Here is a 55,228-nt window from a genome sequence, read left to right on the forward strand (position 1 = left end):
ATGACGAACCGCGGCAGCCAGAGGTGGTCTCGTCCGGCGATCATCTGCGGCACGAGCACCAGAATCACCAGCGCGACAGCCGTCGTTAGGCCGGGCACCGCGCTCGCGGGCGAGGTCGAGACCAGCGCGGCGATCAGCAGGACCGAGGTGAAGGATCGCCGCCCCAAGGCCTCGACGACATGCGCGACGCGGGCGTCGTCGTCCTCGACCGCCGCCTCCAGCGCGTCGAGAGCGGTGGTCAGCGTGTTGTGTTCTTCCTGATCCGTCATCCGGCCGTCTCCCTGTCTGCGGTGAGCGAACATGCCATTGGGCCGACTGTTCCCGGACCGGCCATTCAATCGGGCGCGGTGGGCTTGCGGCCCGGTCCGGAGACGGTCAACAGGAAGGCGGCGATGTCGGCGGCCTGCCGGGGGCCCAGTCCAAGGTCCGGCATGGCGCTGCCTGGCGAGAAGTGCTGCGGTGCGCGCAGCCAGTGCGCCAGCGCGCCCGGCTGGTTCGCGAGCACACCGCCCAGATAGCCGCGCGCCGCGACCTCGGTCAGGGGGGGCCCGATCCGCGGCGCGGGATCGCCGGGAAGCCCGGGGATCAGATGGCAGCGGCGGCAGCCGAAGCCCTGCGTCAGTCGCCGCCCCCGCACGGGATCGCCAGGCCCTGTATCGCCCGACCCGGGTCGGAGGGTCGACTCGGGCGAGGACCACCGCAGCCCGGCGAGGCTGCGATACTCGGAAGGCGAGATCCCGGGAAGTGCGCGCACGAAGCCCGTCAGGGCGCGCATCTCCGCCTCGGACAGGTGGTCCTCCCAGGCCGGCATCGCGCTGAGTTTCAGCCCGTTTCGGATGAGCCACAGGATCTCGGCCGCCGGGCGCTCGATGGCAGACAGCGGCGGTGCGGCGGGATTGAGGCTGAGCGCGAAGCTCGCGGGCGCGGTTCCGGGGCCACCGTGGCAGGTGGCGCAGTCACGCTGAAAAAGCCGCGCCGTCGCCGGATCCTGTCGCGGTTTGGTGCCTTTGGGCTCGGGCAGGCCGGCGGTCTGCCAGCCGAGCAGCGCCTCGCGTCCTGTGACGATCAGGTTGTAAAGCCATTGCGGGTGCTGGCTGCGGGCCGAGATGTCGCGCATCTCCCCCGGCCCGAGGATGAGTGCCGCCGACAGTGCCAGTGCTGTCATCGCGGCAAGAAGGGCCGTGAGGAGGGTTCTCATTCGAGGCTCCGAAGCCAGGCGGCCAGAAGGCTGGCCTCGGTCTGCGAGAGTCCGGTGCGCGGCATGGCCGAGCGAGGATCGAGCTCCTTGGGGTCGCGCAGGAAACGCGCGAGTGTCCGCTCGGTCGCGGGCGCGACCCCGGCGACGTAGACGCGTGCGCCCATGTGCCCGAGCGGCGGGCCAGTGCGGCCGGTCGCGCCCGGGATGCCCGGGATGTGGTGGCAGGTCGCGCAGCCATGGCTTTCGATCAGGCGTGCAGCCTGCGGAGGCGGAGCCTCATGCCGGCAGGCTGCGAGGGCCAGAAGCAGGACGACCGCCCTCATGTCGGGCTCCTGGCGCGCCGCGTCTCGAGCGCCGCGAGCAGTCGCGCGATCACGATCAGGCCGGCGGCGATCATCGCGGCGCAGCATGGCACCCACATGATCAGCCCAGCCAACTGCTGGTCCTCGGCCGGGGTCAGGCCGAAGGCCGCCCCGGTCTGCGCCGGATACCAGCGCACCGCCGACAAGGTCATCAGCGCCGCGAGCAGGCACGATTGCAGCGCTCCGAAGAAGACGGCGAGAAAGGCGCGGGCCTGCGCCTCGGGGCCCGTAGCGGAAAGCACCGCGCCCCAGAACACGAGCGCGGCCCCGAGAAAGCTCGCATGCTGCAGGGCGTGCAGGGCCGGTATCCGCAGGGCCGCCTGGTAGAGCGGGGGCAGGTGCCAGAGCCAGAGCGCGCCGGTGTAGAGCATCCAGGCCACAACGGGGCGGCGCAGGAGCGCCAGTCGGGGCAGCCCGCGGCGTAGGCCCGGCGGCAGCGCCCAGATGAGCGCGATCCCGCCGCGCCCCAGAACCAGCAGGGGTGCCGCCAACAACATCAGCGCGAAATGCTGCACCATGTGCGCCGAAAGCATCTCGCGCCCCAATGCGTCCAGCGGCGAGAGCAGCAGTCCCGCGACGAGGGCGAGGCCGAGGGCGAAGATCGCCGCCCGCGGTGCCGCCATACCGGGTCCTTTCATCCGCCGGCAGCCGCGCCGATAGCCCCAGACCGTGAGCGCGATTGCCGACAGGACGGGAAGCTGCACGCCGGGGCCCGGCTGGGTGCCGTGAGTAGCCACGTGCGCCAGGGCGGCACCGGGCAGCAGCATCAGGACAAAGGCAGGGCCTGTCATCTTGGCACCCCCGTGCAGGCGTGGATCCAGAAGGTCGGCAGGTATTCGGTAACGATGCCGCCCAGCGCGGCGGCGCACAGCATGAGCCCCACCAGCGCCATCATCCGCATCCGCGCGGCGCTGCGCCGGGGCCGGATGCGGCGGGCCCGCCTCAGCGCCTCGAGCGCGGCCATGAGCCCCGCCGCGCACATCGCGACCGCGACGAGCGTCAGCGTGTGGTAGGGCCAGCGCGTGCCGCTGTCGCAGAGCCAGCCGGTCATCGCGTATCCGACGCCCTGATGCAGGGCCCAGGCAGCGGGGGCGAGACCCCAGCCGAGCCAAGGGCTAAAAGCTTCGAACCCCTCGGACCGGGCGAGATCGCGGCCGCTCCAGCGCGAGGCTTCGGGCACGCGCGGGGCGCGCTCGTGCGGATCGGGGTGACGCCTGGGGCGGCTCATTGCAGCACCCGCGGCGCGATGTAGAGCACGAGGTAGATCGGCAAATAGGCGGCGGCGACGAAATACCAGTAGAGCGTGTCCACCACGACGCCGAGCTGCCGACTCGGGGTGAAGTAGCCGCGAAACGACAGCACCGTCACCGCCGCGGTGCCGACGATGGCCGAGGCGACATGGGTAAAATGGAACCCGGTGATCACCCAGAGCATCGAGCCGTAGGCATGAGCGTCCCAGCGGATGTCGAAGGCGGTCATTTGCACGGCGCGCACCCCGAGCACTAGGCAGGCCACCAGCACGCTGAGCGCCAGCCCCAGCGAAAGTCTGCGCGCATCGCCCGCGTCCGAGCCCTTACCGGCCCACCACATCGTCATGCTCGAGACCGGCAGCAGGCACAGGACCACCGTGGGCCAGAGGATCGGTGGCGGGGCTGTGCCTTCGGGCGGCCAGGCGGCGGATTGCGTGGCGAGGTAGAACCAGCTTGTCAGCAGCGTGGCCACCACCGCCGCCTCGATCGCGACGGCTCCGAGGATGCCCCACCACAGCGGGTGGGTGTGCGGAGCGAAGCGATCGAGCTGGTTTGCGTCGACGGCGACACGAACCCTCATGGCTCAGTCCTCTCTCCAGGGTTTGCGCGGCCAGAACCATGCCAAGAACGACAGGAATGCCGCGAAGAAGCCCGCGACGAAGGCCCAAGGCGTGAAGATCAGACCGAAAAAGCTTGCAGAGGCGACGAGCGCCGAGACGAACGGCCAGGGGGTTGGGCCGGGCAGCACCTGGACCGACTGGGGCCGGGCGTCGAGCAGCGTCGTCACCATCGTCTCGCGCCGGGTGATCGACAGGCCGCCGACGATCGGGCGGTGGCCGCTTCGGGCCCAGTCCCAGACCGGGTTGCGGCCCAGGACCACCGGCTGCTCGGGAAAGTTGCTGTTCAGGGGCGGCGAGGCGGTCGCCCATTCCAGCGTGCCCGCGCCCCAGGGATCGTCCCCCGCGGGTGCCCCGCGCGCGAGGCTGCGTGCCACGTTCCATAGGCTGATCGCGAAGCCTGCCGCCAGTAGCAACGAGCCAGATGTCGACACAAGGTTCAGATCTCCCCAGCCCATCTCTGGCAGGTAGGTGTAGATCCGGCGCGGCATCCCTTGCAGGCCCAGGATGTGCATCGGGAAGAACGCGAGGTTGAAGCCCGCGAAGACAGTGGCCACGCTCCAGCGGCCGAGCCGTTCAGACAGGAGACGTCCCGTGAACTTCGGAAACCAGTAGGTGACGCCGGCCATAAGGGGAAACACCGCGCCGCCCATCAGGACGTAGTGGAAATGCGCCACGATGAAGTAGCTGTCGTGCACCTGCCGGTCGAAGGGCACCGAGGCGACCATGACCCCGGTCAGTCCACCGGCGATGAAGACGGCGAAGAACGCGAGCACCCAAAGCATCGGCGCGGCCATGCGGATCCTCGCGCCCCAGAGCGTCGCGATCCAGCAGAAAACCTGAACCCCCGAGGGGATGGCGATCATCGACGAGGCCGCCATGAAGAACGATCGGCCCATGAACGGCAGGCCGGTCGTATACATGTGGTGCACCCAGAGGCCGAAACTGATCATGCCGATGCCGACGATCGCCAGCACCAGCGCGTTGTATCCGACCACCTCGCGGCGGGTGAACGTCACGATGACGGTGGTGACCATCCCCAGCGCGGGCACGAGGATGATGTAGACCTCGGGGTGGCCGAAAAACCAGAACAGGTGCTGCCACAGCAGTGGCGAGCCGCCGGCCTCGGCCACGAAGAACTGGGTGTCGATCAGTCGGTCCATCATCAGCAGCGACGAGGCCACGATCACCGCCGGCATGGCGAAGAGGATCATGAACGCCATGACCAGCACCGCCCAGACGAAGATCGGCATTCGGTCGAGCGACATGCCGGGCGCGCGCAGCTTCAGGATCGTCACGATCAGCTCGACCGCCGCCGTCAGCGCTGAAACCTCGATGAAGGTGATCATCGTGGTCCAGATGTCGACGCCGTAGCCCGGCGCGAAGCGGGGCCCTGCGAGCGGCACGTAGCTGAACCAGCCCGCACCCGGCGCGAGCCCGAGAAAGAGCGAGCCGAAGAACACGCTGCCGCCGATCAGGTAGACGTAGTAGCCGAAGGCATTGAGCCGCGGAAAGGCCATGTCGCGCGCCCCCACCATCAGCGGCACGATGGCGATAGCGATCCCCTCCATCGCCGGGATGGCGAAGAGGAACATCATCGCCGTGCCGTGCACGGTCATCACCTGATTGTAGCTCTCCGCGTCCAGCACCTCGGCCAGCGGCAGGGCGAGCTGCAGCCGGATCAGGAGTCCGAGGATCCCCGCGAGGAGGAAGAATACGAAGGAGGTCAGCACGAAGCGCCGCCCGATGTTGGAGTGGTTCACATGGGTGAACCAGCCGAGGAACCCGGGCGGCGAGGCCCAGCTCCGTTCGATCGCTGCCAGCTCGTCCGCCCGCGTCCCGGCCGGGTGCAGCGCCTCACCCGTGCCTTCGAGGACAGCCGCGCGGCTCATTCCAGCGCCTCCAGCAGGTCGAGAAGGTCGGACAGCTCTCGCGGGTCGGGTGTGCTCGCGGGCATGAGCGCGCCAGGCTTCACGCGATGGGTGTCGGTGATCCAGCCGCCCAGCGCGCCGCGGCTGTTGGGCAGTGTGGCGGCGGCGATGCGGGCGCGCCCCGCGAGATGCGTCAGGTCGGGCCCGTCGCGTCCGCGCGCGGGCGTGCCGCGCAGCGCGTGACACTCGCCGCAGCCCTGCGACATGAACGCGGCGAGGCCGGGACCCTCCGTCACCCGGGCGGGCCCGGCCTGCCGGGCGAGCCAGCGATCGAAGGCCGGGCGGGGCTCCGCCACCACTTCGACACCCATCAACGCGTGCTGCAAGCCGCAGAATTCGGCGCATTGCCCGCGCCAGCGACCAGGGGCCGAGGGCTCGGCGAAAAGCACGTTGCGCTGGCCGGGGATCATGTCGGTCTTTCCTTGCAGGTTGGGCACCCAGAAGCTGTGGATCACGTTGTCCGAAGTCAGAATAAGCCGTGTCCGCTCGCCGGCGGGGAGGTGCAGCTCATTTGCCGTCACCGCTATCTCGCGCCCGTCCGCATCGAGATAGTGAAAGGCCCACCACCACCGCTTCGCTTGAACTTCGACCGTCAGTCGCGTTTCTCCCGCACCTTCGGTCTGGTCGCCGATGGCCACCCCCGAGATGCTGAGCGCGACGATCGCGGCAACCGGGGAGAGCACGCCGCCCGAGATGACCAGCACACAAGAGCCGCGGCGGGACAGCGGCCGCGCCTCGCGCCCCCTCGCCAACGTCAGCGCCACGGCCAGAAGCCCAAGTGTGACCACAAGGATGAAGGCGGCCGAGACGAACATCCACAGCCCGAGACGGGCTATCATCTCGCCATCGGGGCTGGCTGCGGCGAGAACGGCCTGCCGTCCCTCGCAGCCCCCCAGCAGTCCTGCCCCGGCAGCGGCGAGCCCCCGGGCGAACTTGCCATCGCTAAATGCGGCACCTTTCGGTGTCGCAGGAGAAAGCGTGACGTTCCCCATCAATCCTCGTTTCGATCTGGGCGGTGTTCGTCCTAAAGGCACCGCAACTCCGCTTCGCGGGCACTTTTCGAACAGATGGCCCGCTTTCGGCCGCCGTCCGGCCCCTTGCGGCTGTTCGGTTCGCATGCGGGTCGCTGCAGATCAGTCTTCCATTACGAAGGTCACCTTCAACGTGACCTTCCACAGGGCGGGGCGGCCATCCTCCACCGTTACTTCGTGGTCCTTCACCCACGCCGAGCGGATATTGCGAAGGGTCTGCGAGGCGCGGCGAATGCCCTGCGCGACGGCATCTTCAAAACCTGTGTTGGAGGTGGCGATGATCTCGGATATTGATGCGACGCTCATGGGGATCTTCCTTTTCGGTTGACCCACCGCCGAACAGGACCGGACAAGCAATGTTCCCGTGAAACCGGCGGGCAGCCATTTGCACCCCAATGGACTGCTCCGTTGCCTTCGATGCCATGGACAGATGACGACGGCCCAGTCGGATGGGCTGTGGCCGCTTGTGGTGACGACAGTTGCCCAAAAGTTCGGTCGGCGCTTCCGTGGACCTCAGCTTTCCGGGCTGGGCTGGCATGATCTGCAAGGTGATTTCTCCCCGCAAAGCGAGGTTTGGACCCGGTGACAATCCCTCGCCATTGCCGGGTGACATGCTCGTGCGGCGGGGCACCCGGAACATGCGGCTCTGCGATCTGTTGGAGCGGACAGGAGGACATCATGAGCAATAAGATTGACCAGAACCAGATCCGCAGTGACCCGGCATCGAAGCGCACATTCGATCCCAATGAAAGAGGCGATCTGAACACCAAGCAACCGGGCAGACCTGGCAAACTGCAGAGGTCCGTGGATGAGCGGAGCGAGAGGACGGACCGGGATCATGATCCTGCAGATGTCCAGCACATGCACGTGCGAGACGCTGGTAGGGGGCAGATGGACGATCCACCGGAGCGGTGGTGTCGAGAGGACGAGGAATCCGACGAGTCTTTCCCCGCCAGCGATCCGCCCGGAAATTATTGAGCTGCGCTCACGGGGCAAGCGTGCGCAGACCGTCCATCGAGTGCTTCGATCGAAAGCTGCAGGGCCACCTGACGCGGCTTAAGACACTCCCCTGAAACGCCGATTCTCAGGCCGCCATGAACTGATGCGGTGGATGCCCCCACCAGACGGCATCTCGTATGCCATGATGGTTGCCTGTAACCGAGCGGAGGGCGCATCGATGATGAAGAAGATCAGCATGCTGGCAATCGACCTAGCGAAGGGCAGCTTTCAGGTCTGCGCTGTCGGCACGAATGGGACGGTTCTCTATAACCGCGTGCTATCGCGGACACGGCTGGCGGCGCTTCTGGCCGAGCATCCGGCCTGCGTGGTGGCGATGGAAGCCTGCGCCACGTTGCATCACTGGGGCCGGGTTGCGCAAGGTCACGGCCATGAGGTGCGGCTCGTGCCGGCGGCCTACGTGAAGTCGTTGGTGAAGCGTCAGAAGAACGACCGCGCCGACGCGGAAGCCATCGCGGAAGCAGCTGCGCGTCCAACCATGCGTTTTGTTGCGGTGAAGAGCGTCGAGACCCAGGGCCGGGCGGTGGCGTTCCGGACGCACCAATGCCTGGTCCGGCAGCGCACGCAACTGATCAACGCGCTCCGGGGACATCTGGCCGAGTTCGGCCTCGTGGCACCGAAGGGGCCGGCGAGCCTGAAGGTGCTGGAGAACGCGCTGGCCGACGAGGCCAGCGAGCTGCCCGACACGGTCCGGCAGATGGGCGCGATCTATCTCGAGCAGATCGCGCGGCTCACTGAAACGATCGAACGGCTGGCGACCGAACTGGAGTCGGCGTCTAAGACGGACCCGACGCTGCGGCGGCTTTGCACCATCCCGGGGATCGGCCCCGTGAATTGTGGGCGCGGTGTCGGCGTTCGCCCCCGATCTCGACACGTTCGAAAGCGGGCGGAACTTCGCCGCCTGGCTCGGCCTTGTGCCACGGCAACGGTCCACGGGCAGCAAGGTCAAGCTGGGATCGGTCAGCAAGATGGGCCAGACCGACATCCGCCGGCTGCTGATCGTCGGGGCCATGAGCGTGATCCGATGGGTGGTCCGCAAGGGCGGCAGCGCGAACCGCTGGCTCGCCGCTCCCGTGGCGCGAAAGCCGAAGATGGTCGCCGCCGTGGCGCTGGCGAACAAGATGGCCCGGACGATCTGGGCGGTAACGACGAAGCAGGAGGACTACAGGATGGCGTGACCCCAATCCCTGAGAAGGGACGAAGGCACGGCATGGCCGCAAGGCCGGGGTGAGCGATCGACGAGGAGTAGGCGACACGGACTTCGAAGTTCAAGGCAGGGACATTCAGACCCGGCGCTCGAGTGCTTGCAGCTCTCTGAACCGATTTGAACCCAGCCTTCCGAACAGCATACCGGCCCGTGGCGTCATCGAAGGCCACGCTCAGAGGCCTGACACACGTCCGATCGAAGATCCCGCCGAAAAATTGAAGATCATGCTTGCCAAACAGGGGGCATCCACACACGCGCCGGGTTTGCTGGAGGCTGACTTTCGTTAGTTGCGCGGGCATCGGTTCTGATTTCAGCGCCGCGTAGAAGTTCGCCTCTGCTTCGGCTGGCGGGATGTTCCCGATGGGCGCCAGCAGGCGACAGTTGTTGAGCCAATCGATCCATTCGAGCGTGGCATACTCGACCGCTTCGAAACTGCGCCAAGGCCCGCGACGATGTATGACCTCTGTCAAACGACATCAGGAACTGACCCCCCCCCTGTCGACACGAAGAACTAACCCCTTTCATTGATGGGTGACAGTTCGGGTTTCGGGCGCCGGAGGCGGTAGCTCCGCGGATGGTAACGACGTGGCTGTGGTGCAGCATGCGATCGAGGATGGCGGTGGCGACGACGGGGTCGCCGAACACAGATCCCCATTCGCCGACGGCCCGGTTCGATGTGACCATCACTGCGCCGTGCTCATAGCGGCGGCTGACGAGCTGGAAGAACAGATGTGCGGCGTCCGGCTCGAATGGCAGGTAACCGAGCTCGTCCACGATCAGCAGCTTCGGCTTCGAGAAGTGCATGAGCTTCTCCTCGAGCCTGCCCTCGGAATGGGCCTTGGCAAGGGCAGCGACGAGTGTGGTCGCGTGGACGAACAGAACCGTGTAGCCGGCGACGATCGCCTCCCTGCCAATGGCCACCGCCAGGTGGGTCTTGCCGACGCCCGGCGGGCCCAGGAGTAGGACGGCCTCGCCATTGGCGATGAACCGCCCCGTTGCCAGATCCCGGATCTGGCCCCGGTCCACCGAGGGCTGGGCGGCGAAGTCGAAGCTGGCCAAGTCGCGGCTGAAGGGGAAGCGGGCGAGGCCGAGGCCCATCTCGATACGACGCTGATCCTTGCGGGCGATCTCGCGCTCGCAGAACAGGGTCAAGGCCTCGCGGATCGTCAGCTCGCGCCGGCCGTTCGGCGGGGCATCCTTCCACCGGAAGGATGCCTGCCCGCCTCACTGTCGATTAGGCTGTCGATCTGGTCGCGGATCGCCGTCAGCTTCAGCCGTGTCGGCATCCGGTCCAGATGATCGGGCATGTCGGGCATCATCACCAGGACCCTCCCGCGACAGCATCGTATTCGCTGAGCGGCCGCAGCAGCGCGGCGGGTGCGGTCGGCACTGGGGTTGCCTTCCGCCGTCCGATGCCCGCGAAGTGGGCCGGATCGGCGACACGGCCATGCCGTCCCGCCCGCAGCATGTGACGCGCAACCTCCTGTCCGGCATGCGTCACCCGCAGCTCGGGGCCGGTGACCGTCACCGCGACGCTTTCCCCGATCAGCCGCCAAGGCACGGAATATGCATTGCCATCGACCTCGACAGAGCAGTCGGAGCTGACCTTGCGCACCAGGTCGCGGCTGGCGAGGAAGGGCGGAATGCCCGCCACATCGCGCAGCCGATGCGCCTCGTCCCGCTCGAAGCGCAGACGCGGGGCCTCGCCTGTCGTGCCATGGGCGCGCAGGTCGGCGATGTCGCGGGTCCAGGCCGCGAGATGCGCCTCGAGCGCGGCGAATCTGTCGAAGATCCGCGCCGCGATGGCGTTCTTCTTGACGTAGCCTACACCGCGCTCGTCCTTGCTTTTCGTTCGGGCCCGATAGGGCGCACAGGCCTTCACCGCGAAGCCCCAGTGGCGGGCGAAGGCGTGCAGCTTGGGGTCCACCACCACTTGGCGCGAGACGGGATCATGGTGCTGGATCAGGGCGCGGGCATTGTCGAGCAGCACCTCCTCGGGCACGCCGCCGAAGCTGGCGAAGGCGCTCTCCATGCCAGCAAACCAATGCTCTTGCCGCTCGCCCCGGAAGGCCCGGACATGAAGGCGGCGGGAGTATCCCAGCGTGGCGACGAAGAAGAAGACCTTCTCGGACTGCCCAGCGATCTCCACCCGCCGCTCCCCGAAGTCGATCTGCAACTGCTGCCCCGGACGGGTCTCGAACCGCACCGTCGCCCGGGCCTCCGCCCGAAGCTCCTGGCGCAGGTGAGCGACCGCGCGCTCGACGGTCCGGAGGCTGACGGTGATGCCATGCTCCGCCGCAAGCTCCTGACGCACCACGTCCGCATTCCCGCCGTGGCGGCGAAGCCGCTCAGACAACTAGGCCTCAAAACCTTCGAGCGCCTTGGTGCGTGACGGCACCGAAGCCGCTCGCCAGCCACCCTCGGCCAGCCATCGCTTCACCGTGTTGCGTGAGCAGCCAAGCTCCGGGGCGATCCGCTTCGTCCCCCAGCCGCAAGGCTTCAGCGCCAGCATCGCCGACACACCGCTCGCCATTGGGGCTTTGCGGTGCAGGCCTGCGCGCCCCATCGGGCTCGAACGAAGGGCAAGGACGAGCGGAGTTCGCAGACCTATCGGTCCGAGAACACCGAGATGCCGACACCGTTCGATGCCAGCAACGAGCTAATGGGCAAGATTGTCGTCGCCTCGGATGGTGAGGCCGTCGGCATGCTCGACAGCGTGGCGCAGGAAGCCGACAACCGCATCCGCCTCTACATCACGCGGACGAAGGCGATGGGCGGCGGCACCTTCTCGATCGTCGCGCCCGAGAACTACGTGTCCGAAGGTGACATCGACAACGGCATGTCCTCGGCCGACGTGAAGGTCGAGATGTAAGACCAGCGCGTGAAAAAGCCTGCGCCACCGATGGCGCAGGCTCTATCATCAGGTTATGTGCGGCCGAGCCCTTCGGAGCGGGCACTCTCGCGCGCCGTCTCGGCGACCTTCTGCGCCGCGGTTTCGGCGGCATCGCGCATCCGGTCGGTATCGACACTGGCCTTCAGCTCTGCCCCCGCGGCGCGCAGCTGCGCTTCGGCCTCGCCGGCGGTGGACTTGAGGACGGCGGCGGCCTTTTCCTTCTCTTCCTGGAAGATGCGCTGCGCCTCGGCGGCGAGGGCATCGCTCTGTGCACCCAGATGCTCGTTCTCCCAGCGGCTGCGTGGCAGTGCGCCGGCGATCGCTGCGCCGGCGGCCACCGCCAGCGCCCCGGCCACCAGCGGCTGATCGCGATAGAAGCCCTCGGCGCGGACGCGGCCGTCGTGGGCCGCCCCCATCACCTGCCGCCGCGCCTCGTAGGCGGCCTCGCGCGCCTTCACGATGCGGTCGCGCGCTTCTGTCGTCAGCCCTTCGGTGCCCTCGGAAAGCCGGTCGCGCAGCTTCGCGGCGCGGTCGAGCGCGCGGGCGCCGGTCTCGCTCACCTTGCGGTGGCCAGCGGCATAGCCCCGTTGCGCCGAATCCGCCATCGCGCCCGCGCCCTCGGCGATCTGGCTGGCCAGTCCCGAGGCCTGCGCCGCGCCCCCGGTGCCGGGCGCGGCGTCGCCCTTGGAATAGTCGCCGGCCGCGGATTGCGAGGTCGCGGTGCCATAGCGGTCCTCGCCCTCCCAGGCATCGTCGAGCCATGCGGGGTCAGAGGCATGGCGCGGCGTGGCGTAGCGCTCGCGGTGGCGGGGCAGGGGGCGCTCGTCCCAGTTGCGCGCGGCGGGTGCCCGCCCGGCGGCGCCGGCCGGGGCGTGGCTGCGACCGACGGTCAGCCACAGAAGTCCGGCCCCGGTCAGGATCGCGGCGGCAGGATTGCGGCGCACGACGCCGGCGACGCCGCGCATCAGTTCTCCGCCTTGGTCGCGCAGTGCGTCCGAGATCTCGCCCACCAGCCCTTCGGCCGAGAAGCGGTCCTGCAGGTCGTTGATCGAGGCGCTGAGCCGGGCACGGTCGCGCGCGAGGTCCTGCTCGATCTGGTCGGGGGTGCGGGTGTCAGTCATTGTAGGCCTCCTTGAGGGCTTCGGCGTCCTGCGCGAGGCTGCGGGCCACGCGGCGCGGCGCGATGCTGAGGGTGGAGAAGCGGTGGCGGGCGGTCAGCCCGAAGATCAGGGCGAGCAGCGCAAGCCCCCCGGCGACGGCGAGTGTCGCCGCCAGCGGGGACAGCCCGGCCGCCACGAGCGCGGTCACCGCCGCGCCCGCCAGAAGATGCAGCACGACCAGCGCCAGCACCGCCGCGAGCAGCGCCATGACCAGCGCGGCCACGGCCCGGCGCAGGGTCTGCGCCATCTCGGCCCGGGCAAGGTCGACCTCGCCGCGCACGAGCGAACTCACGCTGGTCAGCGTGTCGGTCAGCAGCGCGGCGGTAGAGCGGGTCTGCTGATCGCGCATGGTCACAGCCGGTCCGAGGGGTGCAGGCGCATGGGCGCGGGCGCGGGGCTGCCGGCCTTGGCAAAGCGCACGGCCGCGAAGCCCAGCAGCGCAGCACCCCCAAGGAACAGGGCCGGGTTGCGCCGGGCAAGGGCGTTCGCCTCGCCGATCATCTGGCCAAGGTCGCGGTCGCGGATGCCGTCAGAGACATCGGCCAAGCCGCGCGCGAGGAAGGCGATCGAGCGTTCCGAGGCAGAGCCGCCCTGCATGTCCTGCGCCGCGCGCCGAAGGGCCGAGGCCGCCTCGGCCATGTCGTCGGCGACGCTGCCGCGGGCCGCCTCGGCCTGCGCCTTCGCGCCTTCGACCGCCTCGCCCAACCGGGCGCTGGCGGCAGCGCGCAGGTCGGAGGCGGTGCCCTGCACGGCCTCGCGCGCCTCCTCGGCCAGCCGCCGGGCGTCGGGCGTTGCCGGCTTCGGTGCCGCGGGAGCCGTGGCGCCAGTGGCGGCGCCAGTGCCGGTGGCGGGGCTGGCTTGCGTGGATGGGGTGGTCACCGGGCGCAGGCCTTGGGTGCCGGGCTGGTTGGCGGCCCCCTGCGCGGGGCGGTCATGCGGGGGCATACGGTCGGTCATCGGATCACCTCGATTTCTGGCAGGAGCAATACTCACTGCCTCATAGTCGCGAAAAATACGTCATTAAGCCTGACTGACCGGAAAGCGGTCACCTAACGCCCTAACGCTGCGCTAAATTTTGGATCAGTAGTTGCTATTAGCGCGACGGGTCACGGGTATGATGATGCTTAACGACCATCGCCTCCCAGAAGTTCCCCTCTGCGCTACGATACGTGGGACGAATTGAGGTAGTGGAGTTGAACCTGCACCGATGGTTTATCGACCCAACCCGAGGCTGCGGGATGTTTTGGTGCGCCGCTGCGCTAAAATAACTATGTAAGCTTCAGATTTCACTGAAATGATGCTCTCGAATCTTCCAGAGTGGTAGTTGCTTCGCGGTATAAGCGTGCAACAGGCGCGACAACCTAACTAGGATTTTCGCGTTCATTATGTTCTGCTGAGAAATGAGATCAGCGCTACATTGAAAGCGTTGGAGTGCGTGATCTGGCATGCGTTAGGTGCGCCACTGAGTATTTCAATGTCGCTTCTGGGAAGGAGGGCGTGCGTAAGGGTTGCAGTTTTGTTGATCGGATAAACCGCGTCTTGGTCTCCGTGCAAAACGAGGCATGGCAAATTAGCCTTCTTGAGGTCGTCCGAGAAGTCTTCACTATGTATAAGTGATAGGCATTGTATAAGCGATACGGCGTCACATCGTTCCGCGAGAGCTAAAGCTTTCCAAAGGTTGGTCCCGGCTGTTCCGGGAGAGGACTTCCTTGAATGAGCGATGTTGATGTAATCCTTTAAGAAGGCCGAGCGCAAAGTTGCGTCTTCGGTGAATAAACTCGACACAAATACGGGAACCGTAGAGAACGACCTCGTATCCTTCGTAACGAACGGTGTGGACGAAGACGCGAAAACGGCTGCGCGAAGCCTAAACATGCTGTGCCTGCTAATGTAGCGTGCTACTTCGCCGCCGCCCATGCAAAAGCCTACTAGCGTCACGTCAGTGAGATCCAAGGCTTGGAAGACCGTCTCGATATCGTCAGCTAAGCTTTCGAAACTCAGGCACGCGATCGGCCTGTCTGATCCGCCAAATCCGCGACGGTCAATGCACACCACACGGTTCCCGTTAGCGACTAGAGCGGAGACTTGCTCGTCCCAACTCTCGATCGAAGAGGGCCATCCATGCAAGAGCACGACTACGCGCCCACTCCCGCCGCTGTCGCTGACATTGATTCCATTGTAGCAGCTGCCCACTGGCGGCACCTCTTGTTGGTAGTCGACAGAGAAACGCGCACTCAAGCGACCCGTTCCTCCCACCCATCCCGCCGATAGGCAGGACGGAAGAGGCCTGCTTGCGTGCAGGGAGCGAACGCCGGTCTCGACGGGCACGAGGCTACGGCCTCTCCTGCGTAGCGGCGGCCTGCCAACGACTTCGTCGATAAGGTAACCGGCAACGCCCCAGCTGTAGACGAAACCGTCGCAATACGTGTCGTGCTGGTCGTGGCCGCCGACCGATCGCAGGTCGTGCTCGTCGCGCGGGAAATCGCTGACCCAGAGGACACTCGTGTCTGCGTCCATACCGCGGCTCTTCGGTCAAGGTCGTCGGGATCAGGATTTCGCGGTCAAAGGTAACGACATGCTATGCCGCCTGACAGTGCACAACAAATGTTAGGATGAAGTCGAGGGAGGAGGGGCTACCTGCCATCCAAGCGCGGTGCGCTGACATGAATATCGGTCAGCGTCTCTCGGAGGGGGCAGATGAGTTTGATCAATAGCCGCGGCATGTTCTTAGGCTCTGCGGCAGCGGCTTTCTGCGCGCCTGCTGCGGCGTTGCCCTTCGCTGCGGTTTGCTTCGGGCTGCAAGGGGCGCTCGCTGCGCTTCATCTGGCAGCCTTCGCGACGCGCCCTTCGCAGACAGGCCAATCGTCGTCTAGCAAAGTCACAGATCTTTTTTTCTCGGTTCATATCGCTGCTCACGATGAGCCACCGGAATTGGTGCTGGCGACTCTTCGGACGCTGGCATGTCAGGTCGACGCCCCGTCGTTTGAAGTCATCGTGCTTGATAACAACACTGTAGAGGTCGATCGCTGGCAGCCGGTTCAGGAAGCCTGTCGAAGCCTTGGGTTCCGCTTCTATCACGAGATGGGCGTCCAAGGGGCGAAAGCTGGGGCGCTCAACATTGCGCTTCAACGCACTTCGCGAGCAGCAACCCACGTCGTGATCCTCGATGCCGACTATCAGGTCGATGCGCGCTTTCTTTCGCGCGCTGCCTTGGCATTGCGAGATTTGCCGTCGGATTTCCTGCAGTTTCCGCAGGCGTATAGGCAAGCGGAGGGCGCAGCAGCTGGCCTTGCCTTAGAATTGGCCGACTACTTCGAGCGTCATGCGCGGCAGGCTGACGGTGCTGATGCCATGCTGCTGACAGGGACGCTGAGTGTCATTCGATACGATGCACTTGCGGAAGTTGGCGGTTGGAGTTCCGCAAGTCTCACCGAAGATGCAGAACTGGGTCTGAGGCTTCAGCGCTCGGGATATCGTGGGAGGCTGGTGGACGAGGTCGTGGGTCGCGGCCTTTTGCCTCTAGACCTACCAGGCCTGAAACAACAAAGATATCGCTGGGCAGCAGGAAACATCACCACGCTGCTCTCCAGTTTGACTGGTCTGCCAGCTAGGAAGGCGCTTCATGTTGGCTCACAGCTAACCGCTTGGTCTAATTTTTCACTACCTTTGGCAGCGATGCTGATTGGCGGCGGTCTGGCTGCGGCTTTGGGAGACGCTTCCCCTAGCCTGATCGCGCTATTGAGTATCGCCTCGGCTGGAATGCTGATCGTTTATCTGTCTACTTTGCTGCCCCTTCTACGCCCTGCATTACAAAAGGAGAGCGTTGGGAAGGGGACCATGGCTGCCGCGCTCGCGACCCGCGTTGCAATGATCCTTCCGTCGGCCCAAGGCACAATCGACGGGATCCTCGGAACTGCAGGTCAGTTTCGCAGGACGTCCAAAGATGCAAAGCCCCTCGCAGGTGCGGTCGATCTGACGCTCCCTTTTCTGGCAGTCTGCGGATTGGTCCTGATCTGCGCCCCTGATGTTCCCGCCTTTGCGAAACTTGCTGCGATATTGCTGGCTCTCCCATTGCCACTCTCTATAGCAACTCAGGCCATGCTTTCAGATTATCGAATCTCGATCCAGCCAGAATAGGAGCGCGCTATGCTTCCGTCCGTGACGATCGTTATCCCTACCTTCAACCGCGCTCATCTGCTATGGCAGGCAATCGATGCCGCTCTTGGTCAAAGCCATCCTGATACCACGGTGATGGTTATCGACGATGGCTCGACCGACGGGACGACCGGTGTGCTTGCGCGATATGCCGAACACCCACGCTTCGTTGGTATCCGACTAGGCACAAACGTCGGCACGGCGCAGGCCAAGAACGTAGGGATCGCTTTATCTCGCACGGAAGCTGTTACTTTCCACGACTCCGACGATCTACCGCACCGGGACAAGGTTCTGCGCCAAGCGAGAGTGATCGGAAACGAAGGTGTAGACGCCCATCCTTGTTTAAACTGGGAAATGACCGGCCGCGCCCCTGAGAGCCGGATCCAGATCGGTGCTGTTCTCACCCATCACGAACTGATCCTGCCTGACGGCACCCGGGTCGAAATTCGGCGGACGCTTTCTCTGGTTGATGACTTCTTCCCGAACTTACAGATGGCCGCCGGCCCTCCGGGGGACTGGACTCATGTGAATTCGGGCATGTTTCACCGCGACGTGTTCACGCGCATTGGCGGGTTTTCGGACTGCATCGAGGAGGATCGCGAGTTCCGCAACAGAATGATCATGGCGGGTGAAGTGTTCTGGGTTATCCCCGATATCCTGCTGACCAAGATTGAAAGTGCTGGGTCGCTAACCTTGGCTGCCGCGACGGACTACGACAGTCCCCGGCGTGTTGCGGATCGGCACCGGGTCTGGGATCAGGTGGAGCATTGGTTCAGGACGCGCGAGGTGACCGCCGTCCCCATCGACCTGTCGGCGGTCCGGATTGTCGGATGCTCGAATCCCGCTCTATGTAATCCATCCGCACTGCCGTCAGAGCTTAGAAACCTGCAGCCATCTGCCGCGGGTCGGATCGCATGATCGAGGCACTGGCTTTTGTCGATCCGATGGCGCCCAAGGGCTATTCCGGCGCGCCCGGCCAGCTTGCGGGCCTTGGCGGCACAGAAGCCAGTCTGGTCAAGGTCGCCGAGGCTCTGGCCGACAGCGCGCCAGTGGTTTTCGAGCGCAGCTGGCGTCGCCGGCCCGAGATCGTCTCGGGTGTGCAGTATCGTAGTTTCGATGCCAAGGCGCCGTTGCCCGGCCCCATCGCGACCATTGTGGTCATCAATTCTTGGAAGGTTGCTCTGCGTCTTCGGCGGCTACATCCGGACGCAACGATACTTCTTTGGCTCCACGTCTTCCCAGGTCGCCATAATCGCGGAATGGGGCCCGCCCTGCGGAACGCTGATATCCCCATAATCTGCGTTTCGCAAAGCCATGCCCGCTGGCTCGCCACGTTCCTAGGCACAGATGCGCCCATAATCCGGCATATTTACAACCCGATCGCTGAGGATCTTGTCCCCGACACGACACAGCGCGATCCCGATCTGCTGCTATTCGCCAGCTCGCCACACAAAGGCCTGAATGAAGTCTTTCAACATTTCACCGTGGTGCGGGAGCGTTGGCCGGACCTAAGGCTAGCCGTCGCAGATCCGGGCTACCTATCCTGGCCCACGGGTGCGGTCCCGGATGGGGTGACTTTCCTCGGCCGACTGTCGCCCGAAGCGCTCGCCCAATGGATGCGGCGGTCTCTGTGTCTGTTCTATCCCCAGACCCAGTTCGCTGAGACGTTCGGACTAGTAATCGCCGAGGCGAACGCCGTGGGCTGTCCAGCACTATTGCACGCTGGGCTTGGTGCCAATGACGAGATTGCCGGGCACCATGGCCAATGCATCGACACTACCGCACCGGCTGCGGTCGAGCGCAAGCTTGCGGAATGGCGCGCCGTGTCCGCGACTGCGCCGATGTCCGTGACGCTCTCCGACGCGCTTCGGCTGTCGGCCGTTGCCGCTGCCTGGCGCGCCGAACTCGGACCGCAGGCGAACACAGCAGAACAATTTTTCGACGCCGCACGACCCCAGCAAGGGGCGATGGAACCCGATGGCCGTTTTGTTGACGGCTTTCTGAACTCAGCAATCAAGGAACAAATACATGGCACGCAAACCCGACACGAAAACTGAGGCCGGGAATGGGGGCGAAACGCATCAGACCGCGGGAGGCCCGCACGAGGCGCTGACCACGCAAGTAGGAATGCCTATTGCGGACAACCAGAATTCGCTGAAAGTTGGCGACAGAGGCCCGCATCTTATCGAAGATCAGGCGTTCCGCGAAAAGCTCTTCCATTTCGACCATGAGCGAATTCCGGAGCGGGTGGTCCACGCTCGTGGCTACGGTGCCCATGGCACGTTCGAACTCACCAACCCGATCCCTGACCTTTCGCGTGCCGACATCTTCCAACGCAAAGGCGAGAAGACAGAAGTATTCGTCCGCTTCTCGACCGTAGCAGGCAGCAAAGGTTCAGCCGATCTTGCCAGAGACGTGCGCGGGTTCGCAGTTAAATTCTATACGAAGGAAGGCAACTGGGATCTGGTCGGCAACAACATTCCGGTCTTCTTCATTCAGGATGCGATTAAGTTCCCCGACCTCATCCATGCTGCGAAGCCGGAGCCTGATCGCGGCTTCCCACAGGCCCAGACCGCGCATGACAACTTCTGGGATTTCATCTCGTTGATGCCGGAGTCGATGCACATGGTGATGTGGATCATGTCCGACCGCACCCTCCCGCGCAGCTTCCGCTTCATGGAAGGGTTTGGCGTCCACACGTTCAGGCTGGTCAATGCAGAGAGAAAGTCGAGCTTTGTCAAGTTTCACTGGAAGCCGCGGCAGGGCGTGCAGTCGGTGCTGTGGGACGAGGCGGTCAAGATCAACGGGGCTGACCCGGACTTCCACCGTCGCGATCTATGGAACGCCATCGGCAAGGGCGATTTCCCACAGTGGGATCTCGGGGTGCAGGTCTTCGACGACGCTTTTGCCGACAGCTTCGATTTCGACGTGCTGGACGCGACCAAGCTGATCCCGGAAGAGCTAGTGCCGGTGACTATCATCGGCACCTTGACCCTAGATCGATTGGTTGACAATTTCTTCGCCGAAACCGAGCAGGTCGCGTTCCAAACTGGCAATATTGTGCCGGGCATCGATCACTCCAATGACCCCCTCCTGCAGGGGCGGAATTTTTCGTATCTAGATACTCAGCTGAAGCGGCTTGGCAGCCCCAACTTCAACCACATCTCCGTCAACGCCCCGAAATGCCCGTTCGCGCATATGCAGCAGGATGGACACATGGCGATGATGAACCCACGCGGTCGGGCGAATTACGAGCCTAACAGCTATGGACTTGGTCCCCGCGAAGATCCCGCACGCGGCTTCACCTCCTTTGAGGCGGAAGAAGCCGGGGCCAAGCGCCGGACACGCGCGGAGAGCTTCGCTGATCATTACAGCCAGGCGCGCCAGTTTTACCTAAGCCAAACCCTGATTGAGCAGGCGCACATCGCGGATGCGCTCGTGTTCGAGTTATCGAAGGTCGAGAACCCGGCCATCCGGACCCGCGTAGTCGCGCATCTACCGAACATTGATGCTGATCTTGCCCAGACCGTTGCCGATGGCTTGGGGATGGACGCGGTTCCTGCTGCGGCCGCGCCTGCAAAGCCGTTGATCGAGACGGAAACGTCAAAGGCGCTCAGCATTCTGGCAAACCCGCCCGGCAGCTTCAAAGGCCGCAAGATCGGTGCCCTGTTGACCGACGGCATTGACGCGCGTGTGTTTGACGAACTTGTCACAGCGGCCACGGCTGCGGGGGCGGAGGTCGAAGTCATTGCTAAAGCAGTAGGCGGCATCACGACTAGCCGTGGTCGGAAGATCGCGGCGCAGCAGAAAATCGATGGCGCACCGTCGGTTCTTTATGATGCGATCGCAGTCCTCGCGTCGGAAGACGGCGCGGAGATGCTTGCCGATCTACCTGCAGCACGGACATTCCTGAGCGATGCCCACACCCATGGTAAGTTCATCGCCTTGTCGGGCGCCGCGCTTACCGAATTCTGGCCGGCAGTGCTGGTCACGCCTGAAGATGGTGGAGTGTTCACGATCGACAACGGGGAGAGCGCGGCAACCTTCTTGAGCGCCTGTGCGGACATCCGGTATTGGGACCGTCTGTCTTGAGTGGCGATGCCCGTGTGGCGCAGCGCACCTACGGCTCCGCCGATCCATGGGCCGCTGCAATCACCATTCCTGCGCGCAACGAGGCAGATCGCGTCAGCGCCTGCCTCGATGCGGCAGCGATCGCACTGGCAGGACGTGGCGGCATCGTGGTGACAGTAAACGGCTCGACCGACGCGACCCTCGATCTGGTGCGCGCTTGGTTTGTGACAACGGGCACGTCGGGCGTCGTCATCAACGACCCCGCGCCGCCTGTCGGCAGTGGCGTAGGACGGGCACGCAGGCTCGCCATCGCTGCAGCCTGCGTGCGTCTCCGCCAAGACGGCACCATTCTGACCACCGATGCCGACAGTCGCGTTGCGCCGGATTGGCTCGACGCGAACCTGGCGGAGCTAACGCGCGCCGATCTTGTCTGCGGGACCGTGCTCCCGGAGCCGGCTGAGATCTCCGCCCTACCTGCAATCATCAGCGAAAAGGGAGCGCCCGAGGGCGAGTATTTCGCCCTAACGCTCGCGATCCGTGCGCTGTTAGACCCAGTGCCACATGACCTCGAACCCACCCATATCAACCCTGCCGGCGCGTCTCTTGCGTTTCGAATGCCTCTCTACACGGATGTCGGTGGCATCCCCGACATCGCAGTGCGCGAGGACCGCGTATTTGTCGAGCACGCCGAGAGCCGGGATTGGCGCGTCAGACACTCCTCAATTGCGCAGGTCTGGACGTCCTGTCGACTGGATGGGCGCACAGGTGACGGCATGTCGCGCGCCCTCCGCGAACGGATAGATAACAAGGATCCTATTGTAGATGAGGCGCTGAACCCAGCCGATCTCACCATTCTTCAAGCTCGGGTAAAGGGGCAGTTGCGACGAGAGTTCGCGGGCAAACCGGGTTTCGGCGCGGCTTGGGCGCAGGCGCTGGAGACGCGGCCCGAACTTCGTTCACACCGGATGTTCCTATCTGAATTGCAGACCAACCTTCCGCAGCTGCGGTCTAAGCTCGCCGAGTTGCAAGTCGTGCCAACCGATAGATCTCCGACCATGGGGGGAGAGAGTCCTCCGCCACTTCAAGGGCATAGCGCATGAGGCTGGCTGCTCCCTATGAAATGGACGCCGCAGTGGCGCATGCGCTCGCGCAGATCGCCGCTCAGGCAGGTGAGGCTGATTCCGGGGGGCGCAGTCTAGAACCGGATATGATGCTTCTCGGAAGGGCAGGGGTTCTCAGAACTCTTTGCGATGCGCGGACGGCTCCCGAGATCTTGGTCACTATTCTGCGTCGCATTGGGCGGGCGAGCCTGTCAGTTGGGCGCTTGGTCGAGGGCCACATGAATGCGCTCAAACTGATCGCGCGCTACGGCTCGGCCGAGCAGAAACACAGATATCAGTCGGCACACGATCGACTTTTCGGCGTCTGGGGTGCCGATGGCGCGCTACCAGTGCGCCTTCAGCCCAACGGCGACGGTTCGGCTACGCTGGATGGCGAGAAGCGGTTCGCATCGGGACTCGGCGTGCTCCACTTTGCCATTGTATCTGCAGCGACCGAACTCGGAACCCAACTGGCGATCGTGCGAGCTGATGACAAGGCGCGCGCCGATGCCTCAGGTTGGAAGACGAGCGGCATGCGCGCCACGGCCTCGGGGGTCTACAGCATGCGGGGGCTTGAGGCCGAATTGCTCGGCGGTCCGGGCGACTACGAACGCGAGCCATTTTTTCAAGGCGGCGTCTGGCGCTATGCCGCGCTGCATGTCGGCGCTTTGGAAGCGATCGCCGAGGCCGTCAGACGTGCTGTGGTCGACCAGGGAGGTGGGGCCGAGGCTCCGCAACTCCACCGGCTGGCCCGACTGACCACCCGTGCGCATTCTGCGCGCCTGCTTGTGGAAGACGCTGCCCGCAGGGTGGAGGCCCCGGGCGCAGGCCCGCTTGCCGTGGCACTCGCGCTGGCCGCACGCGAAGCCGTCGAGGAAGCCTGTCTCGACGGCATCGCAATCGCGGATCGTGCACTGGGAACGCGGTCTTTCATTGAAGGATACCCAGTCGAACGCATCCGCCGGGACCTGGCCTTTTTTCTTCGGCAGGCTGATCTCGATGGAAAGTTGTCGCAAGTCGGGGTGGCAGTCTTGGTGGCGGATCACGGCGTCGGCGAATTATGGAGCGATGAATGAATTTGACCCCCCAACTCGCCGCCGCAGCGGCCGGTGCGCCCATTGCATCAATTTCTGAACTGACCGGGTCGGGGGATGTGCTTGTTCTTGCGCCGCACCCTGACGATGAATCGCTTGGAATGGGAGGAGCGATCGCATCGGCATGTGACTCCGGACATAGGGTCCACGTAGCGATCATCACAGATGGCGCCGCATCGCACCGCAAATCCCTGCGCTACGCAGCTCCTCGGCTGGCAGAGCTGCGCCGACGGGAGGTCGAGCAGGCGGTGACAATCCTGACAAAGGGCCGCGAGATGCCGATTTGGTTAGGCTACCCCGACCTCTCAGCACCGGAAACTGAAGCCAGCTTCTTTGAGGTGGGGCAGAGGCTCGCGCCAATCCTAGACCGTGTTAGCGCGGTCTGGACTACCTGGGGCGGTGATCCGCATCCAGATCATCAAAGGACTTGGCATCTAGCCCGCCATTTAGCTGCCCAGCGTTATGATCGCAAGCTGTTTGGATGTCCCATCTGGTCGCGTGTTCAAGATATGGTCCCGGGCTTTGTGCCCGCAGGCCTCATGCGGTTTGGCAGCTCAAACTGGCGTGAGTTGAAAGCTTCAGCTGTTAGTTCTCATGTGTCCCAGATGACCGGATTGATCGCCGATGACCCAAGCGGTTTCAGGATGGCACCTGACCTCGCAGCATACTTTGTCGACAGTGATGAGCTGTTTATCCCCGGGGGCAATGAATGACGAAGGATGCAAAGTGGTTTGAATCTCTTTATTGCGACGCCACCGACCCATGGAGCTATCGCACAAGCCGCTACGAGGCGCAGAAATATGCGGATACCTTGGCACTGCTGCCACGCGCGCGCTACAAGCGCACACTGGAAATCGGTTGTTCCATCGGTGAGATGAGCAAGTTGATCGCGCAACGGAGTGAACGGCTGCTGGCGCTCGATTTCGCTCCCAGTGCAGTAGCGGACGCTCGGCAGCTAAAGATACCTAACGCTGACTTTATCATTGCAACCGTGCCGCGAGATTGGCCGAAAGGACCATGGGACCTGATAGTCATATCCGAAGTCCTATATTATCTTGACTCCCGCTGCATTGACGAGCTTGCCGAGCGCATCGCAAGCGACCTATCGCCTGACGGGCAGTGTCTTCTGGTCAATTACGCCGGTGAAACTCAGGCAGCACTCAGCGGATTTGAAGCTGAGAGCTGCATCTTGCACTCTCTTTCCACTCGTCGTGCGGTGCAGATTGGGGGGAAGATAGACGATCTCGGTAGGGGATATCGAGCCATGGTGCTGAGCCTCACCAGTCTATGAGGCTGGATCGGACGACCAAGGTAGATACAGATACTGTGGATCAAAATTACCCGTCCGCACGAGTCCGGCGCGATCGAGTATTTCCACCCGGCCATGTTTGACGCTGCAGAGACCGCCTTCTCGCAGATCGCGGAGGACTCTGTGAACGTGCATCGGCGAGAGACCGCATACTTCCGCAAGTTCTTGCTGGGTGAGTGGGAGATCGAAACCCTTTGTGTCTCCACGACCATTCAACTCGTTTCTGAGCGCAAGCTCGCTCAAGAAATTTGCCATTCCAGCCGTGGCGCGTAATCTACCAAGACGAAATGTCCAGTGCCGGTGTATCGATGCATCGATCATCGTCAACGCCCACAACGCGCGCGCGTCGTCTTCGCTCTCAGCTATTATTTGTTTCAGTGCGTCGTGAGGGAAGATTGCGGCCCGTGATCGTGTTATGGTCGAAACGTCGTGATCGAGGCGTCCAAGCGGCAGGCTGTGGAGATCTACGAAGTCGCCGGGCACTTGGAGCGCGACCATCTGTCGATGACCGTCCTTATCCGCGATGTGGCGGGTCATAACTCCGTTCAGCAAGAGAGCGCTTTGGTTGATCGGTTGGGATGCGCGAGTTACCACTTCACGCGCATCCCATTCCACTACATCCGAGCACACTCGATCAAGTTTGGACCAAAGCTCGTCGGGAAGCCGGGCTACCATACCAATCTTCGCCTCAGGAGGTAGTTTGACGTTCATGACCAAATTCGAAGTCCTTGTATTGACTGCAAGTGGACCTGAGTTGACCAGATGTCCCCTGTCGCGCTTCTCGACCGCTTAAGCAACGCTTGAATTTGGAGACGGGAGAACTTGTTGCTGAGCGATGTAATGCAAGCCAACGATATCTCGCGAACTCGTATCCCCCCTTATACTCGTATCCCCCCTCATAATCGTGAAGATCGACGGGAGTTCCCCCGGCTGAGAAGATAGTGTCATTCAACGCAGCGCGAGCTTACGGACCTCAAGCGGAACAGATCCTCCGTCCAGACGTTTCCCGAGCAGCCCAAAAGCGGAGGGAGTAACCCGATGTCTGCGCCGAATACCAATGTCGAACGGCAGAAGAGCAACCATGTCGGCCCGCTTGTCGGAATGCTTTCGGTCGTCATCTTCGCGGTCGCGGGGTTGATCTGGTGGCTTGGGTCCGAGAGCGCCGAAGCACTGGGTCCGACGGAAGATCCCAACGCCGCCGCCGGGGCTCCCGATGCGTCCACCCCGAACACCCCTCCGACAAGTGCCGCGCCGCTGCTGCCAGAAACTGCAACAGGACAGCAGACGCCGCCCGGTGTTGGTTCTAACTAGGCACATCCCGCATTGGGGCCGGTGACGTCGCGGTCTGCCAAATGCCGAAGCTGCTGGCACTGCCTTGCGCGGCAGTTCCGTGGCTGATCGCGGCTCTTAGCTTAGAGAGTTTCTGGGACGGCGCGAAGGCAGGCGGCAACGCGGCTCAAGGTCGTTCGATCAGACAAATCATGTGCCCTCCGATGTTTCTGCGGAACAGTTTCGGGCACCTACGCTTAGGTCCCTAACTAACCTCGGGACCGGCTTGCGACAGGACAGCATCTTTCGCCATTGTGCAAAGCCGACGCTGCTCCTGCGCCGGGTCTTGGTTCTGTTCGGGCTGCTCCAGCTCGCCGCTTGTGAGAGCCGCCAGTCGGCGCTCGCCCCGGCGGGAGAGGATGCCGCGGAGCTTCACCTCTTGTTCCTCGTGATGCTTGGCGGTGCGGTGGCGATGTGGCTGGCGCTGAACGGGGCCTTCTATGCGGTCACCCGCCTGCTCCCCAATCTTCACTCGGGACCTGCTGCGCCCCGGCAAGCCTAGGCTTTCCAGCCGCAACCCGTGGCGGGCGGGGGCGCTGGAATGGTCCGACACCGTCGAGGGCGAGGATTGGGGCGTGCGGTCGATCCCCTACATCACCTCGCGCTACCCGCTCTGGGATCAGCCGAAGCTGGTCGAGCGGATGGACGCGGGCCGGTACTACCTGCCCGATGCCGAAGAGGGCCTGCGCGAGACGATGGTGACCAGCGTGATCGACGCGCGGCCCGTGCAGGTGCAGCGGGTGACGGGGGATGCCTGGATCACGCTGAGCGCCGCGGCCTTCACTGGCGGCTGCTTCATCCTGCCGACCTTCCACCTTTATGCCCCCGCCGTGGTCTGCGGCGTGCTGGCGGTGGCCTGCATCCTCTACTGGCTCTGGACGTCGACCGCGCGGCAGCCGGAAAAGCCGATGAAGGACGTTGGGCTGCGGCTGCGGCTGCCGACCTATGCCTCGAGCCCCGCGGCGGTGGGCTGGTGGGCGATGTGGATCACGATGCTGGGGGATTCCACCGCCTTCGCCTCGGTCGTGTTCGGGTTCTTCTATTGGACCTCGCGTGCGGATTTCCTGCCCGAAGGCGCGCTGCAAGCCGATGGGCTGCTGGTGCTGGCCTCCGTCGCGGCGCTTGGGATCGCATGGGCCGCCACGCTGGGGGGCGCGGCATCTGAACCGTGCCGGGCGGGGGGCGGCAAAGGCCGCGCTGGTCGTGGGACTTGTCCTTGCGCTGGCAGGCGGGGCGGCTCTGGCGCTGTCGGTGATGGGGCTTGCGCCCTCGACCCATGTCTATCCGGCCATCGTCTGCGCGCTGGTGATCTGGACCGGGGCGCATGTCGCGGTGGGGGTGCTGATGCAGGGATACTGTCTGGCCGGGCTGATCTTCGGCAAGATCGACCCCGAGCATGACGCCGATCTGTGGAACGTCACGCTCTACTGGCATTTCCACATCCTGACCGTGCTAGTGACCGCCGCCGTGATCGGCATCGCCCCGCGGCTCTTGTGAGGCACAGATGACCCGGATCACCGGCCACGAGGACGCGGACGAGCTTCTGGACGAAAGCGCCAGCCTCTGGCGCATCACCGCGGCGCCACTGGTCTGGGCCGCGCATTTCCTGTTCTGCTACATCGGCTCCGCGATCTGGTGCGCCAAGGTCGGCAGTTCGGAAGGGGCTCGCCTTCCTGCGCCTCTCGATCCTCAGCCTGACCGTGCTGGCGCTGGCCGCGATCTTCTGGATCGGCTGGCGGTCGCGCGATCTGAGCGATGCCGACGAGGTCGCACCGATGGAATTGCGCAAGCCGCGGCATCGCCACCGCTTCCTGCGCCATGCGGCCTTCCTTCTGGCGATCATCCCCTTCGTCGGCGTGGTCTATGTCGCGATGCCGGCGCTGTTCATCGGGACCTGCCGATGAGACGGGCCTGCGCCATCGCCGGGGTCGCGCTGCTGGCCCTGATCTGGCTTGCCCCGCTCGAGGCGTGGCTGCCGCGTTTTCCGCTGCACATGCTGCGGCACATGGTGCTGGTGGCACTCGCCGCGCCGCTCCTCGTGCTGGGCTTTCCCGCGCTTGGCCGCGCCTTCGCGATCTCTCCCCTGATCGCCGCAGGGGTCGAATTCCTGCTGGTCTGGGCCTGGCACCTGCCCGCGCTCCATGGCGCCGCCCTCCGCTTCCCCGGCGCCTTCGTGCTGGAGCAGGCGACCTTCCTGACCGCGGGTCTGCTGGTCTGGTCGAGTAGCCTGCGCGCGGCCCGGACCGGGCAGACCGCGGATGCTCTGGCGGGGGCGGGGGGGCTGCTGCTGACCTCGATGCACATGACGCTGCTCGGCGCGCTGCTGACGCTGGCGCCGCGCGATCTTTACGCGGCCTTCTGCGGCACGCCGCCCGACCTGCCGGGGCAGTTGCCGCCCGCGCCCTTGGCGAAAAGGAGGCCCCCGCATGAGCCAGCTTCGCACCGTCCTTCTGACGCTGGCCACGCTCACCGTGCTCGGCGCCGTCGCCGGCTTCGCCACGGTCCTGTTCGGGCTCTTCAACACCTCGGCCCGGAGCGGGCACTGGGCGGTCACCGACTGGGCGATGCACACGATCTTCGAGAACGCGGTCGCGCTGCGTGCCCCGCCCGAGGCGGAGGTGCCGGACGATCTTTCCGACCCCGCGCTGATCGAGCTTGGCGCGCGCCATTACGACAGCGCCTGCGCGATGTGCCACGCGACGCCCGGCACTTCGGGGGGCGCGACGATTGCCGCGATGGTGCCGCCGCCGCCGCAGATCGATCGGGCCGTGACGCCGTGGACGGCCGCGCAGATGCACTGGATCGTCGAGGCGGGCGTGAAGATGACCGGCATGCCCGCCTGGCCCGCCGAGGGACGCGCGGACGAAGTCTGGGCGGTGGTGGCCTTCCTGACGGCCGTGCAGCGCGGCATGACGCCAGACGATTATGCGGCCATGACCGCCCCCGCCGCCGAGGGTTATTGCGCCGGCTGCCATGGCGCGGGCGGGACCAGCCGCGCGCCGCGGCTGGACATCCTGACCCCGGATTACATTGCCGACCAGTTGGCTGCCTATCGTTCGGGCGCGCGACCCAGCGGGATGATGGCCCATGCCGCCGCCAAGGTCCCCGCCTCGGGCGATGCTGAGCTTGCCGCGGCCCTGGCCCGGCTCGAGGGGCCGGCGCAATCCGTCCCCGCGGATCCTGCGGCGGGCGAGGCGCTTGCCGCCCGCGGCAACGGCCGGGTTCCGGGCTGCCTGGCCTGCCATGGCCCGGACAATCGTAATCCGCGCATCCCGTCGCTGGACGGGCAGGGCGAGGCCTATCTCGTGGATCAGCTGACGCTCTGGCGCGACGGCGCGCGGGGCGGGGCGGAGCGTGCACCGCTGATGCGCGCCGCAGCGAAAGGCCTTTCGGATGCGGATATCGCCGCCTTGTCCGCCTTCTTCGCGGTGCGCTGAGTGGGACTTTCGTCCTAACAGGGTTGGCTCGCAGCCGAAGACGGATAGTTAGCAGCCGTCGCGCTCAACGCCCCAGGACATCGTTACGCGCTGGCCACAGGTTTGCTTGCAAGATCGTGTAGCTCTCATGTGCGCACGCTGCCATCTAGGACGTTGCGACCACGGAGGAGGCGGGGAACACTGCGCGTGTTTCGGTGTTTCAATGGCAAGCGGCCGGGCGGCCGAAGGCGTGCTTAATCGAGAGGCGAAGAAATCCTATCATGCCCAAAAATTGGGGAATACCGCTCATCATCACGCTGTCGAATGATCCAATTCGTAGCCACACGATTGCTAATGCCGAAGAGGCGTTAGAACTACTGATCGATCGCCGATGGGACGACTTCTATAGTAGTGCTTACCTTGTAGCAAAACGAGAGCTTGAGGAACTGAAAAGAGGTCGCGGTTCGGTGCAAACTGCGCGTGTAGCATTCTGCAAGGCCGTCGACGCAGCCGGACATATGGTGATGGAAGCTCGATACCAACAGGCCGTTCCTGTCGGAGCCGGCCTCGTAAATTAAAGGCACGAACTCGACGGAAGGGCATGCAGCAATCTTATTAATGAATTTTTCCGACTGCGAACTGAGGCGTGTGAGGCGCACTGCGCCGCGGAGCCAGACATGAATAAATTTAACCCTCAGGAGGATTGAATGGTAAAGAAGATAAACCAAAGTCAGGTTCGGAGCGACCCAGTATCGAAGCGCACAGTCGATTCAAATCGTAGAGCTGACCATAGCACTAAACAGCTCGGCAATGCAGAAGCAGTTAACGCTCAGACAGAAAAGCGCAAGCCAGTTAAAGCCGATGGCATATCCAATTGTGATTCCTGACCACTCACATGGTTGAGGCGTGTCCACAAAGTGACTAAGGCAATTCATCGTCCTCGGATTTTTGTCCGCCATTGTCGCTCTATCCAGCAAGGGCTAATTGCGGGTCGACGGCAGGTGCTAGCATGCCGTGATGCCAAAACTTGTGCAGTCCTAAAAAGATTGCTGCTGGCCGCGATCCGGACCCTTCGTTGGCTGGAGCGACAGCCGAGGCGGCATGGCCAGAAGCTCCCTCGGGACTCTCTTTGCCAATTTCACGCTATGATTGGCTTATAGGGTTGGCAGGCAATCATTGATTGCGGATGCACGAGCTGAATAGGGAACCTTCCAGCGCGGGAACGTCGTTCGTTTTGCGTAGACCCGAACGGAGGCCACCATGTCCTACTCACGCTTCGCCCTTATGATCGCCACCTCGACGGTGGTGATGTTTGGGCTGATGTATCTGAACACCTACGCGCTCGAGCATGTCTTCTTCAGCGAGACGCGCGGCTACATGGCGCTGGTCATGGGAGCGGCGATGGCTCCTATCATGCTCCTGTTCATGTGGGGCATGTATAAGGGCCGCGGCACGAAGATCGCGATTCTCGCCGCCAGCGCCGTCGTCTTCGCGGGCGCGCTTTTGCTCGTGCGCAGCCAGGTCACCGTCGACGGCGTCAGCTACATGCGCGCGATGATCCCGCACCACTCTATCGCGATCATGACCTCCGAACGGGCCGGGATCGAGGATCCGCGCGTGCGCAAGCTTGCCCGCGGCATCGTCGAGGCTCAGGAACGCGAGATCGCCGAGATGCGCTACCTGATCGCGAACATCGGTCAGAACGGAGAAGCGGCCGAGATCTACCGCGATCCGGAGGCGCGACCGGGCAGCCTCGGCGATGCGCTGGCCAACACGCTGCGGGCCGGACTCGACCCCGCCCAGATGAGCGACCGCGAGATCGGCGAGACCGTCGCCGCCCCCGCCTGCCGCTTCCGCCAGACCGAGGCGGCGGCACCGATCCTCGTCTCTGGCCACGAGGGTGCCGGGATGAAGCTCAACGGCATCCTGTTGCGCCTCGCCCCGACCGGGGACACCGCATGGCAGACCGAGGGCGCCTCGGTCACGGTCACGCCCGAGGCCGACCCGGGCCCGCGCGCCGATGCCGAGATGATCTTCGCCCTGCAGGACGGCCCGACCGTCGGCTACCGCGGCTTCTGGCACTGCGACGGGTGAGCGGTCAGTCGATCAGGCCGTTCGCATGCTAGAGCGCACGGACGTAGGCGATGACCGCCTTCACCTCGGCCCGCGTGAGGCCCTCGACCAGGGGCATGTCACCGAAACGACAATGGTGCGCCCGGACGCCGCTTTCCCCCGCGATTAGGAAGGCCCGATCCCCGTGGTGGTCAGGAAGGTAGAACGGATGCAGGAACGGCGGTCCCTGCTCGGTGCCGGTCGCGACCTCTCCGTGACAACTGGCTCAGCGGGCGGCATAGACGCGCTGGCCGAGCGCCGCCTCGCCGGTCACGTCGGGAATGATCATCGATCTGGGCTCGGGCACCGTGAAGCTGCCGGCGGCCGCGGCAGACCTGCCGCCATGACAAGGTCCGACATGATCGGGCAATCCGGCTGGTCGTCGCCGTGGCAGCGGTGCACGAGGTCCGAGGGCACCGCCTTCAGCCCCTCGAGCACGGTATTGCTGCCGAAGGCGTGAACGGTTTCATGCGGAAGGACGTCAGGCACCGATCTGGCCGTCCCGATCCGCTGGCCCGGACGGAGAAACGCGCGAGCCAGGCCCTCCCGCCCCCGCCTAGTCCGCGCATCACCGCGGGCGATCCCGGCACAATGTCTGACGCAGCCTTGCGAGGTTCAGGGCACACGGCGGAGGGCAGCGGCCTATCGCTAACTACGTCTGTCGCTCACGACAGCAGCTTCTCGACGAAACCGGCCAGCGTCACGCGGCTCTTTATCAGGTTCTGGGCGACGCGAGGATCCGTGGGCCCGTCGATGTCGCTCAGGCCAATGGTCTGCAACTCGGGCTGCAGCCGCTCGATCATGTCAAGGAGCTCGGTGCCCCCGGAGATCATGTTGTCCCAGTCGATCACCACCAGGTCGAACTGTCGCTCGCCGAGAAGCCGCGCGACATCGGCGAAGGAGGACGCATGCGAGACCGCGGCACGCCCCGAGAAGGCATGCTCGAATACCTCGGCGAAATCGCGATCGTCTTCGACATGCAGGATCTCGGGGCAGCGTCCCTTAAACCCCAGGCCCGGAATCCGTCCTTCAGCCCCGCCCTTCGCGTTCACCGCCCGGAACTCGACCCGGAACTCGCAGCCGCCTTCCGGAAGGTTCTGGTAACCGATCTCGCCGCCCATCCGCTCGATGATCTGCCGGGTGATGTTCAGCCCGAGCCCGGTTCCGCCCATTTCGCGCGTGTCGGAATTGTTGGCCTGACTGAAGGGCATGAAGATCCGGTCGCGGAAGTCCTCGGGGATGCCGGGGCCTCGGTCGATGACCCTGATGAAGACCCGATGGTCGCGTAGCTCGCTCTCGACCCGCACGACGCTCCCCTTTGGCGAGAACTTGGCGGCGTTCGACATGAGATTCGACATGACCTGCTGGAACCGGTCCACATCGACCCGGATCCAAGCCTCGTCCGAAGGCTGGGCCAGCGCGAATTCGACACCATGCTCCCGCCCGTAGGCAGCGTTGATCGCGACGGCCTGCTCGAGCAGGTCGGCGAGCCCGACATTCTTCTGCTGGAACCGGGCCTGACCCGAGGAGATCTTCTCCATGTCGAGGATGTCGTTCACCAGCAGGGTGAGCCGGTCGCAGTTCTTCAAGGCGATCGACAGCAGCCGCTGCGCCCGATCTCCCATCTCTAGGCTCATCGACCCCAGCACAAGCGACAGCCCGCCCTTGATCGAGGTCAGCGGCGTTCGCAGCTCGTGGCTGACCGTAGCGACGAAGTTCGACTTCATCTCCTCCATCTGCCGCCGCTCGGTGATGTCCTGCACCTGCACGATGAACTGCACCGCATCCGACCGCGACGAGGTCTGCTGCGAGATGTGCAGCATCGCCCAGGCCTCGCCGCCGTTCTTGCGGACCACCCGCCGCTCGAGCTGTAGGAGCTTGATCTGACCGTCGCGGAATCGCTGCCGATCGGTCTCCGAGATCACCCGCCGGCTGGGAGGGATGAGTGTCGCGAGCCGCATCGACAGCAGCTCCTCGGCACTGTAGCCGGTGAAGCGGCAGAGCGCGTCGTTGACATGCAGCATGTGGCAATCCTCGTCGAGAAGCGCCATGCCGACCGGCGCGAGGTCCAGCGTCGCCTGGAACTGGATCTCGCGCGCGTCGATCACATCTTGGGCCGAGCGCAAGCGGGCCGTCTCACGGTCGGCTTCGCCAACCTCGGCGCGCTTGCTCTCGGTGATGTCGGTGGCGAATTTCACCACCTTGAAGGGGTTGCCGTAGGGGTCGAAGATCGGGTTGTAGCTGGCCTGGATCCAGACCTCTTCCCCGCCCTTGGCAACGCGGCGGTATTGCGCTTCCTGGAACTGGCCCTGACGAAGCTTTCGCCAAAACACGGCATAGGCCTCGCCGCTCATATCGCCAGGAGCGACGAACATGCGGTGATGCTGCCCCTGGATCTCGGACATCTCGTAGCCGAACAAGTCGAGGAAGTTCTCGTTTGCGGTCAGGACCGTGCCGTCCAGACTGAACTCGATGACCGCCTGCGTCCGGGTCAACGCCGTGAGCTGACCGTTATGATCGACCGAGCGCCGCTTGCGCTCGGTCACGTCCGTCGCGTATTTGATGATCTTCACCGGCCGCCTCGCGGCATCGAGCACCGGGCTGTAGCTGGCCTGGAACCAGAGCTCGCGGCCATCCTTGCCGATACGGTAGAATTCGCCGCTCTCGACATCACCTGCGCACAGCTTTTCCCAGAAGTGCGCATAGGCCTCGCCCGCGGCATCCTTGGGCGGGACGAACATGCTGTGATGGCGGCCGCGGATCTCGTTCAGCGCATAGCCCGTGGCCTTGAGGAAATTGGCATTCGCGTCGAGGATGGTGCCATCGAGTTCGAACTCGATGATTGCATGCGATTGCGAGATCGCCTCGAGCCGTCCAAGATGGTCCGCGGTGGCAAGCCTGTCGACGGTCACGTCATGGGCAAGCTTGACGATCCGCTCGATGCGACCGTCGGGTCCGGCCAGGGGGATGTAGCTCGCTTCGAGCCAGAAAGGCCGGCCCGACTTGCCCAGGCGCATGAAGGTGCCCTTCTGGGCGCGGCCCTGCTTCAGCCCGTGCCAGAAGGCGCGATAGTCAGGAGACCTTGCATAGTGCTCTTCAACGAGCAGATGGTGGTGGCGACCAACGACCCCGTCCCGCCCGTAGCCGGCCGCACGCAGGAAGTTGTCGTTGACGTCTTCGATGATCCCGTCGGGGCTGAACCAGATCAGGCAGAGGGCCTTGTCGATCGCAGTGGCGAAAGCTCCGGGGTCCGGACTCTGGCCACGCTCATCGGCCCCCATGCTTCTCATATACACAACCGGTTCCTTGCTCGATGGACGTCTTGGCCTTGCCCGCTGATTCACTGGGTCTGGCCGGTATCTGTGGGGTTACCTGACGACGTAATGTGAGCCTGATTTGTTGCATTTGCGGCATGTTTGCGTGCAAACAGTTCATGCGAGTAAAACTGCGCCTCATGTTGCTCAGGGTTGCATGGTTCGCAGTTTCGACACCGTCGGGGGGCGAGACGTCTAATCGCGCACTCCCGACGCTGCGCCGGGGAAGGCGCGCTGGTGGCAGTGGTCGCCTTCTTCGACGGGGATGAGGCGGAGCGCCATGGCGTCACGGTGAAACGCGTCTTCACGGTGCCGGATGCGAACACCTGCGCCCGGATCGGCGCACTTGTAGAGGCCGGGAAGGTCACGCCGCATATCGAACGGATACTGGGCATGACGGAAGTCAGGGACGCCCTTGCCCGCCTGAAGCCGGGCGCGCGCGGCAAGATCGTCCTGCAATGTCCTGACGTTGCGTCGTAGGCGCGGCTTGTTGAGCTGCCGAGAAACGACGACCGAGGACGACGCGCCCGTGAGCGCCGCCTAGACCGGTGCGGGACAGGACAGTCATGAGACCCCGCAGAAAGCAGGATCACGCCCTTCTCGGGTCACACGCGAAACCGGCGAGGCGAAGCCTCACCACAAGGCGTTCCCGGGCGGCCGACAGGTCCAGGGAAAAACACGTCGGCCGATCGGAATGCGGGTCAAGCCGCACCGAGGCACCCTGCGGTGCCAGTATAACAGACGGTCGATCAGTGTTTGGGTCAGACCGCCCGGGAACTGGCCTCCATCGTATGACTATAAGTGTTGAATATCTCGGGCCGTCCATGCCGCCGGAAGGCATCCTCCAGCGCCTCGATGCAGAACTCGGCGTCCATCGTGTTCGACAGCCGCCAGGACAGTCCCCGGCGCGTTGCCCAGTCCATAATCGCGACGAGGTAGAGGAAGCCACGCCGCATCGGAATGTAGGTGATGTCCGCGCACCACACCTGGTTGGGCCGCTCGATCACCAGATCCCTGAGCAGATATGGATACTTTCGGTGCTCCGGATGCGCACCGTCGCCTGCCGCTTCCAGGTGTTGATCAGGGTTCGATGCACGCCATGCTTCGCCACCAGCTCGGCGACCGTCAAATCGCCACGGATGGCCTCAAGGGCCACCTTCGCGTTGAACTCCGCGTCGAAGCTCTTTCGTTTGCCAGCCACGCTGTTCGTCCTCGTCATCGTTGGCGGCAAGCTTAGCAAGGTGTCCCGTGTCCGGGGACCACCTCACACCAAGGTCCGCTACACGCAGATCACGCTCTCGCCGTATCGGCGATCGTGACGGGATCAAGGTTTGCACCACAGATCAGGACGCCGATGCGTCTGCCTGAGAGCCGATCCGGCGGCATCGCGCGCAGGCAAGCGATCGGCAGCGCGGCGGCAGGCTCCACGGCGAGCCTCAGGTCGGCCCAAAGGTCGGTCTGCGCCGTCCTGATCGCCTCCTCGGAAACGAGGCGGCTTTCGACATTCGCGCCGGACAGGATGTCGAAAGCCAGATCACCGATGCGCCGACATCCAAGAGCATCGGCGGCGATTCCGCCGGTCTCGACATCGATCGGCCGACCGGCTTCGAGCGCGGCGTGCAAGGTCGGGGCAAGTGCCGGCTCGCCGCAGATCAATGGCACGTCGCCTTCGAACCAACAGGCCAGTCCGGCGGCGAGCCCGCCGCCGCCGACGGACAGGGCGAATGCGTCGAGCGGGCCGGCTTGCTCCACGAGCTCCGGGGCGATGGTGCCTTGACCGATCAGCGTGTCCGCCGCCTCGAAGGCATGAACCATCAGCCCTCCGCGCGACGCGGCATATTCCAGCGCGGCGGCGCGGGCCTCGACGTAGACATCGCCAGCCACCACCACCTCGGCCCCTAGGCCCCGAAGCAATGCCCGCTTCGCTTCTGAAGAGACCGAGGGCAAGAAAATCCGCGCCTTGAGCCTCTTGCGCCGGGCCACGGTGGCGACGGCCGCGCCATGATTGCCGCCCGAGGCAGCGACCAGACCGGCGGCGGCCTCGTCCGGGCGGGACAGGACTGTGTTCATGGCCCCGCGGATCTTGAAAGAGCCGGAGACTTGCAGGTTCTCCAGTTTTAGGACCAGCGCCGCGTCGATCCCAAGCGCGCCGGGCTTCAGCTCGAGGACGGGAGTGCGCCGGATTTCCGGAGCGATGCGCCGGGCGGCGGCGTCGATGCGTGCGCGGTCTATCATTCGCCCGCTCCGCCGTAAGTCACGACGGACTGCCTTTGTGTGTTGACCTGAAGCCGGAACAGATCCGGCCTCGCGTAATGACCGGTCACGTCGAAATCAAAGGTGCCGCGTGCGATCTGGCCCAGGTCGAGATCGGCGGTCAGAAGGCCCTCGGCATCGACGAGGGGCCCTGCGAGGAAGGCGCCAAACGGATCGACGATGCAGCTTCGCCCGCGGCAGACCCAAGAGTCCGGACCCATGTCTACGAACTGGTCCGTCGCTCCCTCCGGCACGTCCCTGCGCTGAAGCGCCTGGCAGGCCGATAGGACGAAGCATCTCCCCTCGATCGCGATGTGGCGCATCGAGGCGAGCCAGGACTCGCGTTCGTCCAGCGTCGGCGCGCAATAGATCTGCGGCTTCAGGCCGTAGGTCGCCGTTCGCAGCAGCGGCATGTAGTTCTCCCAGCAGATCACCGAGGCGACGCGGCCCGCCCCGGTCTCGTAGGCGCGCAGGTCCGACAGATCGCCGAGGCCCCAGACCAGCCGTTCTGCCCCGGTGGGCATCAGCTTGCGGCGGCGGCCGAGATAGCGGCCCTCCTCGTCGAAGTGGGCGACGGTGAAGTAGAGGGTCCCGCCGTCACGTTCGATGATCCCGGTCACGAGGGCGATCCGGTTGTCGCCGGCAATCTGGGCCAGCCGCTGCGTGACCGGCCCCGGTATTTCGCACGCGCTCTCGTGGTAGCGGCGGTAGAGCTCGCGGCCCTCGGGCGTGCGACCGCCGAGGTAGGAGCCGAATATCGCGCCCTTGGGGTAGGCCGCGATCATCGCTTCGGGGAACAGGACGAGCGCCGCGCCCTCGGCGGCGGCACGCGCCGTCCAGTCCGCGACTCGCCCCAGCGATGCCTCAACGTCGAAAAGGACCGGAGCCGTCTGGGCGATCGCGACACGGGTTGTGGTCATGGGATTTCTTATGTATCAGTATCGGACGCAGAAGTATCAGAATCAGACATTAACGAATGGAATCCGAAATGGCAAACCTCGGCATGTCCTCGGAGGGGAGGATCAGCAGCGTCGACCATGCCGTCGCGCTGATCGAAGTGCTGTCGGAGCGCGGCGCGGCGACGGTCTCGGAGATCGCCGGCGACACAGGTGTTGATTTCCACGCGGAACTGACCCGGGTTTTCCATCGAGAAGTGACCCACCTGTAAGTTATGCGGATGGGGTCATGGCTGGGTCAATGCATGCGTGTTGTCCTTCCTCTTGCGGGTGGCTGCGGCGGTGCTGGCCTTGAAGCGGAAGCTGTCGTTTCCGGTCTCCAGGATGTGGCAGCGGTGGGTGAGGCGGTCGAGCAGCGCGGTGGTCATCTTGGCGTCGCCGAAGACGCTGGCCCATTCGCTGAAGCTGAGGTTGGTGGTGATCACAACGCTGGTGCGCTCGTAGAGCTTGCTCAGCAGATGGAAGAGCAGCGCGCCACCTGAGGCGCTGAACGGCAGGTAGCCCAGCTCGTCGAGGATCACGAGGTCGAGGCGAGCCAAGTTCTCCGCGGTCTGCCCCGCCTTGCCCCTGGCCTTCTCCTGCTCGAGCGTGTTGACCAGCTCGATCGTCGAGAAGAAGCGGACCTTCCGACGGTGATGCTCGATCGCCTGAATGCCGAGCGCGGTCGCGATATGGGTCTTGCCGGTGCCGGGCCCGCCGATGAGCACGACGTTCTGCGCGCCATCGATGAACTCGCAGCGGTGCAGTTGTCGGACCGTGGCCTCGTTGACCTCAGCCGCCGCGAAGTCGTAGCCAGCCAAGTCCTTGTAGGCCGGGAAGCGGGCGGCCTTCATGTGATAGGCGATGGAGCGGACTTCGCGTTCGGCGACCTCGGCCTTCAGCAGTTGCGTAAGGATCGGCACGGCCGCCTCGAACGCCGGTGCGCCCTGTTCGATGAGGTCGGTGACCGCTTGGGCCATGCCATACATCTTCATGCTTCGAAGCATGATGACGACGGCGCCGCTGGCGGGATCATGACGCATGGCGACCTCCGGTGCTGGAAGCGCGCAGGTTGTCATAGCGCCCGACATCGGCCCTTGGCTCACGGCGCAGGAGCAGTGCCTGCGGGGTATCGACGGTCGGTCCGTCCGTGGCTTTGCCATCGATCAGCCGGTGCAGGATATTGAGAACATGGGTCTTCGTGGCGACGCCTTCGGACAGGGCCAGCTCGACGGCGGTCAGCACGACCTGTTCGTCGTGATGCAGGACGAGGGCGAGGATATCGACCATCTCCCGATCCCCGCCCGGGCGCTTCAACATCAGCTCCTGCAGCCGGCGGAAGCCGTCCGGCAGTTCGGCGAAGGGGGCGCCATTGCGCAAGGCACCCGGCTTGCGCTGGAGCACTGTCAGGTAATGACGCCAGTCGTAAATCGTCCGCGGCGGCAGGTGATGTGACCGGTCGATCCGGCGCTCGTGTTCACACAGGATCTGCCCCTCAGCCGCGATGACGAGGCGGCCCGGGTAGATCCTGAGGCTCACCGGCCGGTTGGCGAAGGAGGCCGGGACGCTGTAGCGATTGCGCTCGAAGCTGATCAGGCAAGTCGGCGAGACTCGCTTGCTCTGCTCGACGAAGCCGTCGAATGCCGGAGGCACCGGCATCAGCGCGGCCTGCTCTTCGGCGAAGACGTCCGCGATCGTGCCGGGGAGACGGCCATGCGGTATTTCCTGCCAGAGCTCGAGGCACCGTTGCTCAAGCCAGGCATTCAGGGCATCGAGGTCGGAGAAGTTCGGTATCGGTTGCCAGAGCCGCGGCCGCGCATCCTGCACGTTCTTCTCGACCTGTCCCTTCTCCCAGCCCGATGCGGGATTACAGAACTCCGGTTCGAAGACATAGTGGTTGGCCATGGCGAGGAAGCGCATGTTGACCTGTCGCTCTTTGCCGCGACCGATGCGGTCAACGGCAGTCTTCATGTTGTCGTAGATGCCCCGGTCAGGCACGCCGCCGAAGACGCGGAAGGCATGCCAATGGGCGTCGAACAGCATCTCGTGGGTCTGCAGCAGATAGGCCCGCACCATGAAGGCGCGGCTGTGCGAGAGCTTCGTGTGCGCGACCTGCAGCTTGGTCCGTTCGCCGTTGATGATGGCGAAGTCTTCGCTCCAGTCGAACTGGAAGGCCTCCCCGGGCCGGAACGCCAGCGGCACGAAAGTGCCGCGCCCCGTCGTGTTCTGCTCGCGCTGCCTGGCCGTCCGCCATTCCCGCGCGAAGGCGGCGACCCGGTTGTAGGAGCCGGTGTAGCCGAGCGCCACGAGATCGGCATGCAGGTGCGTCAGGGGCCGGCGCTGCTTGCGCGACTTCGCCGCCTCGGTCTTCAGCCAGCCGGCGAGTTTGTCGGCGAAAGGATCGATCTTGCTCGGTCGCTCGGGCACCGAGAACTTCGGCTCGATCGTGCCGGCTCGCAGATACTTCTTGATGGTGTTCCGTGAGAGCCCGGTGCGCCGAGCGATCTCCCGGATCGGCAGCTTCTTACGAAGCGCCAAGTTCCGAATGACGTTCAAAAGTCCCATGTGGATCACTCCATTGCCCCCGTCGCTCGCAGCGCTCGGGGAAAGGGTCACATGGGTCAAATCTCAGTGGAAATCAGGCGCCAACCCGGGTCAGTTCCGCGTGGAAATCAACACGCGAGCCCCAGCGCGAAGACCCAGGCGAAGCTCAGGTGCCAGCGGCGCGCCCCGGCCAGGCTGTAGCCCTGCGGGATCGTCGCCCACCAGGGGAAGGCCCGCTCGCGCAGTCGCCCCTCGGGGTCGTGCCACAGGCCGAGGACGCCGGTCGTCTCGATCTCGAGGGAGCCCAGGCGCAGGAGGCCCTTGTCGTCCCGTGCCTCGATCGCCAGCCAGGCAGGATCGGGATTGGCGCCATACTGCCCCCAGTAGAGGCGGGGGTGCGCGTTGAAGATCATCAGCCCGCTCATCAGCAGGATCGTGAAGGTCACGACATTGGTCCAGTGCCACAGCCGCGTCGACAGGCGGTGGCGATAGACGCTGTCGCCGGGGGCTGGCCGGCCGGCCGGACGGTCCGGGGCGACGGGATCGAGGGGGCGCATGTCGGTCTCCATGAAAGGGGGGCGGCGTCGAAGCCGACGCCGCGTCCGGGGTGGATCACATCTCGCCCATGGCATCGCCGAGCATGGCGTCGGGATGGTCCGCGCAATGGGTCATGGCCGAGGCCAGCATCTCGTCGCCGGACATCTCGCCCTCCGCCATGGCGTCGCCGGCCATGGCGCCGTCCGACGTCATGGCATCGCCTTCCGAGGCCATCGCGTCGCCGGACATCGCGTCGTCCGCCATGGCGTCGCCGGTCATCGCCTCGTCCATGGCCGCCATCTGCGCGCTGTGGTCCATCGCGGTGAATTCCGCGCAGGTGACGTCGTCGGCCATGCCCTGGGCGAAAGCCGGCAGGCCAAGGCACAGAAGCATCGCGGTGGCGGTCAGGTAACGGGTCATGTAGATCTCCGATCGTTCGGGGTTCAGGGAACGTGCGCCCCGCAGCGTGCCGGGCGATGTCCTGACGGTGACGGCTTCAGGCCCGGATCGGAAATGCCTGTTGCCCATCAATTCGATGCCCGCCGGCTATGACCGGGGCCGCCCGTTCATGCACGCCCGCTATCGAAACCATGCGCCATCGACGGCTGGAGCTTTCGCTCCCGCCGGCGCAGGATCGCGGGCAGGAGGACCGCGCCCGTGACCGATGATCCGCTGGGCCCCCGGCTCGACGCCGCCCGCGACCCCGAATGGGAGCCGGCCTATGACGCCTGCGTCGCGCGCCTGAACCGTGCCGGGGCCGGCGCGGGCGCGCCGCGGACCGGCATGGTCATGCCCGACTTCGCCCTGCCCGATGTCACGGGCCGGCTGACCACGCTCGGCGCGGCGATGGCAGGTCGACCGACTGTGCTGAGCTTCAATCGCGGCGACTGGTGTCCGTTCTGCAGCGCCGAGATCGGTGCATGGCAGCGGCACGAGGCGGCCCTGGCGGCAAGCGGCGCGGCCTTCGTGATCGTGACGCCGGAGCAGAACGGCATCGGACAGGGCCTGGCGGCCCTTGGGCCGGCGCAGGCCACGGTGCTTTGCGATGCCGATCTCGGCCTTGCGATGCGGCTTGGTCTGGCCGTGGCGGTGCCGCTGGATCTGCTTGCGGCCTACCGCGCTTCGGGCTTCGACCTTGCCGGGGCCTATGGCGGGTTCGACCACCTGATCCCGGTGCCGGCGACCTTCGTGCTGGCCCCGGACCGCAGCATCCGCTTCGCCTTCGTCGATCCCGATTTCCGCAATCGGGCTGAGCCGGAGGCGGTGCTGGCGGTCCTGCGCAAAGCGGACTGAGCCGCTTTCACCCCCAGTCGCTGGCCCGTGCGATGCGCACCAGCGCCTCGGTGGCGCGCGCGCGCCTGCGCCCCGCGACGCTGGCCATCACGATCCGCCCCGAGATCCCGGTCGGCACCGCGGCGTCTTCGGGCCCCAGCGCCTCGGCCGGAAGCAGCGCCTGTCCCAGCCGCGCGGCGACCATGGCGCGCGCGGTCGCGAGATGGTCGGTCCTGTGGGCGATCCCGACGGGTGCCGCACGCTGTGCGCCCAATGCCTCCAGCGCCTGAGCGGCTTCGCTCCAGCCGATCACCGGTCCGTCCGTGGCACGATCGTCCGCCGCGTCTGCCGGCATCGGCCCGACCATGCTCCAGCGACGCTCGTAGAGGGGCCAGGTGTCGAGCCGCTCGGGCATGTCCGGGGCCGCCTCGACGACGATCAGGTCGAGCTCGCCCGCCATCGCCCGGCCGATCAGGTCAGCCGACCCCGCAACCTTCAGATCGAGCGCGAGGCCGGGAAACGCCGTGGCGAGGTTGCGCAGGACCGTGGCAAGGGGCGCGGCGGTCAGCCCCTCGACCAGGCCCAGCGTCACCGGCGCGATTTCGGCCCGGCCCAGGCTTACCGCCAGTTCGGCTGCGGCCTCGGCCGCGTCGAGCGTGCGCTGCAGATGCGGTTGAACCTGCCGCCCCAGCTCGGTCAGATGGGTGGCGGCGCGTTCGCGATGAAAGAGCGGCCCGCCGAACTCGTCCTCGAGCTTCTGGATCGCGCGCGTGAGCGAGGGCTGCGTGACATGGCATTCCTCCGCCGCACGCGTGAAGTTCAAAAGCCGTGACACCGCCAGAAAGTAGCGGATCTGGTGCATTTCCATCGACAGGTCCCGCGCTGAGTGTCCAGAGGCTATGCGAGCCGGGCAGGAGGGGTCAAATTACGTTGCCGCGAATGCGGGCTGCGGTTCGCGATGACCCCTGCCGCCGCGCTTCATCGATGCAGATCGACATGCTCCCCCGGTTGCCGTGAGCGGACGAACAGACTTGCCACAAGCGCCGCGCCACCCGCGACCGCGCCTGCCCAGGGCGTCGTCAAGATGCCGGGGCCGGCCACGAGCAGACCGCCGATCGCCGAAAACGTCGCGATGCCGAGGTTGAACGCGGCGATGTTGACGCCCGATGCCGTCGCGACCGCGCCGGGCGCGACCTCCTCCGCGGCCGCAACCACACCGGACTGGACGATGGGGCCGAGACAGAAGCAGAAGGCAGACCAGAGGAGCAGGTTGACGGACACCGGCAGCAGGTGCGGGGCCGAAAAGGGCAGGGCGGCAAGCGTCAGGACCAGACCGAGCAGGGCCACGATCAGGCTGCGCCGCGTGCCGAGCGCGTCGGCAAGCCGGCCCCCGCCCAGGTTCCCGACCACCGCAGCCGCGCCGATCCCCGCAAGCGCCATGCTGACCGCGGCCGGGGGCACGCGGGTGACCTCCGTCAACAGCGGCGCGAGGAAGGTGAAGACCGCGAAGGATCCACCATACCCTGCCATGGCGACGACATAGAGCGCCAGAAGACGGGGTTTCGCCAGAACGGCGAGCTGCGATTGCAAACTGCCGGGGGAAGCGTGGGGAATGTCCCGCGGCAACAGACGTCGCAACAGGACGGCCGTGAGCCCTCCGAGCACGGCCACCGCCAGCAGCGGTGCGCGCCACCCAAGGCTCTGACCGACGGTTGTGCCGAACGGCACACCGATGACCATTGCAAGGGTGAGCCCCGCGAACATCGTCGCTACCGCCCGCGCGCCTTGTCCACGATCCGCCAGACCCATCGCTATCGGCGCGCCGACGGCGAAAAACACGCCGTGCGCCACTCCGGTCACGATCCGACCCAAAAGCAGCACCTCATATGACGGTGCCGCGCCGCCAAGCAGATTGCCGAGCGTGAACAGGCTCATCAGCCCGACCGCAAGGCCCCGGCGGGGAAGCCTTGCGGCAAGGGCGGTGACCGTCGGCGCACCGACGGTCACGGCCAGGGCATAGCCGGTCACAAGGAGACCGGCTTGGGGGATCGTCACCACAAGATCGCGCGCGATTTCCGGAACAAGACCGATCACGACGAATTCCGCGGTGCCGATGGCGAAGGCCGCCACCGCCAGCGCGACAGATGCAGGTGACATCGGCGCGACCCTATGCCTCGACCGGATCGGCAACGTGCGCGACGAGTCCGGTCCGGCCCGGCGCGACATGCTCGGCCAAGGTGTGGCGATCGGGGAAGTCGCCGCCGTTTTGCGACCGGAAGGGGATCGGCGTGTCGGTGAACAAACCCGCAAGACGCACACGCCATGCCGCCTTGATCGCCGCCACGTCCTCTGCCGTCGAGACGTGACCCGCGCCATAGACCGCGTGCGTCGGCAGCACGTCCATGCCGGGGTAGAACAGCGCGCCATGGGTCAGCGGGAACAGCAGCTGCTCGATCGGCCCGTTGATGCCCCGCGGCCCATAGTCGGCCGCCGGGCCGCCTGCCTGCACGTTGACCAGCGCCCGTTTGCCCTTGAGGATGCCATCGCCGAAGCGGAACTCGTTGGAGCCATTCTGATAGCCGTAGGCAAAGCCGAAGGCATAGACCCGCTCTATCCAGCCTTTCAGGATCGCGGGCACGCCGTACCACCACAGCGGGAACTGCAGGATCACAGCATCGGCCTCGAGCAGCTTCTGTTGTTCGGCGACCACGTCGGGCGTCTGATTGCCGCTTCCGTACGCCTTGCCTGACTCCATGATGAACGACAGCCGTTCGGGATTGGCTCGGACCGGGAAGTCGTCGGCGTCGAACACCGCCTTCCACTTCATGCCGTAGAGGTCCGAATGGACAACGGTGTGTCCGGCGGCCACCAAGGTCTCGGCGGTCACGTCGACCAGCTGCCGTGTCAACGAACTGGGTTCGGGATGCGCGTAAACAATGAGAACTTTCATGATGATCTCTCCTTGAGGGGTGGGGGCGGCGGTCGACGACGATCGCGCCGAAATGGCTGCCGGAGTGCCGGAGCCGGAAGGCGCCCGCGCTTTCGTCCAGCGGAAAGGAGCGGTCGATCACCGGAAGGTGGTAAACGGCCTCGATCCCGCGGATCAGGTCGTGCAGGTGTCAAAGACCGCTGGTGATCAGGCCCCTGTGCCGTTGCTGCCGCGCCATGGGGAAGGCTGTCGGCACGCGGCCTGCCTTCGCGGTCAAACCACCGTCACAGTGATCTAGCCGCCGACGCGGGCGGTCCTGATCGACTGCGCCAGCGTGCTTGGGGTGCCGACCTCCGCGCCTGCGCCGCTCGGGTCCCGCACGCGTTCGCCCCGGTCCGTGTTGAGGCGATCGTTGATGACATGTGCTGCGCCTTTGCGGATCAGGTTCGGTCCGGGGTCGCCGGTGGCGGGGAAGTCCACCAGCGTCGGGCCATCGGGCCTCTGCTGCGGATAGGCCTGAATAGCTCTCATGGCTGAACTCCCATCCGTTCTGTCGATTGAATCCCGCAGGCTTCTGCCTGCTGTAGATCAAATAGTGTGGCCATCTCGGATCTTGAAATCGAACGTTCTATGGGCTGCTATCGACATAATGGATACTAGGGACCTCGACCTCGGACTTCTCGTGACGCTTGATGCCCTGCTTGCGGAGCGCAACGTCACGCATGCCGCGCGCCGGCTGAACCTTAGCCAGCCGGCCCTGTCGGCTCGGCTGGCAAGACTTCGCGATGCCTTCGGCGATCCGCTCCTAGTGCCAGGCCAGCGCGGAATGGTTCCGACGCAGCGGGCCCTCGAGTTGATGCAGCCGCTGCACGAGGCTCTGGAGGGTGTCCGCCGCGCCGTCGAGCAAGGAGCGCCGGTCAACCCGGAGACGCTCCGCGCGACCCTGGTGATCGCGGCGAGCGACTACGTCCAGTATGCGCTGCTGGCACGCTACTCGGTCGCCTTGCGGGCCGAGGCGCCGATGATCCGCATCTCTTGGCGTGCGTTCGACATGACGGCACTGACGACGCAGTTGGAGCGTGGCGAGGTCGACCTGGCCTTGGCGACGCCCGAACAGGCACCGGCGGCGATGCGCCAGCGCCGTCTCTTCGCGGAAGAGTATGTGGTCATCGCGCGACAGGGGCATCCGGCCATATGCGGCACCCTCGATCTGGACCTGTTCTGCGCGTTGGACCACGTCGTCGTGTCGCCTCAGGGCGGCGGCTTTGCCGGGCCGACCGATGCGGCTCTTGAGGCGATTGGCCGCCGTCGTACCGTGGCCCTGTCCACTTCGGGCTTCCTGATCGTGCCGGAGATTGTGTCAAGGTCCGATATGATCGCGCTGATCCCACGCCGGATCGCAGATGGATGGTCAGGGCGGGTACAGGTGCTGGAACCGCCGCTCCGCATTCCCGGGTTTGTCATCGCCGGTATCTGGCACGAACGCACGACCAGGCATCCGGCACAAAGCTGGCTTCGTGACAGGCTCGCTGCGTTGGCATGACGCTCTGTCCGACGTCGGAAGGACTGGGGCCATACCCCAAACCCGGTTCCAATGAGACCGGCCTGCGACCCACTGGTTGTTGAACGGTCCGCCGAAACGAACATTGGAGTGAGTTGTTTCGTGAGATTGCGCGCGGCTGCCTTCCGACTGGCGTATTTCTTCAAAAGCGCGGCGAACGCCTGAATCGGCCGGCTGTGCTGCAGAAACATGAGCTAGGGCTGGATGGCGGCTTCGGCCGGACCTGGGCCAGTCGTGGAGGTTGGCGGTGACGAGGCGCCGCCGGCATCATTAGCCGCTTCCTGCGCCGAAAGGTCGACCACCGTGCGTTGGCAGAGGCGATTGCTGCGCGACGTACGAACGTCAGCTTTCCAGGACCTGCTGCGGGTGCTGTGCCGCACCGCCATCCGGCCGCTTCCTGCGCTCGGCTGCCGGCGAGGCCTCACGCCTCTACCGTGCGCTTGCCGCCCTCAGGGGTGATCCGACGGCGATCTCGCTGGCGGCAGCTCGAGCGGCCGCTCCGGCGATGTTGCTGCGTCTGCCATGACCCACCGCCGTCAGGCCGCTTCCCGCCCCTCGTGCTTTGCCGAGACGTCTTGCTGCGGCCGGCCCGCAAGGGCTGCTTCTAGCGTGCGTCACCCTGCGGAGCCGCGGCAGCGGGCGGACGAGCCCTAAACAGCTGGGAGGCGCGACGGCCAGCCCATAGCGGCCAGTCGACCGCCGTCGTCGCCGCGATGCCGCACTCTCGAAAGCGGACATCCAATCCCAGGCGCAGCATAGCCTTGGCCGTCAGATGCAGCGGTGTCCCGGGAGCAGACTCTGGCCCCGGCCTGCGGTCAGCGCCTCAACCTGCAAGATCGGCCCTTTGCGGACGGTCGGTCGCTTTGGATGCTGCATGACCGCGCTCCCCCAAGCCGTCACTCGACTAGCGCCGCAGCGAAATCTCGGCCATGAAGGTACGGCGTCGCTGCCGAACTTATGATGAGCTAATTCTAGTGGTTATAGATGCCTGACAATTTGCGCCATTCACTTGAACTGATCCGATGCTCACTTCTCGCTCTTAAGCCATCTGGGAAAGACGGCTTTGAGGGGGCACTGAGCCTTGCGCTTACGCGGCTCACCGGTATCCCATTTCGATTGGCCGCCAGTGGGTTTCAAGGCGGCATGGATGGTGATGGAGCGCTGCCCACAGATGCCGTCTGCTTTGAGGCCAAACGCTATTCAGAAAGCCCTAAGCGTGAAACGGTGCTTACAAAGATCGCCGACTTGGCTCGTTCGAGGCCTGACGCGGATCGGCTTTGGGTGCTAGGCGTGACGGCCGAAGCCAATGCGCAGCTTTCATCGGAGGTAGCTCAGGACGGTGATCGCAATGCAATCTCCACCTTCGTGCTCGACTGGCTCTCTGCGCCCTTGCCGCCATTAGCCGTGGTAATCGTTGCTGCGGGCGAAAAGGCAATAGATTTTCTGGTCAGCAACTTCGATCCCTCAACTGGCCAGACAATTGTATCCCGAGAAGACCTTGCCGACGCGTTCGGCTCTGTTTCGCAGCACCCCGATTTCCTCGCAAGCTGCGAGAGGCTCAAGAATAGCCTGGACGTTTCGAAGTTGGCATTGACCAAAGCCGTCGAGCGAAATGTCCAATGGCGAAAGGAGGTCTTTGGCTCAGCAACAAAGGCTAGGATCACATTGGGTCAAGCTATTGCTGTCGCGGAAGATCCGAACCGGCCGGGACTGCGACAGGAGCTGCGTCAAGATATCTTTGACAAGGTGAAGGCGGGCCAAGACGTCGTATTGCTCGGTGATGAGGGGCATGGAAAGTCTTGGCTTGCTGCCCAGATATGCTCCAGCATGCAGGGTATGGGCCTGTTCCTGAGCGCCGAGAGTTTTGACGGAATATCCACCGACAAACTCGAAGAATTTCTCATCGACATGCTCATCAAGCAGTCAGGCGACACCTCGGATGCGCCGCTTAGAGACCGTTGGGGCCATCGATTGAAGGCATGGCGAGCTTCCCCGCCGCTGGCGCAACTTTTGGTCATTGTCGACGGCATCAATCAGAGAGAAGGCCTGCGTTGGGGGCGCATCCTCGACGCGCTTCATTTTACACTGCAAGAGATCGGCGCGCGCCTGATTGTTACAGCGCGACCGCAATTTTGGAACAAGGTAGTTCTCCCAGGCTTGAATCTCACACCGACGGTCATTCAGGTTCCGGAATGGTCCCCGCAGGAGAGAGATATTCTGCTCGATCATCACGGCATACATCAGGATTGGCTTGATGATCCCACTCGTAAAACGCTTTGCAATCCGAGGCTTCTCGGCGTTGCGATCCAGACACTGCCGCGTCAGGAGCCAAGCGCGTGGAAGGGACTGACGACGGATCGGTTGCTGTTGGAGCACCTTCGATCCTCGCAGCGTGAGAACTTCGAAGCCGAGCTATTCACCACGCTGACCCAACGGCTGAGTGAGCATGCCTTAACGGTGTTGGAACGGGTAAATGCTTCAAGAAATGCACCTCCGCAGCACTTTCAGGCTAACGCTAATGCTGTCATTGAAACACGCTTCTTTCGTTCTCTCGAAGGCCCGGGCGATCTTTACGAGCTTCGGGAAGAAGGGCTTACGCTAGCTCTCGGGTTCGCTCTGGTGGATCAACTTTGGCGAGCCCAAAGGGAGGGACACAGCCTGCCTGAACGGGTGGTTCAACTGATTGAGCCCATCAATGCCATCGATCGAACGGCGGATGTTGTATTCTCAGCTTTGCTCGTTTGCGCGTTAGATGAGACAACACGCTTTCACAGGGACATTTTTGCGGCAATTCTTGACGCATTCGCCAATCTTCAGAACATAAGCGACCAGCGGTTCGAAGAATTTGTGGAGATCGTGAAGCATCAGCCTTCGGTCTTTTTTGAGGTCATTGAAAAACTCTTCCTAGAACGAGGGCGGCGGATCAATCACGACTGGTTCTACCATGCGGCGATCGACGTCGCACGCAGCAACGCGGGTAAATCGGCAGCAGAAGAAGCAATTCGTCGCTGGCTTCATTTCTACAACAAATCCCCAGAGACACAGACCAGACGCTACCACCGACGTGACGAAGTAGACTACGAGAAGAAACTGCAAAAAAAGCGGGACGAGATTGGGCAGGAATTGTCCAGCCTTTCTCCCTTCGAAAAGCAACTTCTGAACAAAATGGCAGAAGTGCCTGAGGAGCCGGACACGCTAATCACGCTTGCGCTCGAGTTGCTGGCTGGGCGGTCTCTCGCCCCCTTCTCCGATTGCTTTGTGGCGTTGGGCTTGGCGCTCGCACTCGATACCGGACTGTACTCTGCTCGGAAAGCATTCCAGCAGTTGACAACTTTCAACAGAGAAGAGAAATCGGCGACCAGACAGGCTTTTCACAAGCTCTAGAACCACTTCGGGTCAAGGAAACCTCGCGAGGTGGCCAATGGACCGTTGTTCGTATGCTATACGCGACCGGTGACGAGGCTGATGCGGCAGAGGCACGGGGCATTGCGGGCGCGTTGCGCAAGGACTGGCCTTGCTTCGATCCACCGGATCCTAAAAAATGGCGACAGATCAAAGCCGCAGATCCGCTGGCTCAGCCTCCGACGGACTTGCAGTCAGGCCTTGAGGACTTCGCCGCACTTAACCCGGGGGAAATGCTGCTAACTATGCATTCGGGGGCGCCGTATCATGATTATAAAGAATTTCTTCCGATTGCATGTAGATTCGCGCCCGCAGTCGCCTTCGAGAAGGGGCGAGCGATCATGGCTGGAATGCTCACGCGTGACGGTTTCCCTCTCAGGCAAGTAATTGTAAATAGCGAGGAGCGCATCCCGCTGGTTCACGCAGATTTGGCGCGACAGTTAGTTAAGCGCATTGTTGAAACCAATGCCATTGAAACAATACCTGAGGCGGATCAACGACTTTGCCGATGGATTGCATTCTATACGGTCGCAGCTCAGTTGACGGCGGAGGAACAACTCGAGTGCTTGAAGGGCTCCGCCTTTGGGGACGTCTATTCGTTGTCCGTTATTCCATCCCTAAAGCCGCAACCGGCCGAGGCGATAATTCGCGCCCTGAGTGAAGTTCTGGGCAGGAATGACGAATACGCTGCATTCCGGATCCTATCGACGGCCCTGTACAGTGGCACAGAATTATCTACTGCTCTCGTAGAGCAAATTCTTGCGTGTTCCGTCCGGAAATGCGCGATGCTGCGCGCCATTTCCTTTGAACTCGCCATTGAGAACGATCTTGGGGCCATCAGAAGCACACATGTGAAAAGCGCATGGACGGCCAAGGGTGCTGAAGGTGGCACCTATGAAAGCTGGTACGGCTCGATGCTGCTAGTTGAAGCCTGCGCTTATGGCGAGCTATCCATTGATGAACTCCTGAAGCGCATTGACCACGAGACATGGTTTGCAGCTGCCGCCCGCCTGGGCGAAAACTTCATCAAACCGATGGCGGATTGCTTCATCCATCATCTGGGCCGTGGCGTTAAAAGTGTGGCAGAGATTCCTGTCCCGCAAGCCGATCTGATATTTTCGATGACAGCTCCAGCGCCGTATCCGTTCCTTTCCGTAGATGAAACAGACAGAAATGCGGAGCGCTTTCCAAAGCAGAAGAGCTTGTCTGAGGTTCTTGGTGGAGATGGTAAATTCGAAGAAACGCGTGATCGTTTGCATAAGATTGCGGACGCGTTTCTTGAAAGTCTTAAAGGATCCGATGCGAGACTGCGCCTGAACCGGATCACAATTGAAGACCTCGAACGCCTTATTGCGACGGTTCCTTCCATGATGCCGGATCTGGTCTCAATCATTGAACAATCCGACAAGTCACAACTGATTTGGTTGAAAAATTTGGCCTTCGCTGTCGCAAAGGTAGTCTCCCCAGAGCAGCCGGACAAAGCTGTTTCGATCCTGCGGCGCGCGCTGGCTTCACAGGGATTTGTGGCACACGCCCTGGGAGATGATCTGACGCTAGAGCATGCGGCCATTTGGGGCTCTGCACGCTCTGAAGCCCTTGAAATCCTATGGAGAGAAAGACTTTTCGGCGCTGAAAGCGATGAAGTCTTGGCGAGAGAGGTGTTGGCAGCTGAACGCTTTGGACCTAATGGCTTTATCCGTGACTTGGTCTTCAAACTAGCGGAAAGCACGGACAGCTTGGATCATGCCTACGCAGTCACGATCGCTGGCTTCTCAGATCAAAGAATTGAAGTTACTGAATTAATTCAACAGTATGTCAACAACGTTGGCCTGTCTGGCGACGCGGCTAAGGTTGCGCAGGTATCCCATCTGGATGCTGAGTGGGCTGAGAAATGGGTTGGGGAGATGTGGGACGCCGAAACCGCTGAGGAATTCTGGCGGTGCCTGACAATCGCAAAGACCTGCATGGACGCGCGGGTGTCAATCGAACCCAAAGCCGGAACTCTATGGACGCAATATGCGCCTGTATTCCAACGAGCCCGGAAGGCCGCCATGAAAGACCGAAGCAAAGAGAGAGCAAAACGATTGATTGGGCGGGACGCACCTGATGTGGTGTTCATCTCGACATAAACGCGTGACCGGCAAGTGCAATGCCGGGAAATCGAAGCTGCCAAGGAGTTCAATGCGGCAGCACGACTCGCGACGTGCTGTCTGCCCCGGTGCCGGGTTAACATCGGGGAAGAACATCGCAACGTCGATCGCGCAAGGCGCGCCTTTCAATGTCCAAACGTCCGGTTGCTGCGCGTTGCGGTCTTTGCTGAGTGGCGACCATGCTGCTGGCGTCACGTTTCTCGACAGCGGAGATGGGCAAGATGAACCGTGGGGGCACATGCGCCGTCGGCAAGAGGCGTGGGGCCGGAGGAAAGGCCAGAGCATGAGGTCTTGCTGCGGAATCTTAGGCTCGACCGCGGCTGCGGTCGCGTAACCGTGGTGCTTGAGCCTCGCGAAACTGAACAGCCACAGTTACAACCGCTTAGTAGCCACGGAGTGTCCTCACCTCGACTGGTAGACAGCTTGTCCGGTGGGGGCTGTCCGTGCGCACACGCGGGGCAGACTCCCCTGGAATATGATAGGTGAGAATTTCTGAGATCCTGCTCCCGCAACCAACGATATCTGCAAAACAGCCTCGCATCAGCGGGGCTGTTTGCGTTCGGGCACTCCGGCGTACTCAAGACTCTGAAACGTTATGGAAAAGCCCCGCGGTTAAATGCGGGGCCTTGTGTGTTTTGGGTAAGCGCCGTCAGCACCCCACCTTCCGGCCCCTGTCCTGATCGCCTCATTGGAGGTGCATGATTATCAGAACGGAGGTTCTCCATGGAGACGATACTGGAGGTTCTCCCGGCTGGCGGTCGGGGGCGTCGGAACCGGCGGTGGCCGGATGAGGTGAAGGCCCGGATCGTTGCGGAGACGCTGGCGCCGGGCGCGACGGTGAACAGCGTGGCGCGGCGACACGGAGTTCCGGCGAACCATGTGTCCTCATGGCGGACGATGGCCCGGAAGGGCCGGCTGGTGTTGCCCGCGCCGGAGGGCACGGTTGAGTTCGCGACGCTGATGCTCGGACCGGGTGAAGACGCGCCCGCTGTCGCAGCCCCTGTTCTGGACAGGGCGGAGATCGTCGTCGGTGCCGTGATCATCCGTCTGGAGGCCGGGGCTTCGGCGGATCGGATTGCCTCCGTGGCACGCGCGCTTACGGCCGACGCATGATCTTCCCGTCGAACCGGGTCCGGATCCTGGTTGCGACCAAGGCCATCGACTTTCGGAAGGGCCATGATGGGCTGGCTGCGCTGGTGTCGTCGGTGCTGCGCAAGGATCCGTTCACGGGCACGGTCTTTGTGTTCCGGTCACGCCGCGCGGACCGGTTGAAGATTTTGTATTGGGACGGCACCGGGTTGGTGATGGCCTACAAGCGGCTGGAAGGTGGCAGCTTCACTTGGCCTGCCGTCAAGGACGGCCTGATGTCGCTGAACCACGCGCAGTTCGAGGCGCTGTTCGCCGGGCTCGACTGGCGCAGGGTGAAAGCGCTGGAGGCGCGGCCGCCCGCTGCGGCGGAATAGAGCAACGCTCTGGATTTGCGTGTCTTTGTGGGCGGGTCATGGTGGATTTTGCCCATGCAGACCGCCCCCGCCTTGGACCTTGCCGCCCTTCCTGCCGCGCAACGCGCAGCGGTTCTGGCGCTGGTGGAGGAACTCGCCGCGCTCCGGGAGGTCACCCGCCGGCAGGAGCATCTGATCGCGGAGTTGAACCATGCCCTGCATGGCAAACGCTCGGAGAAGCTCTCCGAAGACGAGCGACAGTTGGCCTTCGAAGAGCTGTCCATCGCCCTTGCCGAGGTCGAGGCGGAGAAGGCCGCGCGCGGGCCCCAGGCGGAGGACGCAGCACCCCGACCCGCGCCCCGGCGCACGATCGGCAACCTGCCGGCGGCGCTGCCGCGCATCGAGGTTGTCGTCGAGCCCGAGAGCCTCGACTGCCCCTGCGGCTGCGGTCCGCTGCACCGGATCGGCGAGGACCGGACCGAGCGCCTCGACCCTCCTCGACCAAACAGTCCCCCGGACTGTTTGGTCTTCGTCGATCCCCGCGCAGCTGCGCGTCATCGTCACCATCCGCCCGAAATATGCCTGCCGGGTTGCACCGATGGCATCACTCAGGCACCAGCCCCCGCGCATCTGATCCCGGGTGGCCTGCCCACCGAGGCGACGCTGGCGCATGTGCTGGTCAGCAAATACGCGGACCACCTTCCCTTCTTCTGTGATCGGGCGAGTTTGGTCAATCGTCCAACGAGCAGGTCCTTCCTTCTGTCCGTGGTCGGCATGCCGCCACAAGATGCGAACTATGGTGAGGCGGGCGGCTCCAATCTGTATCTCGTGCTTTTCTGCGACATGGGTAGATACGAGCTCGTCCCGTCCTCCGTCCCTGCTCGGGACGCACCCACCCGGAGGCGGATTTCATTGCGCATTGGGTCCCGTGTCAGGGAGGTGCGCGTGTTGCTCGCAGGTTATGCCGGTTCCTCATGCCGCGGCGAAGTCCTGTGCCGAAGCTGGTTCACGCTGCGTCGCCCAAAACGCCGTTCCGGATTTCCACATCGCGAGCAGCATCGTCGCCAGCTTGCGTGCCACGGCGACGATCGCCTTCTTCATGCACGTCCTCTTAGCGATACGCAGTCCCCAGGCTTTCAGAGGCGACATGAGGCGGACGCGCCCCAGAAGCGTCGCGGCCGCCTCGAACAGCATGGTTCGCACGCGGGCATCGCCGCCCTTGGTGATGCGGCCGACGATGTCGGTCTTTCCCGATTGCCATCGGCGGGGAGTAAGCCCCAACCAGGACCCGACGTCGCGCGTTCGCCGGAAGCGGACAGGATCATCGACGGCGCTCCGGAAGCTCAGGGCAACCACCACGCCGACGCCGGGAGCCGTCATCAGCAGACGCGTGACCGGGTCCGCCTTCGCCTGTGCGAGCAGGCGCACCTCGACCGCTTCGAGTTCCACGAGCAGCAGGCGGCGAACGCGCAGCATCGCCTCGACGATTTGTTCAAGCATCTCCTGGCCCGTCGCCAACTCGCGGGCCCGCGCCTCCCAACTCCGTCGGGTCACTGCACCCATCTTCATGCCGAAGTTGCGTAAGGCCGCCCGCAGCGAGTTCTCGGTCGCCGTGAGCTTCTCGACGAGGAAAGCCC

At 64.2% G+C, this 55,228-nt stretch carries 54 protein-coding genes and 8 pseudogenes (2 of these 62 only partly in view); 27 read left to right on the forward strand and 35 right to left on the reverse strand.

Annotation, left to right across the window (positions count from 1 at the left end):
- From V8J39_RS00295 to V8J39_RS00335, 9 genes are all read right to left on the reverse strand, one after another.
- Positions 1-269, reverse strand: the 5' portion of a protein-coding gene (locus tag V8J39_RS00295) for an exopolysaccharide biosynthesis protein (protein WP_336458883.1). The gene continues 322 nt to the left of window position 1, outside the view; 269 of the gene's 591 nt are visible here — the first part of the coding sequence; its start codon is at positions 267-269; the stop codon falls past the left edge of the window.
- A gap of 65 nt (positions 270-334) precedes the next feature.
- On the reverse strand, positions 335-1,117 hold the full coding sequence (locus V8J39_RS00300; protein ID WP_336458884.1) for a c-type cytochrome: 783 nt from the start codon (positions 1,115-1,117) through the stop codon (positions 335-337).
- A gap of 77 nt (positions 1,118-1,194) precedes the next feature.
- Positions 1,195-1,521 carry a c-type cytochrome gene (locus tag V8J39_RS00305; protein ID WP_336458885.1) on the reverse strand — a complete coding sequence of 109 codons (327 nt, stop codon included), beginning with the start codon at positions 1,519-1,521 and terminating at the stop codon, positions 1,195-1,197.
- Positions 1,518-2,351 (reverse strand): cytochrome c oxidase assembly protein, encoded by an 834-nt coding sequence (locus V8J39_RS00310; RefSeq protein WP_336458886.1) that lies wholly within the window; start codon positions 2,349-2,351, stop codon positions 1,518-1,520. Before V8J39_RS00310 ends, V8J39_RS00305 begins: the two co-directional genes overlap by 4 nt.
- Positions 2,348-2,788 (reverse strand): hypothetical protein, encoded by a 441-nt coding sequence (locus tag V8J39_RS00315; RefSeq protein WP_336458887.1) that lies wholly within the window; start codon positions 2,786-2,788, stop codon positions 2,348-2,350. The genes V8J39_RS00310 and V8J39_RS00315 overlap by 4 nt, the downstream gene beginning before the upstream one ends.
- Positions 2,785-3,390, reverse strand: a complete 606-nt coding sequence (locus V8J39_RS00320) for a cytochrome c oxidase subunit 3 (protein WP_336458888.1) — start codon at positions 3,388-3,390, stop codon at positions 2,785-2,787. The genes V8J39_RS00315 and V8J39_RS00320 overlap by 4 nt, the downstream gene beginning before the upstream one ends.
- 3 nt (positions 3,391-3,393) lie before the next feature.
- Complete coding sequence (gene ctaD / locus V8J39_RS00325) at positions 3,394-5,319, reverse strand: cytochrome c oxidase subunit I (RefSeq protein WP_336458889.1); 1,926 nt, start codon at positions 5,317-5,319, stop codon at positions 3,394-3,396.
- Positions 5,316-6,350, reverse strand: a complete 1,035-nt coding sequence (locus V8J39_RS00330) for a cytochrome c oxidase subunit II (RefSeq protein ID WP_336458890.1) — start codon at positions 6,348-6,350, stop codon at positions 5,316-5,318. The genes ctaD and V8J39_RS00330 overlap by 4 nt, the downstream gene beginning before the upstream one ends.
- 141 nt (positions 6,351-6,491) lie before the next feature.
- Entirely contained in the window at positions 6,492-6,695 is a 204-nt protein-coding gene (locus V8J39_RS00335) for a dodecin family protein (protein WP_336458891.1), read from the reverse strand.
- A 372-nt stretch (positions 6,696-7,067) separates the two neighbouring features.
- Between V8J39_RS00335 and V8J39_RS00340 the strand changes: the two genes are divergently transcribed.
- Both V8J39_RS00340 and V8J39_RS00345 read left to right on the forward strand, forming a co-directional pair.
- Entirely contained in the window at positions 7,068-7,367 is a 300-nt protein-coding gene (locus V8J39_RS00340) for a hypothetical protein (RefSeq protein ID WP_336458892.1), read from the forward strand.
- Positions 7,368-7,569: 202 nt separating this feature from the next.
- Positions 7,570-8,584, forward strand: a pseudogene (locus tag V8J39_RS00345) (IS110 family transposase).
- Positions 8,585-8,903: 319 nt separating this feature from the next.
- On the opposite strand, the pseudogene V8J39_RS00350 reads toward V8J39_RS00345, so the two are convergent.
- From V8J39_RS00350 to V8J39_RS00370, 5 genes and pseudogenes are all read right to left on the reverse strand, one after another.
- A pseudogene (locus tag V8J39_RS00350) lies at positions 8,904-9,077 on the reverse strand (IS3 family transposase); the annotation flags it as partial.
- Between the two features lie 160 nt (positions 9,078-9,237).
- Positions 9,238-9,765: pseudogene (gene istB / locus V8J39_RS00355) on the reverse strand (IS21-like element helper ATPase IstB); the annotation flags it as partial.
- A gap of 14 nt (positions 9,766-9,779) precedes the next feature.
- Positions 9,780-9,935 carry a hypothetical protein gene (locus tag V8J39_RS00360; protein ID WP_336458893.1) on the reverse strand — a complete coding sequence of 52 codons (156 nt, stop codon included), beginning with the start codon at positions 9,933-9,935 and terminating at the stop codon, positions 9,780-9,782.
- The gene (istA, locus tag V8J39_RS00365) at positions 9,932-10,969 is read right to left on the reverse strand and encodes an IS21 family transposase (RefSeq protein ID WP_336458894.1); all 1,038 of its coding nucleotides are present in this window, start codon (positions 10,967-10,969) and stop codon (positions 9,932-9,934) included. Before istA (V8J39_RS00365) ends, V8J39_RS00360 begins: the two co-directional genes overlap by 4 nt.
- On the reverse strand, positions 10,970-11,125 hold the full coding sequence (locus tag V8J39_RS00370) for a helix-turn-helix domain-containing protein (protein WP_336458895.1): 156 nt from the start codon (positions 11,123-11,125) through the stop codon (positions 10,970-10,972).
- A 117-nt stretch (positions 11,126-11,242) separates the two neighbouring features.
- Here V8J39_RS00370 and V8J39_RS00375 point away from each other — a divergent pair, with 117 nt between their 5' ends.
- On the forward strand, positions 11,243-11,485 hold the full coding sequence (locus V8J39_RS00375) for a hypothetical protein (protein WP_336458896.1): 243 nt from the start codon (positions 11,243-11,245) through the stop codon (positions 11,483-11,485).
- A gap of 53 nt (positions 11,486-11,538) precedes the next feature.
- Here V8J39_RS00375 and V8J39_RS00380 read toward each other — a convergent pair whose 3' ends face one another.
- The 4 genes from V8J39_RS00380 to V8J39_RS23545 all read right to left on the reverse strand — a co-directional run bounded on the left by V8J39_RS00380 (position 11,539) and on the right by V8J39_RS23545 (position 15,183).
- Entirely contained in the window at positions 11,539-12,627 is a 1,089-nt protein-coding gene (locus tag V8J39_RS00380) for a DUF3618 domain-containing protein (RefSeq protein ID WP_336458897.1), read from the reverse strand.
- On the reverse strand, positions 12,620-13,015 hold the full coding sequence (locus V8J39_RS00385; protein ID WP_336458898.1) for a phage holin family protein: 396 nt from the start codon (positions 13,013-13,015) through the stop codon (positions 12,620-12,622). The genes V8J39_RS00380 and V8J39_RS00385 overlap by 8 nt, the downstream gene beginning before the upstream one ends.
- Before the next feature lie 2 nt (positions 13,016-13,017).
- Complete coding sequence (locus tag V8J39_RS00390) at positions 13,018-13,623, reverse strand: hypothetical protein (protein ID WP_336458899.1); 606 nt, start codon at positions 13,621-13,623, stop codon at positions 13,018-13,020.
- A 426-nt stretch (positions 13,624-14,049) separates the two neighbouring features.
- Positions 14,050-15,183, reverse strand: a complete 1,134-nt coding sequence (locus V8J39_RS23545) for an alpha/beta fold hydrolase (protein WP_442902537.1) — start codon at positions 15,181-15,183, stop codon at positions 14,050-14,052.
- A gap of 180 nt (positions 15,184-15,363) precedes the next feature.
- Here V8J39_RS23545 and V8J39_RS00395 point away from each other — a divergent pair, with 180 nt between their 5' ends.
- From V8J39_RS00395 to V8J39_RS00430, 8 genes are read left to right on the forward strand one after another with little or no spacing between them, the layout of a single operon-like run.
- Complete coding sequence (locus V8J39_RS00395) at positions 15,364-16,803, forward strand: glycosyltransferase family 2 protein (protein ID WP_336458900.1); 1,440 nt, start codon at positions 15,364-15,366, stop codon at positions 16,801-16,803.
- Positions 16,804-16,812: 9 nt separating this feature from the next.
- Positions 16,813-17,739 carry a glycosyltransferase family 2 protein gene (locus V8J39_RS00400; protein WP_336458901.1) on the forward strand — a complete coding sequence of 309 codons (927 nt, stop codon included), beginning with the start codon at positions 16,813-16,815 and terminating at the stop codon, positions 17,737-17,739.
- Entirely contained in the window at positions 17,736-18,878 is a 1,143-nt protein-coding gene (locus V8J39_RS00405; protein ID WP_336458902.1) for a glycosyltransferase family 4 protein, read from the forward strand. Before V8J39_RS00400 ends, V8J39_RS00405 begins: the two co-directional genes overlap by 4 nt.
- On the forward strand, positions 18,850-20,913 hold the full coding sequence (locus V8J39_RS00410; RefSeq protein WP_336458903.1) for a catalase: 2,064 nt from the start codon (positions 18,850-18,852) through the stop codon (positions 20,911-20,913). Before V8J39_RS00405 ends, V8J39_RS00410 begins: the two co-directional genes overlap by 29 nt.
- Positions 20,910-21,992 carry a glycosyltransferase gene (locus tag V8J39_RS00415; RefSeq protein ID WP_336458904.1) on the forward strand — a complete coding sequence of 361 codons (1,083 nt, stop codon included), beginning with the start codon at positions 20,910-20,912 and terminating at the stop codon, positions 21,990-21,992. The genes V8J39_RS00410 and V8J39_RS00415 overlap by 4 nt, the downstream gene beginning before the upstream one ends.
- Entirely contained in the window at positions 21,989-23,068 is a 1,080-nt protein-coding gene (locus tag V8J39_RS00420) for an acyl-CoA dehydrogenase family protein (protein WP_336458905.1), read from the forward strand. Before V8J39_RS00415 ends, V8J39_RS00420 begins: the two co-directional genes overlap by 4 nt.
- Positions 23,065-23,799 carry a PIG-L deacetylase family protein gene (locus V8J39_RS00425; RefSeq protein ID WP_336458906.1) on the forward strand — a complete coding sequence of 245 codons (735 nt, stop codon included), beginning with the start codon at positions 23,065-23,067 and terminating at the stop codon, positions 23,797-23,799. The genes V8J39_RS00420 and V8J39_RS00425 overlap by 4 nt, the downstream gene beginning before the upstream one ends.
- Positions 23,796-24,377, forward strand: coding sequence for a class I SAM-dependent methyltransferase (locus V8J39_RS00430; protein ID WP_336458907.1), 582 nt, complete (start codon positions 23,796-23,798; stop codon positions 24,375-24,377). Before V8J39_RS00425 ends, V8J39_RS00430 begins: the two co-directional genes overlap by 4 nt.
- On the opposite strand, the gene V8J39_RS00435 is transcribed toward V8J39_RS00430, so the two are convergent.
- Positions 24,372-25,106 (reverse strand): Crp/Fnr family transcriptional regulator, encoded by a 735-nt coding sequence (locus tag V8J39_RS00435; protein WP_336458908.1) that lies wholly within the window; start codon positions 25,104-25,106, stop codon positions 24,372-24,374. The genes V8J39_RS00430 and V8J39_RS00435 overlap by 6 nt on opposite strands.
- 327 nt (positions 25,107-25,433) lie before the next feature.
- On the opposite strand from V8J39_RS00435, the gene V8J39_RS00440 reads away from it, so the two are divergent.
- The 7 genes and pseudogenes from V8J39_RS00440 (at position 25,434) to V8J39_RS00470 (ending at position 31,234) form a co-directional block, all read left to right on the forward strand.
- Positions 25,434-25,706 (forward strand): hypothetical protein, encoded by a 273-nt coding sequence (locus tag V8J39_RS00440; protein ID WP_336458909.1) that lies wholly within the window; start codon positions 25,434-25,436, stop codon positions 25,704-25,706.
- Positions 25,707-26,188: 482 nt separating this feature from the next.
- Positions 26,189-27,221: pseudogene (locus V8J39_RS00445) on the forward strand (cytochrome ubiquinol oxidase subunit I); the annotation flags it as partial.
- Positions 27,222-27,424: 203 nt separating this feature from the next.
- The gene (locus V8J39_RS00450) at positions 27,425-27,628 is read left to right on the forward strand and encodes a hypothetical protein (protein WP_336458910.1); all 204 of its coding nucleotides are present in this window, start codon (positions 27,425-27,427) and stop codon (positions 27,626-27,628) included.
- Positions 27,625-28,026: pseudogene (locus V8J39_RS00455) on the forward strand (cytochrome c oxidase assembly protein); the annotation flags it as partial. The gene V8J39_RS00450 and the pseudogene V8J39_RS00455, both read left to right, overlap by 4 nt.
- A 124-nt stretch (positions 28,027-28,150) precedes the next feature.
- On the forward strand, positions 28,151-29,161 hold the full coding sequence (locus V8J39_RS00460) for a c-type cytochrome (protein WP_336458911.1): 1,011 nt from the start codon (positions 28,151-28,153) through the stop codon (positions 29,159-29,161).
- 260 nt (positions 29,162-29,421) lie between these two features.
- A complete protein-coding gene (locus V8J39_RS00465; protein ID WP_336458912.1) occupies positions 29,422-29,718 on the forward strand; it encodes a DUF982 domain-containing protein in 297 nt (98 codons plus the stop codon).
- Between the two features lie 682 nt (positions 29,719-30,400).
- Positions 30,401-31,234 (forward strand): DUF6692 family protein, encoded by an 834-nt coding sequence (locus tag V8J39_RS00470; RefSeq protein ID WP_336458913.1) that lies wholly within the window; start codon positions 30,401-30,403, stop codon positions 31,232-31,234.
- A 28-nt stretch (positions 31,235-31,262) separates the two neighbouring features.
- Here V8J39_RS00470 and V8J39_RS23550 read toward each other — a convergent pair.
- The 3 genes and pseudogenes from V8J39_RS23550 to V8J39_RS00480 form a co-directional block, all read right to left on the reverse strand.
- Positions 31,263-31,466 (reverse strand): annotated as a pseudogene (locus tag V8J39_RS23550) (c-type cytochrome); the annotation flags it as partial.
- Between the two features lie 12 nt (positions 31,467-31,478).
- Positions 31,479-31,622 carry a hypothetical protein gene (locus V8J39_RS00475; RefSeq protein WP_336458914.1) on the reverse strand — a complete coding sequence of 48 codons (144 nt, stop codon included), beginning with the start codon at positions 31,620-31,622 and terminating at the stop codon, positions 31,479-31,481.
- Positions 31,623-31,917: 295 nt separating this feature from the next.
- The gene (locus tag V8J39_RS00480) at positions 31,918-34,533 is read right to left on the reverse strand and encodes a PAS domain S-box protein (RefSeq protein ID WP_336458915.1); all 2,616 of its coding nucleotides are present in this window, start codon (positions 34,531-34,533) and stop codon (positions 31,918-31,920) included.
- Positions 34,534-34,719: 186 nt separating this feature from the next.
- Here V8J39_RS00480 and V8J39_RS00485 point away from each other — a divergent pair, with 186 nt between their 5' ends.
- Complete coding sequence (locus V8J39_RS00485; protein ID WP_336458916.1) at positions 34,720-35,046, forward strand: zinc-binding dehydrogenase; 327 nt, start codon at positions 34,720-34,722, stop codon at positions 35,044-35,046.
- 320 nt (positions 35,047-35,366) lie between these two features.
- Here V8J39_RS00485 and V8J39_RS00490 read toward each other — a convergent pair.
- From V8J39_RS00490 to V8J39_RS00505, 4 genes and pseudogenes are all read right to left on the reverse strand, one after another.
- A pseudogene (locus V8J39_RS00490) lies at positions 35,367-35,612 on the reverse strand (DDE-type integrase/transposase/recombinase); the annotation flags it as partial.
- On the reverse strand, positions 35,570-35,767 hold the full coding sequence (locus V8J39_RS00495) for a transposase (RefSeq protein ID WP_336458917.1): 198 nt from the start codon (positions 35,765-35,767) through the stop codon (positions 35,570-35,572). The gene V8J39_RS00495 and the pseudogene V8J39_RS00490, both read right to left, overlap by 43 nt.
- A gap of 89 nt (positions 35,768-35,856) precedes the next feature.
- Positions 35,857-36,801, reverse strand: a complete 945-nt coding sequence (locus V8J39_RS00500; RefSeq protein ID WP_336458918.1) for a serine/threonine dehydratase — start codon at positions 36,799-36,801, stop codon at positions 35,857-35,859.
- Positions 36,798-37,739, reverse strand: coding sequence for a carbon-nitrogen hydrolase family protein (locus V8J39_RS00505; protein WP_336458919.1), 942 nt, complete (start codon positions 37,737-37,739; stop codon positions 36,798-36,800). Before V8J39_RS00505 ends, V8J39_RS00500 begins: the two co-directional genes overlap by 4 nt.
- 56 nt (positions 37,740-37,795) lie before the next feature.
- On the opposite strand from V8J39_RS00505, the gene V8J39_RS00510 reads away from it, so the two are divergent.
- Entirely contained in the window at positions 37,796-37,987 is a 192-nt protein-coding gene (locus V8J39_RS00510; protein ID WP_336458920.1) for a hypothetical protein, read from the forward strand.
- Positions 37,988-38,002: 15 nt separating this feature from the next.
- On the opposite strand, the gene istB (V8J39_RS00515) is transcribed toward V8J39_RS00510, so the two are convergent.
- The 4 genes from istB (V8J39_RS00515) to V8J39_RS00530 all read right to left on the reverse strand — a co-directional run bounded on the left by istB (V8J39_RS00515) (position 38,003) and on the right by V8J39_RS00530 (position 41,255).
- Positions 38,003-38,797 (reverse strand): IS21-like element helper ATPase IstB, encoded by a 795-nt coding sequence (gene istB / locus V8J39_RS00515; RefSeq protein WP_336458921.1) that lies wholly within the window; start codon positions 38,795-38,797, stop codon positions 38,003-38,005.
- On the reverse strand, positions 38,787-40,319 hold the full coding sequence (gene istA / locus V8J39_RS00520; RefSeq protein WP_336458922.1) for an IS21 family transposase: 1,533 nt from the start codon (positions 40,317-40,319) through the stop codon (positions 38,787-38,789). The genes istB (V8J39_RS00515) and istA (V8J39_RS00520) overlap by 11 nt, the downstream gene beginning before the upstream one ends.
- Before the next feature lie 107 nt (positions 40,320-40,426).
- Entirely contained in the window at positions 40,427-40,855 is a 429-nt protein-coding gene (locus V8J39_RS00525) for a cytochrome b/b6 domain-containing protein (RefSeq protein WP_336458923.1), read from the reverse strand.
- A 55-nt stretch (positions 40,856-40,910) separates the two neighbouring features.
- Entirely contained in the window at positions 40,911-41,255 is a 345-nt protein-coding gene (locus V8J39_RS00530; RefSeq protein ID WP_336458924.1) for a hypothetical protein, read from the reverse strand.
- Positions 41,256-41,492: 237 nt separating this feature from the next.
- On the opposite strand from V8J39_RS00530, the gene V8J39_RS00535 reads away from it, so the two are divergent.
- Entirely contained in the window at positions 41,493-42,128 is a 636-nt protein-coding gene (locus tag V8J39_RS00535; RefSeq protein ID WP_336458925.1) for a peroxiredoxin-like family protein, read from the forward strand.
- Between the two features lie 7 nt (positions 42,129-42,135).
- Here the strand turns inward: V8J39_RS00535 and V8J39_RS00540 are convergent, their stop codons facing one another.
- The 4 genes from V8J39_RS00540 to V8J39_RS00555 all read right to left on the reverse strand — a co-directional run bounded on the left by V8J39_RS00540 (position 42,136) and on the right by V8J39_RS00555 (position 45,567).
- Positions 42,136-42,975: a LysR family transcriptional regulator gene (locus V8J39_RS00540; RefSeq protein ID WP_336458926.1), complete on the reverse strand. Its 840-nt coding sequence runs from the start codon at positions 42,973-42,975 to the stop codon at positions 42,136-42,138.
- Between the two features lie 110 nt (positions 42,976-43,085).
- Positions 43,086-44,264 (reverse strand): MFS transporter, encoded by a 1,179-nt coding sequence (locus V8J39_RS00545; protein WP_336458927.1) that lies wholly within the window; start codon positions 44,262-44,264, stop codon positions 43,086-43,088.
- Between the two features lie 10 nt (positions 44,265-44,274).
- The gene (locus tag V8J39_RS00550) at positions 44,275-45,057 is read right to left on the reverse strand and encodes an NAD(P)H-dependent oxidoreductase (protein WP_336458928.1); all 783 of its coding nucleotides are present in this window, start codon (positions 45,055-45,057) and stop codon (positions 44,275-44,277) included.
- A gap of 273 nt (positions 45,058-45,330) precedes the next feature.
- Positions 45,331-45,567: a hypothetical protein gene (locus V8J39_RS00555; protein WP_336458929.1), complete on the reverse strand. Its 237-nt coding sequence runs from the start codon at positions 45,565-45,567 to the stop codon at positions 45,331-45,333.
- Between the two features lie 151 nt (positions 45,568-45,718).
- On the opposite strand from V8J39_RS00555, the gene V8J39_RS00560 reads away from it, so the two are divergent.
- The 6 genes and pseudogenes from V8J39_RS00560 to V8J39_RS00585 all read left to right on the forward strand — a co-directional run.
- Positions 45,719-46,579 (forward strand): LysR family transcriptional regulator, encoded by an 861-nt coding sequence (locus tag V8J39_RS00560; RefSeq protein WP_336458930.1) that lies wholly within the window; start codon positions 45,719-45,721, stop codon positions 46,577-46,579.
- 1,002 nt (positions 46,580-47,581) lie between these two features.
- Positions 47,582-49,981, forward strand: a complete 2,400-nt coding sequence (locus tag V8J39_RS00565) for a hypothetical protein (RefSeq protein WP_336458931.1) — start codon at positions 47,582-47,584, stop codon at positions 49,979-49,981.
- 53 nt (positions 49,982-50,034) lie between these two features.
- Complete coding sequence (locus V8J39_RS00570) at positions 50,035-52,128, forward strand: hypothetical protein (RefSeq protein WP_336458932.1); 2,094 nt, start codon at positions 50,035-50,037, stop codon at positions 52,126-52,128.
- Positions 52,129-52,872: 744 nt separating this feature from the next.
- The gene (gene tnpA, locus V8J39_RS00575; protein ID WP_336458933.1) at positions 52,873-53,262 is read left to right on the forward strand and encodes an IS66-like element accessory protein TnpA; all 390 of its coding nucleotides are present in this window, start codon (positions 52,873-52,875) and stop codon (positions 53,260-53,262) included.
- A complete protein-coding gene (gene tnpB, locus V8J39_RS00580) occupies positions 53,259-53,612 on the forward strand; it encodes an IS66 family insertion sequence element accessory protein TnpB (protein ID WP_336458934.1) in 354 nt (117 codons plus the stop codon). The genes tnpA and tnpB overlap by 4 nt, the downstream gene beginning before the upstream one ends.
- 54 nt (positions 53,613-53,666) lie before the next feature.
- A pseudogene (locus V8J39_RS00585) lies at positions 53,667-54,302 on the forward strand (IS66 family transposase); the annotation flags it as partial.
- Positions 54,303-54,563: 261 nt separating this feature from the next.
- Here V8J39_RS00585 and V8J39_RS00590 read toward each other — a convergent pair.
- Positions 54,564-55,228, reverse strand: partial view of an IS110 family transposase gene (locus V8J39_RS00590; RefSeq protein ID WP_336458935.1) — the 3' portion only. Its footprint extends 388 nt past the window's final position; only the last 665 of its 1,053 coding nucleotides appear in the window; its start codon lies off the right edge, out of view; it ends in the stop codon at positions 54,564-54,566.

The organism is Frigidibacter sp. MR17.24 (assembly GCF_037095655.1).
GTDB lineage: Bacteria > Pseudomonadota > Alphaproteobacteria > Rhodobacterales > Rhodobacteraceae > Frigidibacter.

What these genes read in the sequence shown, in the direction of transcription:
- istA (WP_336458922.1), bottom strand. Translation starts at nt 40,319, where the DNA reads ATGGGACTTTTGAACGTCATTCGGAACTTGGCGCTTCGTAAGAAGCTG.
- V8J39_RS00395 (WP_336458900.1), top strand. Translation starts at nt 15,364, where the DNA reads ATGAGTTTGATCAATAGCCGCGGCATGTTCTTAGGCTCTGCGGCAGCG.
- V8J39_RS00380 (WP_336458897.1), bottom strand. Translation starts at nt 12,627, where the DNA reads ATGACTGACACCCGCACCCCCGACCAGATCGAGCAGGACCTCGCGCGC.
- V8J39_RS00330 (WP_336458890.1), bottom strand. Translation starts at nt 6,350, where the DNA reads ATGGGGAACGTCACGCTTTCTCCTGCGACACCGAAAGGTGCCGCATTT.
- V8J39_RS00425 (WP_336458906.1), top strand. Translation starts at nt 23,065, where the DNA reads ATGAATTTGACCCCCCAACTCGCCGCCGCAGCGGCCGGTGCGCCCATT.
- istB (WP_336458921.1), bottom strand. Translation starts at nt 38,797, where the DNA reads ATGCGTCATGATCCCGCCAGCGGCGCCGTCGTCATCATGCTTCGAAGC.
- V8J39_RS00530 (WP_336458924.1), bottom strand. Translation starts at nt 41,255, where the DNA reads ATGACCCGTTACCTGACCGCCACCGCGATGCTTCTGTGCCTTGGCCTG.
- V8J39_RS00315 (WP_336458887.1), bottom strand. Translation starts at nt 2,788, where the DNA reads ATGAGCCGCCCCAGGCGTCACCCCGATCCGCACGAGCGCGCCCCGCGC.
- V8J39_RS00435 (WP_336458908.1), bottom strand. Translation starts at nt 25,106, where the DNA reads ATGAACGTCAAACTACCTCCTGAGGCGAAGATTGGTATGGTAGCCCGG.
- V8J39_RS23545 (WP_442902537.1), bottom strand. Translation starts at nt 15,183, where the DNA reads ATGGACGCAGACACGAGTGTCCTCTGGGTCAGCGATTTCCCGCGCGAC.
- V8J39_RS00570 (WP_336458932.1), top strand. Translation starts at nt 50,035, where the DNA reads ATGCTATACGCGACCGGTGACGAGGCTGATGCGGCAGAGGCACGGGGC.
- V8J39_RS00480 (WP_336458915.1), bottom strand. Translation starts at nt 34,533, where the DNA reads ATGGGGGCCGATGAGCGTGGCCAGAGTCCGGACCCCGGAGCTTTCGCC.
- V8J39_RS00310 (WP_336458886.1), bottom strand. Translation starts at nt 2,351, where the DNA reads ATGACAGGCCCTGCCTTTGTCCTGATGCTGCTGCCCGGTGCCGCCCTG.
- V8J39_RS00440 (WP_336458909.1), top strand. Translation starts at nt 25,434, where the DNA reads ATGTCTGCGCCGAATACCAATGTCGAACGGCAGAAGAGCAACCATGTC.
- ctaD (WP_336458889.1), bottom strand. Translation starts at nt 5,319, where the DNA reads ATGAGCCGCGCGGCTGTCCTCGAAGGCACGGGTGAGGCGCTGCACCCG.
- V8J39_RS00405 (WP_336458902.1), top strand. Translation starts at nt 17,736, where the DNA reads ATGATCGAGGCACTGGCTTTTGTCGATCCGATGGCGCCCAAGGGCTAT.
- V8J39_RS00505 (WP_336458919.1), bottom strand. Translation starts at nt 37,739, where the DNA reads ATGACCACAACCCGTGTCGCGATCGCCCAGACGGCTCCGGTCCTTTTC.
- V8J39_RS00500 (WP_336458918.1), bottom strand. Translation starts at nt 36,801, where the DNA reads ATGATAGACCGCGCACGCATCGACGCCGCCGCCCGGCGCATCGCTCCG.
- V8J39_RS00320 (WP_336458888.1), bottom strand. Translation starts at nt 3,390, where the DNA reads ATGAGGGTTCGTGTCGCCGTCGACGCAAACCAGCTCGATCGCTTCGCT.
- V8J39_RS00340 (WP_336458892.1), top strand. Translation starts at nt 7,068, where the DNA reads ATGAGCAATAAGATTGACCAGAACCAGATCCGCAGTGACCCGGCATCG.
- V8J39_RS00375 (WP_336458896.1), top strand. Translation starts at nt 11,243, where the DNA reads ATGCCGACACCGTTCGATGCCAGCAACGAGCTAATGGGCAAGATTGTC.
- tnpB (WP_336458934.1), top strand. Translation starts at nt 53,259, where the DNA reads ATGATCTTCCCGTCGAACCGGGTCCGGATCCTGGTTGCGACCAAGGCC.
- V8J39_RS00460 (WP_336458911.1), top strand. Translation starts at nt 28,151, where the DNA reads ATGAGCCAGCTTCGCACCGTCCTTCTGACGCTGGCCACGCTCACCGTG.
- V8J39_RS00430 (WP_336458907.1), top strand. Translation starts at nt 23,796, where the DNA reads ATGACGAAGGATGCAAAGTGGTTTGAATCTCTTTATTGCGACGCCACC.
- V8J39_RS00335 (WP_336458891.1), bottom strand. Translation starts at nt 6,695, where the DNA reads ATGAGCGTCGCATCAATATCCGAGATCATCGCCACCTCCAACACAGGT.
- V8J39_RS00465 (WP_336458912.1), top strand. Translation starts at nt 29,422, where the DNA reads ATGCCCAAAAATTGGGGAATACCGCTCATCATCACGCTGTCGAATGAT.
- tnpA (WP_336458933.1), top strand. Translation starts at nt 52,873, where the DNA reads ATGGAGACGATACTGGAGGTTCTCCCGGCTGGCGGTCGGGGGCGTCGG.
- V8J39_RS00300 (WP_336458884.1), bottom strand. Translation starts at nt 1,117, where the DNA reads ATGCGCGACATCTCGGCCCGCAGCCAGCACCCGCAATGGCTTTACAAC.
- V8J39_RS00410 (WP_336458903.1), top strand. Translation starts at nt 18,850, where the DNA reads ATGGCACGCAAACCCGACACGAAAACTGAGGCCGGGAATGGGGGCGAA.
- V8J39_RS00370 (WP_336458895.1), bottom strand. Translation starts at nt 11,125, where the DNA reads ATGCTGGCGCTGAAGCCTTGCGGCTGGGGGACGAAGCGGATCGCCCCG.
- V8J39_RS00420 (WP_336458905.1), top strand. Translation starts at nt 21,989, where the DNA reads ATGAGGCTGGCTGCTCCCTATGAAATGGACGCCGCAGTGGCGCATGCG.
- V8J39_RS00525 (WP_336458923.1), bottom strand. Translation starts at nt 40,855, where the DNA reads ATGCGCCCCCTCGATCCCGTCGCCCCGGACCGTCCGGCCGGCCGGCCA.
- V8J39_RS00565 (WP_336458931.1), top strand. Translation starts at nt 47,582, where the DNA reads ATGCCTGACAATTTGCGCCATTCACTTGAACTGATCCGATGCTCACTT.
- V8J39_RS00390 (WP_336458899.1), bottom strand. Translation starts at nt 13,623, where the DNA reads ATGACCGACCGTATGCCCCCGCATGACCGCCCCGCGCAGGGGGCCGCC.
- V8J39_RS00470 (WP_336458913.1), top strand. Translation starts at nt 30,401, where the DNA reads ATGTCCTACTCACGCTTCGCCCTTATGATCGCCACCTCGACGGTGGTG.
- V8J39_RS00550 (WP_336458928.1), bottom strand. Translation starts at nt 45,057, where the DNA reads ATGAAAGTTCTCATTGTTTACGCGCATCCCGAACCCAGTTCGTTGACA.
- V8J39_RS00555 (WP_336458929.1), bottom strand. Translation starts at nt 45,567, where the DNA reads ATGAGAGCTATTCAGGCCTATCCGCAGCAGAGGCCCGATGGCCCGACG.
- V8J39_RS00510 (WP_336458920.1), top strand. Translation starts at nt 37,796, where the DNA reads ATGGAATCCGAAATGGCAAACCTCGGCATGTCCTCGGAGGGGAGGATC.
- V8J39_RS00385 (WP_336458898.1), bottom strand. Translation starts at nt 13,015, where the DNA reads ATGCGCGATCAGCAGACCCGCTCTACCGCCGCGCTGCTGACCGACACG.
- V8J39_RS00545 (WP_336458927.1), bottom strand. Translation starts at nt 44,264, where the DNA reads ATGTCACCTGCATCTGTCGCGCTGGCGGTGGCGGCCTTCGCCATCGGC.
- V8J39_RS00305 (WP_336458885.1), bottom strand. Translation starts at nt 1,521, where the DNA reads ATGAGGGCGGTCGTCCTGCTTCTGGCCCTCGCAGCCTGCCGGCATGAG.
- V8J39_RS00540 (WP_336458926.1), bottom strand. Translation starts at nt 42,975, where the DNA reads ATGGAAATGCACCAGATCCGCTACTTTCTGGCGGTGTCACGGCTTTTG.
- V8J39_RS00400 (WP_336458901.1), top strand. Translation starts at nt 16,813, where the DNA reads ATGCTTCCGTCCGTGACGATCGTTATCCCTACCTTCAACCGCGCTCAT.